The 49,355-nt window shown below is 69.8% G+C and carries 47 protein-coding genes and 5 pseudogenes (1 of these 52 cut by a window edge); 22 read left to right on the top strand and 30 right to left on the bottom strand.

The annotated features are described in order from the left end of the window. Positions 1 to 207: 207 nt before the first annotated feature. Positions 208 to 504 carry a hypothetical protein gene (locus ABZY45_RS14355; protein ID WP_356739669.1) on the bottom strand — a complete coding sequence of 99 codons (297 nt, stop codon included), beginning with the start codon at positions 502 to 504 and terminating at the stop codon, positions 208 to 210. Positions 505 to 690: 186 nt separating this feature from the next. Here ABZY45_RS14355 and ABZY45_RS14350 point away from each other — a divergent pair, with 186 nt between their 5' ends. Beyond that, the gene (locus ABZY45_RS14350) at positions 691 to 1,029 is read left to right on the top strand and encodes a hypothetical protein (RefSeq protein ID WP_356739667.1); all 339 of its coding nucleotides are present in this window, start codon (positions 691 to 693) and stop codon (positions 1,027 to 1,029) included. Positions 1,030 to 1,156: 127 nt separating this feature from the next. After that, a complete protein-coding gene (locus ABZY45_RS14345; RefSeq protein ID WP_356739665.1) occupies positions 1,157 to 1,546 on the top strand; it encodes a hypothetical protein in 390 nt (129 codons plus the stop codon). An 18-nt stretch (positions 1,547 to 1,564) separates the two neighbouring features. Here the strand turns inward: ABZY45_RS14345 and ABZY45_RS14340 are convergent, their stop codons facing one another. Continuing rightward, the gene (locus ABZY45_RS14340) at positions 1,565 to 2,692 is read right to left on the bottom strand and encodes an ISL3 family transposase (protein ID WP_356739664.1); all 1,128 of its coding nucleotides are present in this window, start codon (positions 2,690 to 2,692) and stop codon (positions 1,565 to 1,567) included. A gap of 236 nt (positions 2,693 to 2,928) precedes the next feature. Here ABZY45_RS14340 and ABZY45_RS14335 point away from each other — a divergent pair, with 236 nt between their 5' ends. The 6 genes and pseudogenes from ABZY45_RS14335 to ABZY45_RS14310 all read left to right on the top strand — a co-directional run bounded on the left by ABZY45_RS14335 (position 2,929) and on the right by ABZY45_RS14310 (position 7,365). Continuing rightward, a complete protein-coding gene (locus ABZY45_RS14335) occupies positions 2,929 to 3,096 on the top strand; it encodes a hypothetical protein (protein ID WP_356739662.1) in 168 nt (55 codons plus the stop codon). Between the two features lie 95 nt (positions 3,097 to 3,191). After that, positions 3,192 to 3,671: a hypothetical protein gene (locus tag ABZY45_RS14330; protein ID WP_356739660.1), complete on the top strand. Its 480-nt coding sequence runs from the start codon at positions 3,192 to 3,194 to the stop codon at positions 3,669 to 3,671. 61 nt (positions 3,672 to 3,732) lie between these two features. Continuing rightward, positions 3,733 to 4,222, top strand: a pseudogene (locus ABZY45_RS14325) (serine hydrolase domain-containing protein); the annotation flags it as partial. 72 nt (positions 4,223 to 4,294) lie between these two features. Then, positions 4,295 to 5,115, top strand: a protein-coding gene (locus ABZY45_RS14320; protein WP_356739658.1) for an IS5 family transposase whose coding sequence is annotated in 2 segments (ribosomal slippage) — positions 4,295 to 4,634 and positions 4,634 to 5,115 — 822 coding nt in all. Because the reading frame shifts where the segments join, the coding sequence is not laid out codon by codon here. A 226-nt stretch (positions 5,116 to 5,341) separates the two neighbouring features. Beyond that, a complete protein-coding gene (locus ABZY45_RS14315; RefSeq protein ID WP_356739656.1) occupies positions 5,342 to 6,181 on the top strand; it encodes an IS5 family transposase in 840 nt (279 codons plus the stop codon). Between the two features lie 332 nt (positions 6,182 to 6,513). Then, on the top strand, positions 6,514 to 7,365 hold the full coding sequence (locus ABZY45_RS14310) for an SDR family NAD(P)-dependent oxidoreductase (protein ID WP_356739654.1): 852 nt from the start codon (positions 6,514 to 6,516) through the stop codon (positions 7,363 to 7,365). A 69-nt stretch (positions 7,366 to 7,434) separates the two neighbouring features. Here ABZY45_RS14310 and ABZY45_RS14305 read toward each other — a convergent pair whose 3' ends face one another. Then, positions 7,435 to 8,094 carry a TetR/AcrR family transcriptional regulator gene (locus tag ABZY45_RS14305; protein WP_356739652.1) on the bottom strand — a complete coding sequence of 220 codons (660 nt, stop codon included), beginning with the start codon at positions 8,092 to 8,094 and terminating at the stop codon, positions 7,435 to 7,437. Between the two features lie 133 nt (positions 8,095 to 8,227). Between ABZY45_RS14305 and ABZY45_RS14300 the strand changes: the two genes are divergently transcribed. Then, positions 8,228 to 9,703, top strand: a complete 1,476-nt coding sequence (locus ABZY45_RS14300; protein WP_356739650.1) for an MDR family MFS transporter — start codon at positions 8,228 to 8,230, stop codon at positions 9,701 to 9,703. A 65-nt stretch (positions 9,704 to 9,768) separates the two neighbouring features. Next, a pseudogene (locus tag ABZY45_RS14295) lies at positions 9,769 to 10,101 on the top strand (helix-turn-helix domain-containing protein); the annotation flags it as partial. Positions 10,102 to 10,295: 194 nt separating this feature from the next. On the opposite strand, the gene ABZY45_RS14290 reads toward ABZY45_RS14295, so the two are convergent. From ABZY45_RS14290 to ABZY45_RS14195, 20 genes are all read right to left on the bottom strand, one after another. Next, entirely contained in the window at positions 10,296 to 11,489 is a 1,194-nt protein-coding gene (locus ABZY45_RS14290) for a cytochrome P450 (RefSeq protein ID WP_356739648.1), read from the bottom strand. Beyond that, positions 11,486 to 12,739, bottom strand: a complete 1,254-nt coding sequence (locus tag ABZY45_RS14285; RefSeq protein WP_356739646.1) for an FAD-dependent oxidoreductase — start codon at positions 12,737 to 12,739, stop codon at positions 11,486 to 11,488. The genes ABZY45_RS14290 and ABZY45_RS14285 overlap by 4 nt, the downstream gene beginning before the upstream one ends. Beyond that, entirely contained in the window at positions 12,736 to 12,939 is a 204-nt protein-coding gene (locus ABZY45_RS14280) for a ferredoxin (RefSeq protein WP_356739697.1), read from the bottom strand. The genes ABZY45_RS14285 and ABZY45_RS14280 overlap by 4 nt, the downstream gene beginning before the upstream one ends. A 23-nt stretch (positions 12,940 to 12,962) precedes the next feature. Further along, positions 12,963 to 13,853: a TIGR03621 family F420-dependent LLM class oxidoreductase gene (locus ABZY45_RS14275; protein WP_356739644.1), complete on the bottom strand. Its 891-nt coding sequence runs from the start codon at positions 13,851 to 13,853 to the stop codon at positions 12,963 to 12,965. A 55-nt stretch (positions 13,854 to 13,908) separates the two neighbouring features. Next, positions 13,909 to 14,529 (bottom strand): NAD(P)H-dependent oxidoreductase, encoded by a 621-nt coding sequence (locus ABZY45_RS14270; RefSeq protein WP_356739642.1) that lies wholly within the window; start codon positions 14,527 to 14,529, stop codon positions 13,909 to 13,911. After that, complete coding sequence (locus ABZY45_RS14265) at positions 14,526 to 15,743, bottom strand: MFS transporter (protein ID WP_356739640.1); 1,218 nt, start codon at positions 15,741 to 15,743, stop codon at positions 14,526 to 14,528. Before ABZY45_RS14265 ends, ABZY45_RS14270 begins: the two co-directional genes overlap by 4 nt. After that, a complete protein-coding gene (locus tag ABZY45_RS14260) occupies positions 15,736 to 16,767 on the bottom strand; it encodes an LLM class flavin-dependent oxidoreductase (protein WP_356739638.1) in 1,032 nt (343 codons plus the stop codon). The genes ABZY45_RS14265 and ABZY45_RS14260 overlap by 8 nt, the downstream gene beginning before the upstream one ends. Positions 16,768 to 16,886: 119 nt before the next feature. Continuing rightward, positions 16,887 to 18,932 (bottom strand): SDR family oxidoreductase, encoded by a 2,046-nt coding sequence (locus tag ABZY45_RS14255; RefSeq protein WP_356739636.1) that lies wholly within the window; start codon positions 18,930 to 18,932, stop codon positions 16,887 to 16,889. Between the two features lie 3 nt (positions 18,933 to 18,935). Beyond that, the gene (locus ABZY45_RS14250; RefSeq protein ID WP_356739634.1) at positions 18,936 to 19,874 is read right to left on the bottom strand and encodes an aromatase/cyclase; all 939 of its coding nucleotides are present in this window, start codon (positions 19,872 to 19,874) and stop codon (positions 18,936 to 18,938) included. A 92-nt stretch (positions 19,875 to 19,966) separates the two neighbouring features. Then, positions 19,967 to 20,761 carry a 3-oxoacyl-ACP reductase FabG gene (gene fabG / locus ABZY45_RS14245; RefSeq protein WP_356739632.1) on the bottom strand — a complete coding sequence of 265 codons (795 nt, stop codon included), beginning with the start codon at positions 20,759 to 20,761 and terminating at the stop codon, positions 19,967 to 19,969. 15 nt (positions 20,762 to 20,776) lie between these two features. Beyond that, entirely contained in the window at positions 20,777 to 21,046 is a 270-nt protein-coding gene (locus ABZY45_RS14240) for an acyl carrier protein (RefSeq protein WP_356739630.1), read from the bottom strand. Position 21,047: 1 nt separating this feature from the next. Beyond that, positions 21,048 to 22,289 (bottom strand): ketosynthase chain-length factor, encoded by a 1,242-nt coding sequence (locus ABZY45_RS14235; RefSeq protein WP_356739628.1) that lies wholly within the window; start codon positions 22,287 to 22,289, stop codon positions 21,048 to 21,050. Beyond that, positions 22,286 to 23,566: a beta-ketoacyl-[acyl-carrier-protein] synthase family protein gene (locus ABZY45_RS14230; protein ID WP_356739626.1), complete on the bottom strand. Its 1,281-nt coding sequence runs from the start codon at positions 23,564 to 23,566 to the stop codon at positions 22,286 to 22,288. The genes ABZY45_RS14235 and ABZY45_RS14230 overlap by 4 nt, the downstream gene beginning before the upstream one ends. Next, positions 23,566 to 23,889, bottom strand: a complete 324-nt coding sequence (locus ABZY45_RS14225; protein ID WP_356739624.1) for a TcmI family type II polyketide cyclase — start codon at positions 23,887 to 23,889, stop codon at positions 23,566 to 23,568. Before ABZY45_RS14225 ends, ABZY45_RS14230 begins: the two co-directional genes overlap by 1 nt. Positions 23,890 to 23,923: 34 nt before the next feature. Further along, a complete protein-coding gene (locus ABZY45_RS14220) occupies positions 23,924 to 25,387 on the bottom strand; it encodes an FAD-dependent monooxygenase (protein ID WP_356739622.1) in 1,464 nt (487 codons plus the stop codon). A 12-nt stretch (positions 25,388 to 25,399) separates the two neighbouring features. Further along, positions 25,400 to 26,581: an acyl-CoA dehydrogenase family protein gene (locus tag ABZY45_RS14215; protein WP_356739620.1), complete on the bottom strand. Its 1,182-nt coding sequence runs from the start codon at positions 26,579 to 26,581 to the stop codon at positions 25,400 to 25,402. A 66-nt stretch (positions 26,582 to 26,647) separates the two neighbouring features. Further along, complete coding sequence (locus ABZY45_RS14210; RefSeq protein ID WP_356739618.1) at positions 26,648 to 27,073, bottom strand: hypothetical protein; 426 nt, start codon at positions 27,071 to 27,073, stop codon at positions 26,648 to 26,650. A 41-nt stretch (positions 27,074 to 27,114) separates the two neighbouring features. Then, positions 27,115 to 27,648, bottom strand: coding sequence for a nuclear transport factor 2 family protein (locus ABZY45_RS14205; RefSeq protein ID WP_356739616.1), 534 nt, complete (start codon positions 27,646 to 27,648; stop codon positions 27,115 to 27,117). A 212-nt stretch (positions 27,649 to 27,860) separates the two neighbouring features. After that, positions 27,861 to 29,195: a LuxR C-terminal-related transcriptional regulator gene (locus ABZY45_RS14200; RefSeq protein WP_356739614.1), complete on the bottom strand. Its 1,335-nt coding sequence runs from the start codon at positions 29,193 to 29,195 to the stop codon at positions 27,861 to 27,863. 742 nt (positions 29,196 to 29,937) lie between these two features. Further along, positions 29,938 to 30,423 carry a nuclear transport factor 2 family protein gene (locus ABZY45_RS14195; RefSeq protein WP_356739612.1) on the bottom strand — a complete coding sequence of 162 codons (486 nt, stop codon included), beginning with the start codon at positions 30,421 to 30,423 and terminating at the stop codon, positions 29,938 to 29,940. Between the two features lie 249 nt (positions 30,424 to 30,672). Between ABZY45_RS14195 and ABZY45_RS14190 the strand changes: the two genes are divergently transcribed. From ABZY45_RS14190 to ABZY45_RS14165, 6 genes are all read left to right on the top strand, one after another. Continuing rightward, complete coding sequence (locus tag ABZY45_RS14190; RefSeq protein ID WP_356739610.1) at positions 30,673 to 30,813, top strand: putative leader peptide; 141 nt, start codon at positions 30,673 to 30,675, stop codon at positions 30,811 to 30,813. A gap of 212 nt (positions 30,814 to 31,025) precedes the next feature. Next, complete coding sequence (locus tag ABZY45_RS14185; protein ID WP_356739608.1) at positions 31,026 to 32,651, top strand: ABC transporter substrate-binding protein; 1,626 nt, start codon at positions 31,026 to 31,028, stop codon at positions 32,649 to 32,651. An 81-nt stretch (positions 32,652 to 32,732) separates the two neighbouring features. Continuing rightward, entirely contained in the window at positions 32,733 to 33,686 is a 954-nt protein-coding gene (locus ABZY45_RS14180; protein ID WP_356739606.1) for an ABC transporter permease, read from the top strand. Further along, positions 33,683 to 34,591, top strand: coding sequence for an ABC transporter permease (locus ABZY45_RS14175; protein WP_356739604.1), 909 nt, complete (start codon positions 33,683 to 33,685; stop codon positions 34,589 to 34,591). The genes ABZY45_RS14180 and ABZY45_RS14175 overlap by 4 nt, the downstream gene beginning before the upstream one ends. After that, positions 34,588 to 36,261 (top strand): ABC transporter ATP-binding protein, encoded by a 1,674-nt coding sequence (locus ABZY45_RS14170; protein WP_356739602.1) that lies wholly within the window; start codon positions 34,588 to 34,590, stop codon positions 36,259 to 36,261. Before ABZY45_RS14175 ends, ABZY45_RS14170 begins: the two co-directional genes overlap by 4 nt. Continuing rightward, positions 36,258 to 37,703: a response regulator transcription factor gene (locus ABZY45_RS14165; RefSeq protein ID WP_356739600.1), complete on the top strand. Its 1,446-nt coding sequence runs from the start codon at positions 36,258 to 36,260 to the stop codon at positions 37,701 to 37,703. Before ABZY45_RS14170 ends, ABZY45_RS14165 begins: the two co-directional genes overlap by 4 nt. A gap of 21 nt (positions 37,704 to 37,724) precedes the next feature. On the opposite strand, the gene ABZY45_RS14160 is transcribed toward ABZY45_RS14165, so the two are convergent. From ABZY45_RS14160 to ABZY45_RS14145, 4 genes and pseudogenes are all read right to left on the bottom strand, one after another. Beyond that, positions 37,725 to 38,486 carry a 4'-phosphopantetheinyl transferase superfamily protein gene (locus ABZY45_RS14160; protein WP_356739598.1) on the bottom strand — a complete coding sequence of 254 codons (762 nt, stop codon included), beginning with the start codon at positions 38,484 to 38,486 and terminating at the stop codon, positions 37,725 to 37,727. Then, positions 38,483 to 39,823, bottom strand: a complete 1,341-nt coding sequence (locus ABZY45_RS14155) for an MFS transporter (protein ID WP_356739596.1) — start codon at positions 39,821 to 39,823, stop codon at positions 38,483 to 38,485. The genes ABZY45_RS14160 and ABZY45_RS14155 overlap by 4 nt, the downstream gene beginning before the upstream one ends. Beyond that, positions 39,823 to 40,767, bottom strand: a complete 945-nt coding sequence (locus ABZY45_RS14150; RefSeq protein ID WP_356739594.1) for an alpha/beta hydrolase — start codon at positions 40,765 to 40,767, stop codon at positions 39,823 to 39,825. Before ABZY45_RS14150 ends, ABZY45_RS14155 begins: the two co-directional genes overlap by 1 nt. A 185-nt stretch (positions 40,768 to 40,952) precedes the next feature. After that, a pseudogene (locus tag ABZY45_RS14145) lies at positions 40,953 to 41,198 on the bottom strand (ATP-binding protein); the annotation flags it as partial. 357 nt (positions 41,199 to 41,555) lie between these two features. Here ABZY45_RS14145 and ABZY45_RS14140 point away from each other — a divergent pair. The 3 genes from ABZY45_RS14140 (at position 41,556) to ABZY45_RS14130 (ending at position 44,283) form a co-directional block, all read left to right on the top strand. Continuing rightward, on the top strand, positions 41,556 to 42,758 hold the full coding sequence (locus ABZY45_RS14140) for an IS110 family transposase (protein WP_356739592.1): 1,203 nt from the start codon (positions 41,556 to 41,558) through the stop codon (positions 42,756 to 42,758). A gap of 194 nt (positions 42,759 to 42,952) precedes the next feature. Continuing rightward, complete coding sequence (locus ABZY45_RS14135; protein ID WP_356739590.1) at positions 42,953 to 43,444, top strand: hypothetical protein; 492 nt, start codon at positions 42,953 to 42,955, stop codon at positions 43,442 to 43,444. A 59-nt stretch (positions 43,445 to 43,503) separates the two neighbouring features. Further along, complete coding sequence (locus ABZY45_RS14130) at positions 43,504 to 44,283, top strand: NUDIX hydrolase (protein ID WP_356739588.1); 780 nt, start codon at positions 43,504 to 43,506, stop codon at positions 44,281 to 44,283. A gap of 445 nt (positions 44,284 to 44,728) precedes the next feature. On the opposite strand, the pseudogene ABZY45_RS14125 reads toward ABZY45_RS14130, so the two are convergent. Beyond that, a pseudogene (locus ABZY45_RS14125) lies at positions 44,729 to 44,920 on the bottom strand (hypothetical protein); the annotation flags it as partial. Between ABZY45_RS14125 and ABZY45_RS14120 the strand changes: the two are divergent. The 3 genes and pseudogenes from ABZY45_RS14120 to ABZY45_RS14110 form a co-directional block, all read left to right on the top strand. Further along, positions 44,874 to 45,098, top strand: a pseudogene (locus ABZY45_RS14120) (hypothetical protein); the annotation flags it as partial. The pseudogenes ABZY45_RS14125 and ABZY45_RS14120 sit on opposite strands and share 47 nt — an antisense overlap. A gap of 522 nt (positions 45,099 to 45,620) precedes the next feature. Continuing rightward, complete coding sequence (locus tag ABZY45_RS14115) at positions 45,621 to 47,921, top strand: molybdopterin-dependent oxidoreductase (protein WP_356739586.1); 2,301 nt, start codon at positions 45,621 to 45,623, stop codon at positions 47,919 to 47,921. 135 nt (positions 47,922 to 48,056) lie between these two features. Continuing rightward, a complete protein-coding gene (locus ABZY45_RS14110; RefSeq protein ID WP_356739584.1) occupies positions 48,057 to 48,608 on the top strand; it encodes an EF-hand domain-containing protein in 552 nt (183 codons plus the stop codon). Positions 48,609 to 48,945: 337 nt separating this feature from the next. On the opposite strand, the gene ABZY45_RS14105 is transcribed toward ABZY45_RS14110, so the two are convergent. After that, positions 48,946 to 49,305, bottom strand: a complete 360-nt coding sequence (locus ABZY45_RS14105) for a DUF4158 domain-containing protein (protein WP_356739695.1) — start codon at positions 49,303 to 49,305, stop codon at positions 48,946 to 48,948. A gap of 2 nt (positions 49,306 to 49,307) precedes the next feature. Continuing rightward, positions 49,308 to 49,355: the 3' end of an IS630 family transposase gene (locus ABZY45_RS14100; RefSeq protein ID WP_356739582.1), read on the bottom strand. The gene runs 1,044 nt beyond the window's last position; 48 of the gene's 1,092 nt are visible here — the last part of the coding sequence; its start codon lies beyond the right edge, outside the window; it ends in the stop codon at positions 49,308 to 49,310.

The raw sequence follows: 49,355 nt of genomic DNA, 5'->3' as shown, positions 1-49,355 counted from the left end.
CGGATAGGCCGATCGAGACGAACGCCGCAGCGTAGGCGTGCTCGGACTTCAGACCCTTTTCATGCAGCATCTTAACGATCATGACTCTCCCAGGGAGCGCCGGATTCCTTTCAACCCAGGCTCACCCGGGACGCCACCCACCGCATCTGGAGCACGACTTACGCCCCCGGCCATGGCGGTCGAGGGCCCAAGCATGGGCGCGGGACGCTACTCAGCAGGCGACGCCTTCCGCCCCCGCTCCCCCGCCTCGATCTGCTGCACCCGCGCCAGCGAAATCCCCAGCGCGGTTGCGATCTTCCGGTACGAGACCGGCGGGTCCTGAGCCCCCAGCGCCATGACCGCGGTCTGCCTGATCTCGCCCAGCCGTGCACCCTGTGCCGGCCACGCGGCGAGCAGCTGGCCCGCGCGGCGCGCCCGTTCCGCCGGGTCGTCCACCGCTTCCAGTGAGTCGACGGTCTCGACCACGACCCGCACCTCCTGCTCGTCGTCCGGCTGGACTGCCACTGCTGCTCCCTTTCCGTGGGCGAGCGCGTCCGCTCTGGACAACCGCACAGCCCCCGCTGTACGACGACAATCGTCCGCTGTACGGCGCATCGAGCGCGCTCCCCGCGCTTGATGCACGACGGCCCCGACCGGACTGACAGCTCCCGTCGGGGCCAGCCATCCCCTGAGATCACCAGAAGGACAACCGTGAACGATCGGATCCGCGCCCCCCGCTTACCGGCAGACCACACGGCCCACGAGGAACTGCCCCACCGCATCACCACGATGCCGAGCCTCGCCGCTCAACTGCTCCTCGCCGCCGCCAACCACCTCGTCAAGGTCAAGGACGACCAGCCCCTCACCATCGCCGGATGGGGCCACGCCCTCGCCCTCGCTGACTCCCGGACCCCGTCCGGCTACCCGCAGGCCGTCGCCCACCACTCCGCGTGCCGCGCGATGAGCGCCCTCTCCGCCGACCTCTGGGCCAGCGCCCGGACCCGCGGCGAGTGGGCCGTGCTCCTGCGTTCCGCTGCAAGGACCGTCTGATGGCCCGCCGTCCCGCGCAGCCGGTCACCCCCTGTCGGCGTACTCCTCTGGCTGGCTCTGGCAAGATTTTCGTAGGCGGAGATCATCGCGGTGCCAGGGTCGGCCGGTCCGTATAGCGTCGGCGAAGGTGGGCGATCAGGACGACGCGTTGACGGAGAAGAGGGACGCCGGCACGTCCGGCCATGATCCGTTTCTGCAGCTTGACGTCGGTGATGCGGCCTTCGTTGACTCCGGAGTTGTAAGGGGTCGTGATTCCCTGGGCGACGGCATGTCGGTCTTCGTGCAGGGATCCGGCGAGGCCGGTGAGAGGAGCGGGTCCGCTCTGTGCGAGGTCACTCAGCCAGCCCGGCAGGGGTGCCGCGTCCTGGTTGTCGACCATGGTGGCGAAGCGACGGACCAGGTCGTGGGTGAGCTTGAGTTCGGGGCAGTGTTCGAGGAGCCGGGGCAGGCGCTCGTTGATGTGCGGACTGCGGCGGTGCGGGTGGGTGGTGATCCAGCGGGCCGCTTCGCGAGGTGAGGGTGGGCGCTCGCGTGGCTAGTCGATGGGCAGGCCGCGGCGGAGCGGTGCGACGGCTATCTTCACGCGCTGATAGTGACCGAGGTAGCCCTTGATCTGCAGTTCTTCGTGCAGGATCTTCGCGCTGTGTTGTCCTTCGTCCCAGCGTTGTCGCAGGTAGTCGAGGTAGGGGTCCAGCGTGGAGGGCTTGCGGGGCGGCCGGCGCATAACTTCCTGCCAGGTGCGGGCACGGGCGTACTTGCCGACGGTGCGGCGGTCCAAGCCGAGCTCGCGGGCCACGGAGCTGTGGCTCCGGCCGGTGCGGGTCAGGGCTTGGACCGCCTCGAACAGACTCTGGGCATGGCGCCCGGCCCTGCTGCTTGCTGCGGCGTGCTCGGTGGTCTCCTCGGCCGGCGGGCGATCATCCTCGCTGACCGGTGGCAGGGCTGCGGGTAGACAGCCGCGGTGGGCAGAGGCGATGTCCTGAACTCGGCGGGACAGGCCCTGCCAGAGGTGAAAGCGGTCGCTGACCTGCACGGCTTTTGGGGCGCCGGCTGTGATGCCCTGCCGGTAGGTGAGGGAGCCGTCGCGGCAGGCGACCTCGACGCCCGGGTGTTCACGGAGCCAGCGGCCGAGCTGTTCCGCGTCACGTCCTTCCCAGAGGGTGAGGGGGAGCCGGGTGGTGGCGTCGACGAGGAGGGTGCCGTAGGTGCCGCCGTGAAGAGCGAAGTCGTCGACCCCCAGGACCCGGGGCGTGACCAGTGGTGGCAGCGACACCCGCATCAGCTGGGACAGGACGGCGACCCGCGAGAGCCTGATGTTCAGGATGCGAAGCATCCGGGATCCGCTGCGGCCGGCCAGCACTATGCCGATGTCCTCCACCAGGCGCTGCAGTCGTGGTGTCCGCCGCTGGTAGCGTACGGTCAGGCCCGGTACTTGCTCGGCGAAGGTCGTCTTCGGGCAGGTCGTGTTCTCGCAGTACAGGCGGCGTACGGACAGGTCGATGCGCAGAGGTCGGCCTGCGAGCGTGACGTCGAGGAGGCGCCGTGTGTAGCGGCTGTGGCACCACTCGCTGAGCTGGCCGCATTCCGTGCAACCCGCTGGCTCACCGGATCTCGTGCGGGCGCGGACCGCCACCACCGCATCGGAAACCTCAACCGAGACCACCTGCACATCGGACAACTGCGGTAACAAGCTTGCCAGTTCAACAGAGCACAGTCACAGGCTGCCCATCCTACGGACCGGCCGACCCTGGCACCGCGATGATCTCCGCCTACGAAAATCTTGCCAGAGCCCTCTGGCTGCACCACGGAGTACAGAGGTATGTGCACCATGCTCTGGTCGAGTTCTGACTTCTGCCGCCTGCTGGCCCGTCTGCCGGCGCCGTAGGCCAGACTGTCCGGATGGCCGTAGACACAGTGCTCGCATCATCGTTCGACATGCGTAACTACCTCGTCGATCAGTTCAACCTTGTGCTGCGCAGGCCGGGGATGTACGGCGATGTGGAGCTCGCCGCTTGGATGGCGATAGACCATCTGCTCTTCCTTGAGCAGCAGTCCCGTATGGGGTGACCGCAAGCACGCCTGGGGCGAAGCAGGCCTTTGGCCCCCCACCCGGCGTCAAAGGCGCCATCAGTCGTCTGCTTGCATCCGACCACGATGGCAGCATGGCTTCCGTATACGCGGAGTTCGCATGGCGACAGGGGTGGCTCAAGCCCGACCGAGTGCTGGACGCCGAGACATACGCGTCAATGCGGAGCGTCATCAGTCCGTGGGCCCAGCACAACCGAGTGTGGGCGGACGTTCTTGCTGCCTTCGGTCCTCCGTCGGTGCTGTTCGGCGGAACCAACCCGCTCTACGGAAAAACCCTCGGTTATGTCGCCAAGGACATCGCAGAGCCGATGATCTCCTTCCACCTGTGGAACGGCACCGAGCCTGGATCCGACTCGACATGGCCCCGGATCGGGAAGCCCCGTTTCTTCTCGCGGTCCGCTGTGGTGATGGCCCGTTCGCCGATCGATTCACGTTCACACCGGAAGGTCAGCGCCGGCGCCCGGAGATCGCTTGACACCAGTGACGCGCGAACTCAAGTTCAGGCTGCGTCTGTGTTGCGTTCGATGGCGGCAAGTCAGTTCTTGAGTCGGTAGCTGGGGCCGTTGAGGCTGCCGCCATGGGCGCAGCCGACCCACCCCGGCAGAGTGTGAGGGCATGAAGGCAACACAGAAGACCTCGCGGGGCCGCCTTGCCATCGCCGCTCTCCTCGCTGCCGCCGTTGCGTCCACGGCACTCGCGCCTGGTGCTGCGGCCGCTCCCCACCCGGCGTCTGCGGACACCCCGGCCTCCGCAGGCGGCTGGCTCACCTCCCGGCAGCTCCAACGCGAAACTGCCCGCGTCCTTGCAGAGGGTGGGTTCGTCGGCACAACTGTGCGGGTGCGTGACGGCGCCCGCACTAGGCGCCCGAGCGGGCGAGGCTGAGCTGTACACCGGCCGCCCTGTGCCGCGCGGGGCGGAGTTCAGGATCGGCAGCGTCACCAAGACGTTCGTGGCCATCGTGGTGCTGCAACTCGTCGCCGAGGGCCGCCTGTCCCTGGACGACACCGTCGAGCGCTGGCTGCCGGGTGTGGTGAGCGGCAACGGCAACGACGGCAGCCTCATCACCGTCAGGAACCTACTCCAGCACACCAGCGGCATCCACAACTAACTGATCGTTTCAGAATGAAGTTTCATGTGACTCTTGGCAGTTGGGTGATGTGTCGGCAGGATCTGTTGGGTGTCTGCTGATCTTGTGTCTGATGACCTGCGGGAGCGTGTGGCTCCGCTGCTGCCGGTTCGTGCGCCGCGTCGGCACCGCTACCCGGGGCGGTTGCCTGCCGATGACCGTGCTGCTCTGCGTGGGATCGTTTACGTGCTGCGCAAGAGTGTGAGCTGGCGGGACGTACCCGCGGAGCTGGTCGGGTGCAGTGGGGTGACGGCCTGGCGTCGTCTGCGGGACTGGACTGAGGCCGGAGTGTGGCCCCGCCTGCACGAAGTCCTGCTGGCAGAACTTCGTCGAGACGGACTGCTGGAGATGGACGACGCGGCGATCGACGCCTCGCACGTCAGGGCCCTCAAAGGGGGGCTCACACCGGACCTTCACCGGTTGACGGAGCGCGGCCGGGCAGCAAGCACCACCTCATCGTCGACCGGAACGGAACTCCGCTCGCTGTCTCTCTGACCAGCGGAAACCGCCACGACGTCACTCAGCTCATGCCCCTGCTGGACGCGATGCCCCGTATCCGTGGTCTGCGCGGCCGGCCACGGCACCGGCCCCGGCGGTTGTTCGCCGACCGTGGCTACGACTTCGACAAGTACCGCCGTCTCATCCGAGCTCGCGGCATCACACCCAAGATCGCCCGCCGTGGAGCCCCGCATGGTTCCGGCCTGGGCAAGACCCGGTGGGTCTTCGAGCGGACCTTTGCCTGGCTCCACCAGTTCAAACGGCTCCGCATCCGCTACGAGATACGCGCCGACCTCCACCTCGGACTCCTCCAACTCGCCTGCAGCATCATCTGCTTGAGACGACTCAGAACCTCATTCCGAAACGATCAGTAAGAGGGTGTTTACGCCTCTCTTGATGCGGTTTCAGGTGCTATGCGACTCGGCTTGGATGAGATGGGGTGCTTCTCGAGGTCCCGGTGGTGCTGGTGGGGTGCTGATGCCGTGGTCTCGCCCGCACTCCTCCTGTTTCATCCCAGGACGCGCCGTCGTGCACCGTTCGCTTCGTGCGCCTGATGCATGCGCCTGGGCCGGGTCCGCGGCCGGCCGGTACTCCAGAATCATGACTGAGCGCCGTCGCTATCCAAGCGACCTCTCCGATGCCCGATGGGAGCTGGTCGAGCCGGTCCTGACCGCCTGGCGGGCAGAGCGCCGAGGCCGCGGGCTGGACATCGGCAGGCCACCGAATCACGACCTGCGAAGCCTGCTGGACGCGGTCCTCTACGTGAACCGCACCGGGATCCCCTGGCGCTATCTGCCGCACGACTACCCCCACTGGAGTACCGTCTACGCCTACTTCGCCCGCTGGCAGGAAGAAGGCGTATTCGACCAGCTCAACAGCCTCCTCCGCCGCCAAGTCCGCAGGCAGGAAGGCCGGGACGACGAACCAACCGCCTGCGTCATCGACTCCCAGAGCATCAAAACCTCCACCAACGTCCCCGCCACCGGGCAAGGCATCGACGCGGGCAAGAAGATCATCGGCCGCAAGCGGAGCATCGTCATCGACACCGTCGGACTCCTCCTCGGCGTACTGGTCACCGCGGCCAGCGTGCAGGACTCGACCGCCGGCCGAACTCTCATCGAACAGATCGCCGCAGAGCATCCCATCATCCGCAAAACCTGGGTCGACGGCGGCTACCGCCAGCACCTCGTCGAGCACGCCGCCACCCTCGGCATCGACATGCACATAGTCCGCCGCGACCCCACCACCAGGGGATTCGCCGTTCTGCCCCGCCGCTGGACCGTTGAGCGGACCCTGGGATGGCTCATGAACCACCGACGCCTGGCCCGCGACTACGAAGCCCACCCGCACCGGTCCAAAGCCATGATCCACCTTGCGATGATCAACCTCATGACCCGCAGACTCACCGCCGAATCCACCCCAACATGGCGGGGAGCATGAATCATCCGCAACCGCGCAATCAGGGATGAAACAACGGGACGAAACACCCTCTCAGCCTGGGGGCCTGCCGGGGAGGCCGTACGCGAACCTCATGGGCTCCCAGCAAGGAAAACGATGCCGCGACCGTACCGGACGAGCTGAGCTGGGGCGAAGCCATTTTCGGCGCCGAAAGGAGCTGTCACGGGGCGAACGGCGGCTGTTCGATCGAGCGCTCGGTTGTCCGGAGTGGCTGGAAGACGCCCCATGGTGGGCCGACGGGAATGTTTCGGTGCGTCACATCCCTTGGACGGGGCGCAGAGGTCACCCGTGTCCCTTCGGCATCAGGAGTAAGAATGAGCGTACCGGCAGCCACCGCTCCCAGGACCGTGATCATCACCGGCGGTACGGACGGCATCGGCCGCGCGCTCGCCGATCAGCGGCTCGCACAGGGTGACACAGTGGCCGTCATCGGCCGTGACCCTGCCAAGGCCGCGGCGTTCCTCTCCCACGCCCGCACGTCGGAGGCCGAGGAGCGGGCCCACTTCGTCCGTGCCGATCTGGCCCTCATCACGGAGAACCGTCGACTGGTCGACGACCTGAACCGGCGGTTTCCGGTCATCGACGCTCTCGTCTTCTGTGCCCGCTTCTACCGCTCGGACCGAGCGGAGACATCCGAGGGAGTGGAGGACGTCTTCGCGCACTTCTACCTGAGCCGTTACCTGTTGGGCCACGGCCTGGCGCCCGCGCTGCGTCGGGGCCGCCGGCCGGTCGTCGTCAATGTGGCGGGCCCGGGTGCCGGGCTCGACCTCGTGAACTGGGACGACCTCGAGTTCCGGCAGGGGTATCACGGGGGCGCGGCCCTCGGTCAGGGCGGGAAACTGAACGATCTCCTGGGAGTCGCATCCGCGGAGCGCTACGCCGACGCCGGGGTGTCGTACGTGCTGATTCACCCGGGTGCGACCGTCACCGGTCTCGCCGGCCAGTACGACGCGCCGACGCTCCGGCACATCGAGGAGATGCAGCGCACCGCGAAGCCCGTCTCCGAGGCCCTGCGGCCCATCGTCGCGGCGATCGACAGTCCCCCGGAGCAGCCGTTGAGTGCCTTCGTCGAGGGTCGGGAACTGGACGTACGGACGGCGGACTTCGACGCGGCGGCCGCTCGGAGGCTGCACGACCTCACGGAGGCCTTCCTCGCAGCACGATGAGTCCGGGTGTGAGTCCCGTGGCGCCCCGCCGGGGCACCACGGGGCTCGCGCCGCGGGCGGGTCCGGCTGTCAGGCTTCCGCCGGGCCGGGGCCGTAGGCGCGGAGGAACGTGTCCACGGCGGCTTCGGCGAGCGTGCGCATCTCCGCCTTGGTGACCACGCGGGTTCCCAGTCTTGACCGCGTCTCCAGCGGCCCGGTGATGAGAGCCAGGAGCTGTTCGGCGGCCAGGACGGGATCGCAGGGGCGCAGGTGCCCGGACAGGGAGAGGCGGGCGAGCCGGTCCGCCATGGCCTCCGCGATCCGTACCGAGGTGCGTCCCTGGACGACCTCGATCAGGTCGGGGAACCGTGCCACCTGCGCGTAGGTCAGCCAGCGCAGGGAGCGTGAACGTTTGTCGCAACAGGACCGGACCAGTTCGTGGGCGACTTCGTTCATGGTCGCGCGGAGGTCGTCCCCAGGGGACCGGAGACGCTCCAGGGTGGCTAGGTTGCCGTCCATGACCGCGTCGGCCGCCGCCGTCAGTGTGGCCCGGAAGAGTGTCTCCTTGTCCGCGAGGTGGTTGTACACCGTCGGCTTGGCGACGCCCGCCTGTTCGGCGATCTCCTGGACGAGTGCCTGCGCGTACCCCCGGACGGCGAAGACCTCGAAGGCCGCGTCGAGGATGGCCTGCCGCTTGTCGATACGCCCACGAGGGGCCGTTCCCGTTGCTGGAGCCGCTGCTGATGCCATGTCTCCAGGGTAACTGCACCATCCCGGAACTGAACCGGCTGGTTCAGTTTTCCCAACCGGCGTGTATCTTGTCCCATGGGTTTGTTAAATTGAACCTGCTGGTTCAATCCCATGTCCCCTTCGGGAGAAGACGATGACCGCCCCCCTGGAAGACAAGCTTGATTCGGCCTTACGACGGATGATCGGCGTGATCCTCATCGGCGGGATCATGGGGATCCTCGACGGCTCCATGGCAGCCGTCGCCGTGGACACCCTCGCCGAGCGGTTCGACGCCTCCATCAGCGCCACCGGCTGGGTGTCGACCGGTTATCTGCTGGCGCTGACCGTCACCATCCCGGTGACCGCCTGGGCGGTGGAGCGGGTCGGCGGCAAACGACTGTGGCTCTTCGGGCTGGCGCTGTTCATGGTCGGCTCCATCGCCTCAGGACTGGCGTGGGACCTCGGAAGCCTCATCTCCTTCCGCGTCGTCCAGGGCGTCGGCGCGGGCATCCTCGACCCGCTGATGCTCACCCTGCTGGCCCGCGCCGCCGGCCCCTCCCGGATCGGCCGCGTGATGGGTGTGATGGGGATCGTGGGCTCGACCGGACCCGTCCTCGGACCGATCGTCGGCGGCTTCATCCTGCAGGGCCTCGACTGGCGCTGGATGTTCTTCGTCAACGTCCCGATCGTGATCGTCGCCTTCGTCCTGGCCCGGCGCACCCTGCCGGCCGACCCGCCCGGCACACCGGGCACGGGCGTCCGTCTCGACGTCCTCGGAGTCGCGCTCATCGGCCCGGGCGTCGCCGTCGGCGTGCTGGCCCTCTCCGAGGTGGCCCTGCGGGGCACGTTCACCACCTGGCAGGTACTACTCCCGCTGGCCGCCGCCGTCCTCCTGCTCGCCGGCTACGCCGTGCACGCACTGCGGGCCCGCGAGACCCCTCCCCTGATCGACCTGCGGCTCTTCACCCGCCGGAGCTTCACCGCGAGCGTCGTCGCCGCCGCCGTCCTGGGCCTCGCCACGTTCGCGAGCATCTTCGTGATCCCCCTCTACTACCAGCAGGTGCGCGGATACGGCGTGCTCGACGCCGGCCTGCGACTCGCGCCGTTCGGACTGGGATCCGCGCTGGTGATGCCGCTCGCGGGGCGGCTGTCCGATCGCTGGGGTTCGCGCAACCTGGCCCTGACGGGAGCGGCGATCGCCCTCTTCAGCGCCTTCGCGTTCAGCAGGTTCGACGCGCAGACCGGACTGCTGTGGCCGCTGCTCGCCGCGTTCACGCTCGGCATCGGCACGGGCTCGGCCGGGGCGCCGGTCATCGGGTCCGTCTACCGGACCCTGCCCCCGCAGCTGGTGCCGCAGGGCAGCTCGGTCCTGTACATGCTCAACCAACTCGGCGCCTCCATCGGCATCGCCGTGGTGGCGCTGCTGATGCAGAACGCCGGCGCCGACGATCCGCTCTCGGGTTTCCGCCACGCGTACGTGGCGGTGGTGGTGGCCCTGGCCGTCATGATCGTCGCCAGTCTGTTCATCCCCGGCAGGGCGACCGCTGTCGCGGCACCGGAGGCCACGGCCGAGGAGCACGACGCGAGTGTCGCGGCCGCCCGTGTCGGTCACGAGGAGAACGTCAGGTGAGGGCCGGGGCACTCACCCGGAGCACCCCGCGCAGCAGCTGCCACGGCTGGAGGTGGTGAGAGAAGATGGCTCTGTCCGAGCGATGGATGGACATCCTGCAGGCACCCGAACGAGAGCGGCTGACCGTGGCGGAGGTCTGTCGACGCAACGGGATCTCCCGCAAGACCTTCTACGTCTACCTGACCCGCTACCGCGTGGAGGGACCGGCCGGCCTCGTACCCAGGTCCAGCCGTCCGAAGACCTCTCCGGGCCGCACGGCGTGCGAGATCGAGGCACTGGTCGTCTCGATCCGTGACGCACATCCGCGATGGGGCGCCCGGCGGATCCACAACGAACTGGTCCGGCAGGGGACGGCGCACGTGCCCGCCGTCTCGACCGTGCATGCGATCCTCCGCCGGCGGGGGCTGCTTCCCGCGGCCGCCGCGGGCGGCTCCGGCTCCGCGGGCGCGGCGGCCTGAACTGTCCCCGGGCGACGGAGGCCCTACGGGAAACGGGGGCGGGCGGCGACCGGAGATCCGGTCGCCGCCCGCCCCCGTGCCACGCGCCGCACCCCACCCGCACGTGCCGGCGGGCGGGGTGCGGCGCGCGACCGCTACCAGGCGACGGGGAGCCGGGAGACTCCGAAGACCAGGGCGTCGTCGCGGTACTCCACCGACTCGAAGTCACCAGCAAGGCGGAGCGCGGGGAAGCGCCGCAGCAGCGCCGGAAGCGCGATCTGCAGTTCCAGCCTGGCCAGTTGCTGGCCGATGCACTGGTGTGCCCCGTATCCGAACGCCAGGTGCGCGACCGGTTTGCGCAGCACATCAAGGCGGTCAGGCCCCTCGGGGACCAGGTCGGCGCCGTGGTTGGCGGCCAGCGTCGAGATGACGACGCGCTCACCTGCCGAGATGGTCTCGCCGCCCAGCTTCAGGTCGGTGGAGGCCTGACGCACCAGCGGAGGTGCCACCGACAGAAGCCGCAGCAGTTCCTCCACGGCGCTCGCGGCGGCTGATTCGTCGTCCCGGACGATCGCGAACTGCCCGGCGTCGCGCAGCAGCGCCAGGGTACTCAGCCCGATCATGCTCGACACGGTCTCGTGCCCGGCCACCAGGACGCTGTTGCCCATACCGATCAACTCGTCGTCGCTGAGGGCGTCGCCGTGCCGGCGGATCAGGTCGCCCAGAATGTCGTCGCCCGGATCCCGGCGCTGCCGGGTGATCAGTTCGCCCATGTAGGTGGCCATCGCCGCGAAGTTCTCCAGCTGTTCCTCCAGGGTGTTCCCCACATCCGTACCGGTGGCGCTGCGGCGCTGGATGTCGTCCCGGTCCTCCAGGGGAATGCCGAGCAACTCACAGATGACGAGCAGCGGCAGAGGGCCCGCGAAGGTCTCCACGAGATCGGCGCCGGGGCCCGCCTCCTCGACGGCGTCCAGTCGTTCCTCGACCAGGCGCCGTATCGCCGGAGCCAGGGACCGGATCCGCTTCACGGTGAACGCGCCGGTGAGCATCCGACGGTAGTGGGCGTGCTCCTCCCCGTCGTAGTTCAGCAGGATGCCCGGTTGGTTCATCACCGTGCGCGGTCCGGACCCGTCGAAGGCGAACCCTGCCTCGAATCGCTGGTCGGCGAGGACCTGGCGCGCCTCGTCCGCCCGCGTCACGAGCACGGCGTCGAACTGGCCCAGTTGGGGGTTGGGGACCGGCAGGCGGTGCAGTTCCGGAACCTCCCGCAGTGCTTCGAGCCGTGGCTCCGGGCGGAAGGGGCAGGTCGCGGGGCGACGGTTGTGCGGCATCGGGACGGCGTCCGTCACAGGAGGTCTCCTTCGGTCGGGAGTTCAGCGGGGCTGGTGTGGTGCGAAAGGGCGGATGGAGCGCCGACGGCGGGTTCGTCCGACCGTGCGGCGGCGGTGAGCAGGGCCTTGGCGGTACGTGTGCGGCGCGCGCTGTTCCAGCCGATCACGCCCACGAGGCGACCTCCGGACTCGACGTGGGCGACGAACGCACCCCCGCCCGGGGAGCCCTCGACGATGCGCACCGAGGAGTGACCGGGCACGGTGCCGTACACCTGGAGTCGCACCTGGTACTGGTCGGACCAGAAGTAGGGCACCGGACGGTAGTGGGCGTCGGCTCCGAGGATGTCGCCCGCCACGAACACTCCCTGTTCGGTGGCGTTCGTGCGGTTCTCCAGGCGCGTGCCGCGGCCGGCGGATCCCTGGGCGCCGAACCGGGCGACGTCGCCCACGGCGTACACGTCCGCCGCGGCCCGGCATCGGTGGTCGCAGACCACGCCGTCGTCGAGACCGAGCCCGCTGCCGGCCAGCCAGTCCGTGGCCGGTCGGCCCCCCACCGCGACGACCACCACGTCGGCGGGCACAGACGACCCCGCGCCGGTACGCACTCCGACGACCCGGCCTTGCTCCTGGATCAGGCCCCTGACCGGGGTCGAGGTCCGCACGCTGACACCGTGGTCCCGATGGAGCCGGCCCAGAGCACCACCGATCTCGGGGCCGAGGAGATGTTCCATGGGATGTGCCGCCGGATCGAGGACGGTCACCTCGCGTCCGAGGCCGCGCGCCGTCGCAGCGATCTCGCATCCCAGAACACCCGCGCCGACCACCACGACCCGCCGCGCGGCGAGCAGGTCCGCACGTAACTTCGCCGCCTCCTCCAGGGTCCGCAGGGTGTGCACACCCGAGAGGCCGGTCTGTCCGGGAAGCCGGCGGGCGCTCAGGCCGGTCGCCACGACGAGCTTGCGGTAGCCCAGTTCGCCGCCGCCACGCAGGCCGACCCGGTGTCCCGCCACGTCCAGCGAGAGGGCCGGCCGGCCCAGCAGCAGATCGAGTTCCAGCTCGTCGAGTTCGGCCCGGCCGCGCAGTCGGGTGCGGTCCGGTGACCACCGCCCGTCCAGGACCTGTTTGGACAGCGGAGGCCGGTCGTAGGGCAGTTCCCTCTCCGCTCCCACCAGGGCGATGGACCCGGTGAATCCGCGTCGCCTCAGTCCTTCCGCCACAGCGAGCCCGCCGGCCGAGGCCCCGACGATCAGGACGTCGGCGGTGGTCACGGCACCACCCTGTCCACATGGATCGCTGCCGCCGGGCACAGCAGTGCCGCTTCGCGCAGGGTGTCCTGAGCGTGTGCGGGCGGCCGGGGGTCGAGGAGGACGACGACTCCGTCGTCCTCGCGCTGGTCGAACACCTCCGGGGCGGCCACCACGCACTGCCCGGCGCCCACGCAGCGGTCCTGCTCGACCCTGACCGCCAGGGTGGGGCCGTCGGGTGCCGGGCTCATCGCAGCTCCTCGATGACCTTCGCGAAGGCCTCCATCTCCGGCTCCAGCACGCTGAAGTAGCTGATTCCGTACTTTCGCCTGCGCTCCAGGAGCAGGTCGGCACACTGCCGGGGCGAGCCGAACAGGAGGGAGGGAAGCTGGGCCAGCTCCCCTGCGTCCAGATCGAGCCGGTTCTGCCACACGTCGGTGACGTCGTCGCCGGAGGGCGGTGACGCCTGCACGCGATGGATGGGGATGTTGAGCTCCACGTCTCGCGCGCGATCGCCGAGCAGTGTGTGGACCTCCTCGATGCGCCGGGTGATCTCGGCGAGGTCGCCCAGCTTCAGCCCCTGACCGTCATCGACGGGTGCGGTGCCCGTGAAGCCGATGATGTCGGCGTGCTCGGCCGCGAGCCGCAGGACTCGTGGGCCCCGGCCGGCGATCATCAGAGGCGGGCCCCCGGGCTGGGCCTGCGGTGGCGAGCTCTGGCGCGAACCCAGGACCTTCTTGAGCTCCTTGACAGTTCTCTCCAGTTTGTCCACCCGTTCGCGCGCGCTGATCCAGGGGATGCCCGCCGCGTCGAACTGTGCCTTGTCGTAGCCGGCGCCCAGTCCTATCTCGACGCGGCCGCCGGCGTGGTGGTCGACGGTGGCGATGTCCCTGGCCAGGACGGTGGGGTTGTAGAAGGAGGTGTTGAGGACCAGTGTGCCGATGCGGATCCGTTCGGTGGCTTCGGCGACGAGGGCGAGCGTGGCCATGGGCGCGGGCATGCCGAGATGGTCGGAGACGGACACGACGTCGTATCCCAGGCTCTCCGCCCGGCGGACCTTCGCCACCCATTCCGCACGGGTGGCGGGGGTGAACACGCAGAGGCCGAACCTCAGCGGCCGGTCGTACGGGCTGGTCACAGGTGAACCCTTCACTAGGATTTCGGTGGTTCCTCGGACTGTCCGGCGCCAGGGATCAGCGCTGGTAGGGGCGCAGGGCGCGGGCGTCGCGGAGGGCCTCGGCCCACCAGACGAGCCGGCTCAGCAGGGCCTTCGCCGCCAGTTCGCTCTCCTCCGCGTCGCGCGGGTCGTCCCCGTCGAACCTGTTCCACGCCTGGTGGAAGATCAGTGACTCCCGCAGCGGCACCGCATGGAGTTCGGTGAAAACGTGACGCAGGTGGGAGACGGCCCACAGACCGCCGCTCATCCCGCCGTAGGAGGCGAATCCGACGGGCTTGGCCGCCCACTCGTCGAAGATCCAGTCGATGGCGTTCTTCAGCGCCGCCGGGATGGTGTTGTTGTACTCGGGGGTGACGACGATGAATGCGTCGGCCCTGCCCAGCCGCTCGGCCAGTGCGTCCCGCAGCCGGGCCGTCCCCTCGTCGGTGGGCCGGCCCGGTGTGGCCAGTTCGAGCGGGAGGGGGTAGTCGATGAGGTCGATCAGGTCCACGACGACGTCGTCACGCTGTGCGGCTTGGGCGGCCACCCATCGGGCGATGGTGGGACCGAAACGGCCGCTGCGGATACTGCCGATCACCACGGCGACGTTCAGCGGCCCGGTGACCGTCCGGTCGGTTACCTGCGGAATTCCGCTCACGACAGGTTCGTCCTTTCTTCGGTGTGGCGGCGGGCCCCGGACAGGGCGACCCCCAGGCCGGCCGCGCCGGCCAGGGCGATCGCCAGGAGTGCGGGACGGCCCGGATGGTGGGTGAGGAGTGTGGCCACGAGCGGCAGCATCAGGACGCCGCCGAGCTGGACACCGCTCTGGTACAGGGGAACGGCAGCCCCGCGGATGTCGGGTCCCAGGTGTTGAGTGGCCTGGAGGTTCAGCGGGGCGAACGAGAGGACGAACGCCGCGCCGACCAGCAGGAGCGAGGGCAGCAGCCCGGTGACGTACCGCTGCGGTGCGGGGTGCCACAGGAGCAGCAGCTGACCGGCCAGAGCGAGGGCGGCTCCGGCGGCGATGGGCCGCCGGGTCCCGAATCGGGCGGTCAGCTGCCCGGCGAAGGGAACCGAGACGGCGAGCGGGAGACAGGCGGGGAGCAGTGCCGACGCCGTCTGCCAGGGAGGCCAGTCGAAGCGCTCGGCCGTGTGGAACGTGATCAGCAGGAGCAGGCCCGCGTAGGTGCCGTTGAGGAGGGCCGCGCCCAGGGTGGAGCGCATGAGTGAGGCGTTACGGAACAGGGCTGTCGTGAAGCGGGGCGGAGTGAGGCGTTCGGTGCGTGGGATCTCGTGCAGTCCCCAGACGAGCAGGGCCAGCGCCACCGGGGCGGGGAAGAGAAAGGTCCAGCGCCAGCTGATTCCCGTCAGGGTCCCCGAGAGGAGGAGGCCGAGGGTGAAGCCGGCCGCTCCGAAGAGCGAGTAGACGGAGACGGCCCGGCGCAGGGCCGGCCCGTCGGGGAAGGTCGCGGCGATCAGTGCCAGACCGGCCGGCGCGGTCAGCGCCGCGCAGGCGCCCTTGACGACCCGGGCGGCGACGAGGAGTTCCGTCGACCCGGTCGTTCCCCCCACCACGGACGCCGCGGCGAAGACCAGCATGGCGGCGAGGTAACAGCGCCGCAGGCCCCATCGGGCCGTGATGCGCGGACCGGTGAGGAGGGTGAGCGCGAAGCCGAGGGCGAAGCCCGTCATCAGCCACTGCACCGACCAGATCGAGAGATCCAGGTCGGTCGCGAGCGTGGGCAGGGCGACGAGCACGACGGAGACTTCGAGCGCGTCGAGCACCATGTTGCCCGAGAGCACGAGCAGGAGCCGCCAGCTGCCACCGGCCACGGGCGCCGGGCCCTTGGCGGTGACGGCCGGCTCACTCACCGCCGGGTACCTCGGCCGGTCCTGTCCCGCCCGGGACAGGGCCGGCTGCGGCCGCCCGCTCGGCGAGCAGACGCGGCAGGTGCTCGCTGACCAGCTCGATGTTCCGTACGACCAGGTCGTCCGGCATGCCCGCGATACTCGCCCAGAAGATCAGGTGCTTCACCGGCAGTCCCTGGGTGCGCTCTTCGATGCGCGCGGCAGCCTCCTGCGGAGTGAGGATCTCCAGCGTCGCCCATCCTCCGTCGGTTCCCTTGTCTGGGAAGTCATCGGCGGTCAGCAGCCGCGGCCTGGGGTGGTCGGTGCCCTCGACCGACCCCTGCCGGTAGGTGTTCATCTGGTGGGCGAGATGCGGGGCGATGCGCGGCCATGCCGCCTCGGGGTCGTCGGCCAGGATCACGGGCAACAGGTCCGACACCCTTGCGAGGGCCGGGTCGTGACCTCCCTCGATCAAGCCCTCCCGGTAGGGCGCGAACATCTCCCGGGAGATGTGCAGCAGACCGATGCCCAGCCTGCCCGCCAGGCGTGCGCCGCGCGGGCCGTAGAACCCGCCCCACAAGGGGACAGGGGTCTGGATCGGTGCGGGGGTGACCCCGCCCTCCTCCCACAGCCGCCGCACCTCTCGGACGCGTTGCTCGACCTGGGTGAAGCGCCGGCCGAAATCCGCCCCGTAGAGGTCGTACTCGGGGCGCCGGTAACCGGCTCCGAAACCGATCTCGAGGCGTCCGCCGCTGATCAGGTCGACGACAGCGGCGTCCTCGGCGAGGTCGGCGGGCGTGTGGAGGTTGGGCAGCACCACGGCGGTGCCGATGCGTGCGCGCCGGGTCCGGGCAGCGGCCGCCGCCGCGAACGTGAGGGGCCGCGGCAGGTATCCGTCCTCGAAGAGGTGGTGCTCGGTGAACCAGAGCCCGCCCGCGCCCCGCCGGTCGGCCTCCTCGCAGTACTCGAGTGAGCGCGCGTAGTGGTCTGCCCAAGGCCGGTGCCATGCCTGGGGATTGCGCAGGTCGAAGAGAAGTCCGACGTCCATCCTCACATCTCCGTTCGTCGTAAGGGGTGCACCCTGTGAGTCGTCAGGGCGAAGGGGCAGGGGACCCTGGGCAGCCGCACCGCCTGCAGGGGCGCCTGGACAGCCGCACGGCCGGCGGGTCAGCCCAGCAGCGTCCCGCCGCTGGCGTCGATGAACGCGCCGGTGACCCAACGGGCGTCGTCCGAGACGAGGAAAGCCACCACGTCGGCGACGTCCGCGGCCTTTCCGACCCGCTTGAACGCTGAGAACTGCGCCATCTGCTCCACCGCCTCGGGGATGTCGAACAGTGCACTGCCGTTGTCGGTGATCCCGGGGGCCACACTGTTGACCGTGATCCCCCGGGGCGCCAGATGCCGTGCGAAGTGGAGAGCGATCTGCTCGAGCGCCCCCTTGGTCATCGCGTAGGCGACCTGATCGGGACTGGCGAAGCGGGTGAGACCGGAGGAGACGTTGACGATCCGGCCGCCTTCACGCAGCAACGGCAGTGCCCGCTGCACGATGAAGAACGGAGCCTTGGTGTTCACCGAGAAGAGCCGGTCGAACTCCTCCGGCGTCACGTCCTCGGGCACCACTCCGGCAGGGGTGGTGACCCCCGCGTTGTTGACCACGATGTCCAGGCCGGTCTCCCCCGTACGGTCCTTGAGGCCTTGCTCCAGACCGAGGAACAGCTCGTGCACGTCTCCGGCGACACCCAGTTCGGCCCGCACGGCGAAGGCGCGGCCCCCGTCGCCCTCGATCAGCTCGACGGTCTGCCTGGCGGCGTCCTCGTCGTTCGCGTAGTGCACGGCGACCAGCGCGCCGTCGCCGGCCAGCCGCCGTGCGACGGCACGCCCGATGCCTCGGCTCGAACCGGTCACCAGAGCGGTCTTGTCCGTGAGCCTGCCCATGTCCGTACTCCTGTCGTCGGTGTCGCGCGGGGAAGGGGGCGTCGCCGTTGTCGGCGGCGCCGTGGGACGCGGGTCGGCGGCCGCCTCGCGGGGCCACCGCAGTCCGCTGATGCCCCGGGCCAGGTGACGGCGGACCGCGCCCAGGCCGAGGAGTTCACTGAAGAGCTCCCGCAGGGGCTCGACCTCCGCACCGCCCAGGAGCAGGTACGACTGGGCCCGGATGTCGGTCAGGGTGCGCGCCCCGACCGCTCGGCGCGTCCGGTCGTATCCGGGGAGCGGGTCGGGGTGGGCCGGAGTGCCGGGACCGGTGGACGGAGCGAGACGCGCGGCGAGCCGGCCGCCCAGATCAGCGGCGTCCTGCAGCCCGAGGTTCAGCGCCTGTCCGCCCACCGGCATCTGCACGTGGGCGGCGTCGCCCGCCAGGAACACCCGGCCGCGTCGGTAACGGTCCGCCTGGCGGCTGGTGTCGTCGAAGGCGTTGAGCCACACCGGCGTGCCATGACCGATGTCCTGGCCCGTGACCTCGGTCCAGGCGGCGGTGACCTCCGTGAAGAGCGGCGGTCCGGTACGCACCGGCGCTGCGGTGCCGAAGACGTGGACCATGATCCGGGTGCTGCCGTCGGGCCAGCGGTGGGCCGTGGCCAGACCTCGCGGATGGCGTTCGAAGCGCCGGTCCTCGACGTCGAGGCCCACCACGTCGGCCCTGAGCATCTCGCGCCCGGCCCGGGTGCCGGGGAATCCGAACGAGCCCAGGCGGCGCACCGTGCTCCGGTCACCGTCGCAGCCCACGACGTAGGCCGCGGCGAACCGCTGCGTACCGGCTGCTCCGACGGCTTCGACGCGCACCTGTGGGCCCCGGTCGTGCAGCGTGACCAGCCGGGTGCCCCGGTGGACGCGGGCACCCAGTTCCCCGGCACGCTCCTGGAGCACCGCTTCGAGCCGGGTCTGCGGGCACTTCCACTGCCCGGCGTAGGGGTGGGCGGGGTCGGCTGCCCGGAGGTCGAGCCGCAGACCTCCGAAGTGGCCGGGCCCTCCGTCGGGCAGTGGGCCCAGCCGTTCCAGGATGCCCCGCCGGGCGAGGAGTTCCATGGTGCGGGCGTGGAGGGTGGAGGCCCGCGACTCGGTCATCGGTGCGGCGCGCTGCTCGATCACGTCGGTGGGGACGCCGTGCGCGGCGAGGTCCCCGGCGAGCAGGAGCCCGACCGGGCCAGCGCCCACGATCACCACTCCGTCGCCGGGCGTCCCTGCGGGCCGGTCGCCCGCTGCGACGGCAGGCATCACTCAGCGCCGCTCTTCCGCGAACCGCTTCGCGTGCCCCAGCGTGGCCCGGCTGTTCGCCCCGAGCGCGTCCCGCAGGAACTTCCTGGCCTCGGGGACGCCGGCGTCCGCCCCGAGCACCGCGGTGATGTTCTCGGCGGCGATCACCACGGTGTGCTGCGAGCTCGCCGTGACGGTGCCGTCGTCCCCGGTGTGGAAGTCCCACCGTCCGGTGTGCAGGGACATCAAGGCCGGCAATGTCGTCTGCTTGTAGACGATCCGGTGGTGCGGGAAGCACACCCGCACCGACTCCGTGGTGTGCGTGGAGCCGTCCACGGCCTTGGTGTCCATACGCAGGGTCTGAAGCCCCGGGGTGTCCTCGGTGAGCGTGACCTCGCTGACGTGCGGGAGGCGCTCCTTCCACCGGTCGGCCTCGTTGACGAAGTCGTACAGGTCCTTCGCCGACCCCTGGACCTCGACGGAGTCGACGAACGACAGGGTCAGCTCCTCGTTCCTGGTCGCCTGTTCGAGGCCGTTCTTGACGCCGGGGAGTTCCTGGCTGCTGTTACGGTCCACCGCCTGGTCGATCCACTCCAACGACTGCGGATCGTCGTCAACGGCCCGGTAGGTGTGGAGCAGGCGCAACCGCGATTCCCGCTCGCCGAGCGGCTCGACGATCCAGGTGCCGCTCATCTCCGCCACGGGTGGAGCGGACACCTCCTGGGAGAAGGTGATCCGCAGTCCCCGGGGGTCGAGGTCGCGCCGGGAGGTCCAGTTCTTCGCCTCACCGTTGGCGGTGGCCCATATCCGGATGCGCTCCCGGTCTCCCTCCTGCTCCAGATACTCGACGTACACCGAGGGCGGGAACAGCCTGGGCCAGTTCTCCACCTCGGCCAGCAGCCGGTAGACCTCGGCGGCCGGAGCCTGCACGGTGATCCCGTGCTCGACCTCACGGACGGTCATGATGAACTCCTTCGCGGCGGATGCGCACGCATTGCGCCGGCCGGGCGCGATCGACGCGCGGGGACTGATGACGGCGACGTGGACGGGGCGGTTCAGAAGTTGCCGAGGCCGCCGCAGACGTTCAGGGCCTGCGCGGTGATCGAGGCCGCGGGGTCGGAGGCCAGGTAGCCCACAAGGCCGGCGACCTCCTGCGGCGTCGAGTACCGTCCGAGGGGGATCTTCGACTGGAACTTCTCCAGGATGGCGTCCTCGGAGGTGTCGTAGGCCGCCGCGTACCCTTGGCGCACCCTCTGGGCCATCGGCGTCTCGACGTAGCCCGGGCACACGGCGTTGACCGTGATTCCGGTGGGAGCCAGTTCGTTGCCCAGGGCTTTGGTGAATCCGACCACCCCGTGTTTGGACGCCGAGTACGGGGCGCCGAGCACCACGCCCTGCTTTCCGGCTGTCGAGGCGATGTTGATGATCCGGCCGCGGTCCTTGGTCCGCATGCCTCCGGCGGTCAGCACCTCGCGGGTCACCAGGAAGACGCTGGTGAGATTGGTCGCGATGACGTCCTCCCAGAGGTCGTCCGCGATCTCGGCGGTCACCCCGCCGCCACTGCGCCCGGCGTTGTTGACCAGTACGTCGATGGGGCCGAAGCGGGCCACCGCGGCCCGGACGACCTCGGCGACGTCCTCCTTGGAACGCACGTCGCCCGTGGTGCCGTCGACGTCCAGTCCGTCGTCCTGAAGCGACTTGACCGTCTCGGCCACCGCCCGCTGATCGCGGGCGCACAGGAACACCCGGTGCCCCTGCTCGGCCAGCAGCCGGGCGGCGGCGAGTCCGATACCGCTCGTCGCACCGGTGACCAGGGCGACCCTGGCCGTGCTCACGGTGTTCTGCGTCATGGCGTGTCCTTCCCTTCAGGCGGCTTGAGCGGCCGCGAGGTGCACGTTGACCAGGGCGATCAGCTGGCGCGGGGTCCGGGCCTCGGCCAGCGCCTCCTCGTCCAGGGCTATGGCGTACTCCCGCTCGATCCGTCCGGCGGTCTCCAGGAGGGCGAGCGACTCATACCCGAGGGAGTCGAAGTCGGTGTCGAGGATGTCGCCGCCCAGGTCGACGTCCTCGTCGGTGCCCGCGGCTTCGAGGAGTACTGTCCTCAGCTCGCTCACGGTGAATTCGGTGGCTGCCATGTCAGGCCTTTCCTCGCAGGGATGAGGCGTCGGCGGCGCGTACGACCATCGCGGAGTTGAATCCGCCGTGGCCACGGGCCAGTACGAGGGCGGTGCGCAGCACCGCCGGCCTCGGCGCCCCGGTCACGAGGTCGATCTCGTAGGAGGGCGAGAGGACCGAATGGGTCGTCGGCGGGATGACGCCGTCGCGTATGGAGAGCAGCGCGGCGGCCAGGTCGAGCGGGGCGGCGCCTGAGTACAGCCGGCCCGTCGTCGTCTTCGGGGCGGTCACCGCGACGCCCCGCACTCCGAAGACCTTGGTGATCGCCTCCGCCTCGGACCGGTCGAGGTCCGGCACGGCCGCCGCGTCGGCGAACACCACGTCGATGTCGTCGGGGGCGACTCCGGCGTCGCCCAGCGCGAGCTCGATCGCGTGCTGCAGGGTCGGGCCGCGGTCGCTGCCGGGGCGCGGGTCGATCGTGGACGCGTGGCCCGCGATCTCGCCGTAGACCTGTGGCGCTCCTCGCTCGCGGGTGTGCTCTGCACTCTCCAGGACGAGCAGTGCGCCGCCCTCACCGGGTACGTGCCCTGCCGCCCGGTCGTCGAACGGCAGATAGGCGCTGTCCGGGTCGTCACCCGCGCTCAGCCGGCCACTGGTCAGCTGGGCCACCCAGCCCCACGGGCAGATCGAGGCGTCGACGGCTCCGGAGACCACCACCGGCGTGCCCTTACGGATCTGACGGCGCGCCTGCGCCACCGCGTCGAGGCCGCCGGCCTGGTCGCTGACCACGACGCTGCTGGGCCCGCGCAGACCGCTGCGGATCGAGATCTGGCCGCTGTTCACCGCGTAGAACCAGGCGAACGACTGGTAGGCGCTGACGTACTGGCCCCCCTTGCTCCACAGGGCCCGCAACTCGTTCTGGCCGAACTCGAACCCGCCGGAGTGGCTGGCGGTGATGACGCCCACGTCGTAGTCGGGAAGCTCCGAGGGGACGATGCCCGCATCGGCGAACGCCCGGTCCGCGCTCACCAGGGCGAGCCGCGTCATCCGGTCGGTCTGCGGAAGCAGCCGGCCGGGCAGGTGCTCCTCCGCTTCGAAGCCGTGTATCTCGCCCGCCAGTTGTGATGCGTAGGGCGAGGGATCGAAGCGGGTGACCCTGCCGATCGCGCTGCGTCCCGCAAGCGTGGCCGACCAGTACTCCTCGATCCCCATCCCCGTCGGCGCGGCGATACCGAGGCCGGTCACGAGTGTCCGCGCGGTCATCGGCGCTCCCGATCACTCCGGGCGAGCACGATGGCGCTCTGGAACCCGCCGAAGCCGCTGCCGACCGAGAGGACGGCGTCCGTGAGCTGGTCGCGTGCCGTCAACGGGACGTAGTCGAGATCGCATTCGGGGTCGGGGGTGTGCAGATTCGCGGTCGGGGGCACGACGTCGTGGACCATCGCGAGGACCGAGGCGGCCACCTCGATGGATCCGATGGCCCCCAGCGAGTGCCCCACCATCGACTTGATGGAGCTGACGGGCGTGCGGTACGCGTGCGCTCCCAGGCTGCGTTTGAAGGCGGCTGTCTCGTGCCGGTCGTTCTGTTTGGTGCCGGAGCCGTGGGCATTGATGTAGTCGATCTGTTCCGGGTTCATCCTGGCTTCGGCGAGCGCCACCCCGATGGCCTCGGCCATTTCCCGCCCGTCCGGGCGCAGGCCCGTCATGTGGAAGGCGTTGGACCGGGTGGCGAACCCGGCGACCTCGGCGTAGATGCGCGCACCTCGGGCCCGCGCCCCCTGGAGTTCCTCCAGCACGAACACGGCCGATCCCTCGCCCAGGACGAATCCGTTGCGGCTCGCGTCGAACGGGCGCGAAGCGTGTTCGGGGTCGTCGTTGCGGGGAGTCGTCGCCTTGATCGCGTCGAAGCAGGCCACGGTGATGGGAGAGATCGGGGCGTCCGTCGCGCCCGCGACCATCACGTCGACGGTGCCCTCACGGATCAGGTCGGCGGCGTATCCGATCGCGTCGAGACCGGAGGTGCATCCGGTGGAGACGACGGTGGCCGGTCCTTCGGCTCCCACCGCCCAGGCGACCTCGGTCGCGAAGGAGCTGGGCACCATGAAGTTGTAGAGATGCGAGACGGCGTAGGCGCTGTCCACCAGTTCCAGCCGGCCGCTGTCGCTGACGGTCCGGTACTCCTGGTCCAGGCCCATCGTCGCGCCGACGGCGCTTCCGACAGTCACCCCCGTGCGGCGCGGGTCCAGGTTCGCGAAGTCCAGGCCGCTGTCCGTGACCGCTTCGCGTGCCGTGTGCACGGCGAACAGCGCGGCCCGGTCCATCCGCCGGATCTCCTGCGGAGTGAAGCCGGCGCGTTCGGCATCGAAGTCCACCTCCGCTGCCACCTGTGAGCGGAACGGCGAGGCGTCGAAGAGGGAGATGCGCCCGGTGGCCGTCCTGCCGTCGGTCAGCAGATCCCAGAACTCCTTGACGCCCTGGCCTCCCGGTGCGGTCACACCCACACCGGTGATCACGACGCGTCGCTCTCGGTCCTCCTCCATCATGCCCTCCATTCGTAGAAGCGGTCGGCCATGGCGTCCGCCGGCGAACGCCAGGTCGCGGGGTCATAGGCCTGGATGAACGGCTTGAGGTCCTCGCTGATGCCGACGAAGCGGGGGTCGGCCTTCGCGTCCTCGATACGGTGCGCCCCGTCGTCCTGGGTGAAGTCCTGCAGGTGGAAGTACAGGCCCCGGTAGGCGAAGAGCTGGCGGCGGCGGGTGCCCATCCGGCCGGGCATGTCGGTGGTGTCGAAGGCTTCGAAGAGCTCGGCGACCTTCTCGGCTGAGGTGGGTGCCATCCGGGCGACGATCAGTGTGCTGTGCATGCTTCTCCTTCTCGGTCCTGGTGGGTGCCGGTGTTCAGCGGGCCGGACCGAACCAGCGGCCCAGTGCTGTCGGCAGGTCGTGCAGACTTCCCGGGGCGGCCCAGGCGACGTGCCCGTCGGGTCGCACCAGTGCCGCCGAGGTCCCGGCGTGCGGGCCCTCGCCGTCGGTCCGCAGGACGCGGGCGGTGACGACGTCGACACGGTCGGTCCACGGGTCCGCCCGGTGGCGGAGCGTCGCGTTGTCACTCAGGTCGAGCAGGATGCCCCGGCCCGAGCGCAGCAGCGCGGTGGACGTAATGCGCTGCCCCTGTCTCAGCAGGGACAGTTCCGGAAGCCGCGCGCCCAGCAGCGGGTTGGTTCCGCCGCCGACGTCGTAGCGGATGTCCAGGCCACTGACCCTGGCCGCGAAATGACGTGCCACCTGTGAGTGTTCCAGGAGCTCACCGAGCACCTCCCGCACCGGGGCGACTTCCTCGCCGCCGAGGATGAGGAGGCTCTGCGCGCGGGTGTCGGACAGCAGCTTGCGCCCGACCGGGTGCCGCTCGTCGTGGTAGGTGTCCAGCAGCGTGTCAGGAGCCGTGCCCCGTACCACCGCCCCGAGTTTCCAGCCGAGGTTGACGGAGTCCTGGACGGAGGTGTTCATCCCCTGCCCACCTGCCGGGAGGTGGACGTGCGCGGCGTCACCGGCGAGGAGTATCCGGCCGCGACGGTAACGGGCCGCCTGGCGGGCGGTGTCGGTGAAGGCGCTGACCCACACCGGCTCGGCGGTGGAGATGTCGGTGTCGGTCAGACGCTTGTAGACGTCGGCGACCTCGCTGAAGTCCGGTGGCCCGGTGCGCCGGACCGGGGGTGCTCCCCGCTCGGCGGCGATGATGCGGGTGGTTCCGCCGGGCAGCGGTGCCACCATCACCAGGCCTCCCGCGGAGGGATCGGCGGTCATCTTCGGTTCGAGGTCGATCCCGCGGATGTCGGCCAGGAGCAACTCGGTGGTCGCGGGGGTGCCGGGGAAGTCGAAGCCGGCGAGCCGCCGGACGGTGCTGCGGCCCCCGTCGCAGCCGACGACGTACCGGGCTCGCAGCGCCCGTTCGGCGCCGCGGACAGTCACACTCACCCCGCGCTCGTCCTCCGTGAGTCCCGTGACCTCGTGGTCGCGCAGGATGTCCGCGCCCAGCTCCCGGGCCCAGCCCTCCAGGACGGCCTCGGTCTGTGACTGGGGAACGGTGCGAGCTGCCTCGTGGGGGGCGCCGAGGACTGTGAGGTCCACCGGCAGGCCACCGAAATGCCCGGCCGGACCGGTCTGGATCTCACCGAAGCGGGACAGCAGTCCGCGCTGGTCAAGGATCTCCGCCGTACGGATGGTGAACCCGATCCCCCGGGACTGGCCGGTCCGCTCTCTGAGGCGGTCGAGCACGATGACGTCGGCGCCGGCCAGGCGCAGTTCTCCGGCCAGCACCAGCCCGGCGGGTCCGGCGCCGACGACGATGACGGATGCGTCCATGCGAATCTCCGCTCAGAGGTAGACCGTGTTGGGCTCCAGGCCGCACAGCGACCTGCCGTATAGCTCGACGTTGACGCCGGGCGTGATCATCGCGTGCAGGGATGCGGCGTGGACGTCGCGCTGGATCCGGGTGATCGGTACGTCCTGGTGGATCGAGGAGCCGCCGCTCGCCGAGGCGATGATGTCGACGGCCTTCTTGCACTGCTGGGCGATCCAGCCGATCTGCACGCGGGAGTTCACCCGCTCGTCCTGGGTCCACGGCTCGTCCCGCTCTATCTTGCGATCCAGCAGGTCGGCGAACCTGTGCGCACGGTTCTCGGCGTCCTCGATGAGCAGGGCGGCCTCGCCGACCTGCAGATGGGTGAGCGGCGCCTCCCGCTGGCTGGGGTAGTCGGTGTAGGTAAGCGGACGTCCCGGAAGCCGCTCCAGGAAGCTCGACAGCGCGTACCGGGCGGCGCCCAGGAGCTGGCCGATCTGGATCGCCGTCGTGGTGACGAGGACCGGCACGCGGTATGCGGGCTTGGCGCTGTTGGCGTGTGACTTCGAGAGGTTCTGGTAGAAGTCGGCGCCGGTGATCACCCGGTGCTGGGGGACGAAGACGTTCTCCGCGACGGTCGTGACGCTGCCGGAACCGCTCAGGCCGATGGTGTGCCAGTCGTCCTCGATCCGCAGATCCGAGACGGGGACGAGGCAGAAGAGGGGCACGGGCGGCTCGGACTCACCCTCCGGTATGGCGACGTTTATCTTCCACTGGCTGTGCAGCACACCACTGTTGAAGCGCCAACTCCCGTTGAGGAGGTAGCCCCCGTCGGTGCGGGTGGCCCTGCCTGTCGCCGCGGTGGTGCCGCTGACCCGTACATGGGGGTCGGCGAAGACCTCGTCGAGTGCCTCGTCCGGCCACATGCCGGTCATCCAGGTGAGCGAGGCGTAGACGGAGAGGCAGAAGGCGGCCGAACTGTTGCCCCGGCCTATCTCGGAGAGCACGTCGATGAACGTGCGTGCGTCCGACTCGTAGCCCCCGTACTGGACGGGGATCTGCATCTTCAGCAGGCCCGACTCCTCGATCGCCTCGATGACGTCCGGGGGGAGCCGGCGGTGTTCGTCGATCCACAGGGAGCGGGAGCGCAGCAGCGGAATCAGTTTGCCTGCGGTGGCCACGAGTTCGTCGTGGGTCGGTGGTGCGGTGGGCGGCATCGGTACCTCCGGCGGTGGCTGCCTTCGATCACAGGCGCGGGACTGCGGGACATGAGAGCGCGCCTGCTACTCGCTCTCGAGGTTGGCGGCGATGCGGGCGAGCACGTCGTTGGTGGCGAGGAACTCGGCTTCGGACACGCCGGCCAGCGAATGCGCGGCGTGGGCGTTCACGAGTTTCTCGGCACGCTCATGCGCGGAAGCTCCGGATTCGGTGAGCGAGATGGCCGGGCCTGTCGACGTGACCCACCCACGCGCAATGAGATTCTCGACGACCGGTCGATAGGAGGTCTCCCTGTCCACGGCGAGAAAGGGAGCGAAAGCGTCGTCTATTTCCTCGACGGTACGAACGCCTATTTCGATGGCATGGAGGACCTGCCACTGACGCCTGTTCAATTCTTCTCCTGCCAGCGCCCGGGCGGTCGCTTCATCGAACAACCGGTGCAGGTGAAGGAGCCAGTAGCCAAGCCTTTTCGTGGTGTTCTTCTGGAGCATGGAAAACCTGCCTCGGAAGGGAGGGGAAGTGGGTGCGGAGGTCACGCGGGGCGGCCGGAGGGGTCAGCGGCCGCCGCCGAGGGCTTCCGGACGAGCCCCTCGTGATGAGGCAGGACCCAGTACAACGAGAGCTCGACCCGTGAGAAGAGCCACCGGCCGTCCTCCCGCACGTAGGTGTCGGCGAACTTGCCGGCCACCATGGCGCTCTCCTCGTCGAAGACGACCCGCTCCTCGAAGAAGCTCACCCCGGTGGCGCCGTCCCCGAGAACCTCCACTTCATGGCCGTGCACGAACTGCTTGACGAGGAGCTGGGACTCGGGCTTGTCCTGCTGGATCAGTCCGGGCAGCCCGGTGAAGTAGGCATGGATCGCGTCCCGCCCCGTCGCCTGGCCCAGGTGCGCGTAGTCCAGGTGTGCGGTGGTGGAGAACAGCTCGGCGATCCTGTCCCAGTGGCCCTCGTTGAGGCGGCGCGGGAGCTCGGCGCGCAGTCGGTTGAGCTCGTGGACGTCCTCGAGCACGCGCACCCGTTCGGCGAGCGCCTTGGTGAGGTCCGCGAGATCGATGTCTTCCGGCATGAATGGAGAATCCCTTCCATTTCACTGGATCGGATTGTGCGGACTATTGTCCGGCCATCAGACATTCGCAGCTCCACGGTGCGGGATTCAAGAGAGGGATGGGGACTCTACGGGCCGACCACAGGGTCTCCCCGTAGTCGGCCCGTGGTCGGTGCCGAAAAAATACGCCGCCCGCCCGGCGAGGGCGAACGGCGTATGTCAGGAATGTTTTCTCATTGTGGCGGCGACATGGATCCGAGCACCTTGTGAAGGTCCCGGCGGCCCGCGATGCGCAGCTTTCTGTAGACGCTCGAAAGATGGAATTCGACCGTACGGACGGCCAGGAACAGAGTGTCCGCGATCTGGCGGTTGCTGTAACCCGCCTGGGCCAGCTGGCCGATGCGCAGCTCCTGGCTGGTGAGCGTGGGACCGTCCTGCCGTTCGAGTGCCGCCTCGAGCCGGGCCGGCCACAGTCCGTTGCGGCTCTCACGGGCCACCTCTGCGGCCTCCTCCAGCCGCCCGCGTGCCGCGGACCGGTCCGCGCCTTCGGTCTGCAGGGTGGCGAGGTCGTGCAGTGCGTGGACCAACTCGGCCCGGGCGTGCGCCAGATCGAGCAGCTCGACGGCCTCTTCCAGCAGCGGTACCGAGGTGTCGTCCCTGCGGGCGACCGCGACGGCGTGCAGGGCGAGGCCGACGCCGCGTGGGGAACCCCAGGTCCGCGCCGCGGTCAGTTCGTCCTCGGCGAGAGCGAGCGCGAGGTCGCCGCGTCGGGTGGCGAGTGCCGCGAACGTGGCTCGCGAACGCCACGGTATGACGGCGGGGTTGGCGACACCACGGGCGGTGAGCGCGCGACCGCAGAGCATCAGATCGTCGAGTGCGTGCTGGAAGTGCCCGGTCGCCGTGTGGAGGGCGCCTCGTGCGGCCAGGATGTGCGGCAGATCGGGGATGCCGGGGTCCAGTCGGCCTGCCAGGTCGTGCCGCAGCAGCACGGCGTGTCCCTGGTCCAGGTCGCCTGCCAGGATCCGCGCCTCGACCAGCCAGGCGACCGCCAGCCCGGTGAGGGAGCCGGGAAGCCCGTACGCGAGGGCTTCCCCGAGGAGAACCGCCGCCTTGACGCCGTCGCCGGCGAGCAGACTGACCCGTGCCCGCATCAGCGTCAGAAGCTCCTGATGGCGGGGGCCCTTGGTCCACCTCGGGTCACGGGCGAGCCGACGGCACTGCTCGTGCGCCGAGACGATGTCTCCGGTGTAGATCATCGTCAGGACGGCCAGCCACATGCAGTAGGCGTGCCCCCGGCGCTCCTTGACGTCGAGGATCTCCTCTATCTGCTCGTGGACCTGCGCACGGCGGACCCCGAGGTTGGCCAGTTCGAGACTGTGCAGGGAGACGCAGACCTCATCGGGCGGGACGCGTTCGTCGCCCCACGCCTCGGAGCGTCCGGGGATGTGGACGGGCGACCCCTCCCGTAAGGGCCCTCCCGCTCCGCCCCCCGGCACTCCGGCCCGATGCGCCGTGGTGAGGCGTCTGCTCGGCGACATGATTCCGGCGATCTGGGGTGCCTTCGTCATCATCTCCCCCTCGTTCGTGGGTTCCCGGTGATCTGCGGTCGGACCTTGCACGTGTCCTGCCATCGACGGAACTGCGCCGGCACAGGCCGAGAGGTACCCGCAGGGCGCGGGCGGCGCTGGTCGAATGCCTGCGGACATGCGGCTGGGCGGGCGAAGCGGTGGTGAGCCCGCCGAGCGCCCGGGTGTCGGCCCGGACGGCACTGTCCGGACTGCTGGACCGATCCGGCCCCGGCGGTTGCCCGGGCGGGTGACCGCACCCTGCCCGGGACTCCGGCCGACACGGGCCTCGAATCAGATTCGAACGTACACGGTGAACATTGCGGCAGTGTCAAATGAATGTGGTGCGCGGACAGCCTTCTTCCAGTCATGGAGGGCGCTACTCGACGCCGGGCCACGGGGGTGGCTGTCATGGCGTTTCCGCAAGTACGGGAGATCTCACCTCACCATCGGCCGCGAGGTTCGGACGGCGGCAGAGGCCTCTGGACCGACGGGATTCCTACGGCGAAACGTGCCCATCGTCACATCACTGTGAAGAAACCGAGGGTGGGACATCGACGCCCGCAAGTCCCACCCCCAATTGCGTTCGGAGACAATGGTTCCACTTATTCGGAGAGAGGTGACAGTAATTCGGAGAGAGGGGTGACAGATTACCGAGAAGGACTACCGCACGGTCCGCCGCGGAGCCGGTCCTGTTCGGATACTCCGGTGACGTTTTCGTGACAGGCTGAGCCCCCCCACCGCCCTAGAGCGGACCGGTCCCCCCGGCGACGAGCCCCGCCACAGGAGCGACGTACCGCTTGCTGATCAGCCAGCGGCCGTCCTCCTGCTCGAAGTCGTCCTCGACCAGGCCCACCACGGTCCAGTCGGCAGGGCGGTGGCGCCCGTCGAGGGTCCGGGTGGCGCTCCAGTGCCAGACCGTGGCGTAAGCCTGCAGGTGAGGCTTCCCCTCGTTCCAGTCGATCAACGTCTGCCCCAGCACGTGCGCCACCGTGGGCTCACGCTTCCACGGCGGGCTCGCGGACATGAACGCGGTGAACTCGTCCCGCCCGTTGAACCTCTGGACCGGTCCCGGCATCACGTCGTACTCGATCAGGGCATCCTTCGTGAAGCACTCGTCGAGCTGCTCGTACCTGTTGGTGTCGACCAGCCGGAAGAACTTGTAGAAGGTCCGGTAGATCTCCCGTTCCGCCGCGATCACAGTAAGGAGATCGTCATTCTGGGAAGCCACGTCGTTCCTTTCGAGAGGAAGGGGCGAGAAGATGCCGCCCATGATGACACGATGCCCAGCGTGACCCACCACGCGACAACTCCGGTCTCACACAACGCGTTTGTCCCGCATATCGAAACAAGCCATTGACTGCTCTCATGGAAAGTCGGTAGCGTACGCCGCCGTTGGGCTCTGCTGCGGCGATCGCATCGTCGAGGGCAGACCTCTGTCCAATCGAACATTCCAGCAGCCAGGGGGAGGAAAGCCGACATGCTCGCGTCCCTTTCCCCCGTCCTCGCCGAGGCGCCCCCCGGGATCCTCGTGCTGTTCTCGCGCCGTCATATCGACCTCCGGCGGGTCAGTAGCGCGGCGTGTCCCGCTACCGGTCCGGCGTCACCCGCCCTCTGCTGAACCCGCGCCGCCGAGCGCCGGGCCCCACCGCATCAACCGCCTCCGCACGGCCGGTCACACTGTCCGGCTGTACTCGCGTCACCGCTGCCGGCCCCGGTCCTGTGCGACCGGTCCGGTGACGGTGCGGTCAGGCGCGTCCGCGTCGTTCGCCGCGGACGACGAACGGCCCCCTCCCTCTCCGCAGTCATGCCCTCACCGCAGGAGTCGCCCCCGTGAAGCCGGACCGCCTGAAATCAGCCAGGCCCTTCACCGTCCTCGCCTCGACCCTCCCGCTCGCCCTGGCGCTCAGCGCGTGCGGCGGCGAGACGTCCCCGAGCCCCCGAGCGGACGCCGGCCCCCCCGCATCCGGCGGACACCTCAACTTCGCCGTGGCCACGGACGCGGGCTGCCTCGATCCGCAGCAGGTCGGAAGCAGCGACACCCTCTACGCGCTGCGCCAGACCGTCGACTCCCTCACCGATCAGGACCCTGACTCAGGACGCATCGTTCCCTGGCTCGCCGAGCGCTGGGAGGTCGGTGACGACGCGAAGAGCTTCACCTTCCGGCTGCGCACCGGCGCCACGTTCAGCGACGGGGCGCCCGTCGACGCCGCCGCGGTCAAGAAGAGCTTCGACGCGGTCCCCGGCCTCGGAGGGCTCGCGATCCTCGCCCAGGGGTACCTCGCCGGTTACAAGGGGACCGAGGTCGTCGACCCGCTCACCGCGAAGATCACCTTCGAGCGGCCCAACGCCCAGTTCCTGCAGGCGACATCGACTGCCGCGCTCGCACCCGTGTCCCCCGCGGACGCCGGACGCACCCCGCGTCAGCGCTGCGCGGACGGCGTCCACGGCTCAGGCCCCTTCGTGGTGTCCGGCCACGAGCCCAACCGGTCCCTGACGCTCAAGAAGCGCACGGGGTACGCGTGGGGGTCCACGATCTGGAAGAAGAAGGGTGAGGCCTACCTCGACACCGTCACCTTCGACGTGGTCGCCGAGCCGGGGGTACGCGCCGGGAGCCTCGGCTCGGGACAGGTCGATGTGACTGGCGGAGTCCGCCGCCAGGACGAGCCGGTCCTGAAGCAGGCGGGTGCCGCCGTCGAACGGCGGGCCAACCCCGGCGTCGTGTTCAACCTCGGCTTCAACAACGGGCGTCCGCTGACCCGGGACGTCCGTGTGCGCCGGGCCGCCCAGATCGCCGTCAACCGCGAGGAGATCGTCGAGGCGGTCTTCCCCCGGGGCACCCGTCCCGCGTCGAGCATCCTGTCCCGCACCACCCCCGGTCACGTGGACCTGTCCAAGGACCTGTCCTTCGACCCGGCCCGGGCGAAGTCCCTCCTGGACGAGGCCGGATGGGTCGAGGGATCCGGTGGTGTCCGGACCAAGGACGGCACCGAACTGAGCCTGACCGTGGTGTCCTTCAGCAGCGCGGGCGCGCACCGCACCGCACTCGAACTGGTCCAGCAGCAACTGGGGGACGTCGGCATCCGCATCAAGATCAAGGAACTCCAGGTCAGCCAGTTCCCGCAGACGATCACCGCAGGGGACTACGACGCCTTCTGGGGCGGTGACCTGACCCGTGCCGACCCCGACGGACTGCGCACCCTGTACTCCACCCGCCTGGTCAACTCCTACCGGCTGCCCGCCGGCGAGCTCGACACCGTGCTCGACCAGCAGGCCGCTACCCTCGACACCTCCGCGCGCGACGCTCTCGTCGAGCGCGCCCAGCGCCTCGTCGTGGGCCAGGCCTACGCCGTTCCGCTCGTCGACTTGGAGGCCGCGGTCGGGGTCTCCTCCCGGGTCCACGGTCTGCGCCTGGGAGCCTCCAGCGGCATCCAGCTCCACGACACGTGGAAGGGCTGACGTTCCGCACGGAGTTCAGCCGCCCCCGGAAGCAGCACCCGGCTTCCCGACCGTATGCCGACCGATCAAGGAGTGAAGACGATGCGACGGTACGTACTGTGGCGCCTCGGTCAGGCGCTGGGCGTGCTGTGGGCGGCCTACACCCTGACGTTCTTCCTGCTCGCCCTCCTGCCCGGCGATCCGGTCTCCGCGATGGCGGGGGCCGGGCTCAACTCCGGGCCCGTCGACCCTCGGCGCCTGGACGAGCTGCGCACGCAGTACGGCTTCGACCGGCCGGTCCTCGTGCAGTACGTGACCTATCTGGGGCAGGCGCTGCGCGGGGACTTCGGTGACTCCGTCACCACCGGCCGCCCGGTCACCGAAACCATCGCCGACGCACTGCCGCAGACCCTGCAACTCGCCGCGGTGGCACTGCCCCTGGCCGTGGCGAGCGGTACCGCCCTGGCCATGGCGGCGGCCTGGACGCGCCGGCCCCGGATGCGGCAACTGCTGCTGTCGCTGCCCTCCCTCGGCATCTGCCTCCCCGCGTTCTGGGTCGGCCTCATGCTCGTCCAGTTCCTGTCCTTCCGCATCCACCTCTTCCCGGCCTTCGGCAACAGCGGCCCGGCGGGGCTCGTGCTCCCCGCGGTGACGCTGGCGATGCCCGCAGCCGTCCTAGTGGCGCAGGTCCTCGCCAAGAGCCTCCTCACGGCCCTGGACGAGCCGTACGTCCACACCGCGCGGGCCAAGGGTGCGGGCAGGGAGCGTGTCCTGCTCCATCACGTCCTCCGCAACGCCTCGCTGCCCGCGCTCACCGTCGTGGGCATCCTGGCGGGGCAGCTGACGGCGAACGCGGTCGTCATCGAGAACGTCTTCTCCCGCAACGGTCTCGGACGCGTCACCACCGACGCCGTCACCGTGCAGGACATCCCCGTCGTCCAAGGCGTCGTGGTCTTCGGAGCACTCGTCTTCGTGCTCCTCAACCTCCTCGTCGACCTCGTCTACCCGCTGCTCGACCCCCGCATCGTCACCTCCGGACGAAGGAGCCCCGCGTGAGCGAGATGCTCACCACCGAGCCGTCGGCCGGACCCCGGCACCGGCCGGCACCGGTCCCGCTGCCCGAAGCCCCCCGGGCCGGCCACCGCCTGCTGCGGTTCATGCTCCGCCGGCCCGGACTTGTCCTCGCCGTCCTCGTCGTCCTCCTCGCCGTGCTCGCCGCGCTCCGGCCCAGCCTGCTCACCGACCGCGACCCTCTGCGCGGCGTGCCCGCGGAGATCCTCAGGCCCCCGAGTTCCCAGCACTGGTTCGGCACGGACGAACTCGGCCGCGACCTCTACGCGCGCGTGGTGCACGGTGCGGCGCTCTCACTCGAAGCCACCCTGATCGCCGTGGCCGTCGCCTTCCTCGCCGGCGGAGGCCTCGGCCTCGTCGCGGGGTTCGTCGGCGGCTGGGTCGAGACCGCACTGATGAGACTGGTGGATGTGCTGCTCGCCGTCCCCGGCCTCTTCCTCTCACTGGCGGTCGTCGCGGCACTCGGACGCGGCACGCTCAACGTCGCGTTCGCCGTCGGCCTCGCCGGAGTCGCCGGATTCGCCCGTGTCGTACGGGCCGAGGTGCTGCGCATACGGCACGCTCCCTTCGTCGAAGCGGCCCGTCTGTCCGGCGCCCGGCCACTGTCCGTACTGGTACGGCACGTGCTGCCGAATGCCGCGGGCCCAGCGGTCGTGCTGGCCGTCCTGGACCTCGGAACGGCGGTCCTCGCCGTCTCCTCACTGGGTTTCCTCGGCTACGGCGCACCGCCCCCCGCGCCTGAATGGGGAACTCTCATCGCCGACGGACGGAACTACCTGGCCGGCGCCTGGTGGATGTCCACCCTCGCCGGCCTGTCCGTCGCCGTGATCGTCCTGGCCACCCACCGCATCTCACGTGCCCTCGACGGCGAATGGGGCGGAGAACGATGACCGCGACGCGCAGCATCCCTGACGGCACCCCTCCGGCCGGCCCTCCGGCGCCGGCCCTGCTCTCGGTCCGGGACCTGAGGGTCGCCTACCGCACCCGTGGCGGCGTCGTGAACGCCGTACGCGGAGTCGATCTCGACATCGCCCCGGGTGAGATCCTGGCGCTGGTGGGCGAATCGGGTTCCGGCAAGAGCACCACGGCCCACGCTCTCATCGGCCTTCTGCCGCAAGGCGGCCGGATCGACGCCGGGCGGATCAGGTTCGGTGGACATCACCTGTCCGCCGGGAGCGAGAGCGAGTTCCGGGCGCTGCGCGGCGCCCGCATCGGGCTCGTGCCACAGGACCCGGCCGTCTCGCTGAACCCGGTCCAGCGCATCGGCACCCAGGTGGCCGAGGTGCTGCGCATCCACCACCGGGCCTCCCGGCGCGACGCGAACGAGGCCGCGCTCGAACTCCTCGCCCGGGCCGGTCTGCCCGGGCCGCGGGCCCTCGCCGCACGCCGTCCCCACGAGCTGTCCGGCGGCATGCGGCAGCGTGTCCTCATCGCCGTCGCCATGGCGGGCGAACCTGAGCTGATCATCGCTGACGAACCCACCAGCGCCCTTGACGTCACCGTGCAGCAGGCCATTCTGGACCACCTGCAGGCACTCGCCCGCGACGCCGGTACGGCACTCCTGCTCGTCACCCACGACCTCGGGATCGCCGCGGACCGGGCGGACCGCATCGCCGTCATGTCGCAGGGCCGCATCGTGGAGTCCGCGCCGACCGCGCAGCTCCTGTCCCGCCCCGGTGACCCCTACACCCGCCGGTTGCTCGGCGACACTCCGCGCCTCGACGCCGTTCCCGTGGGGCTCGCCCCGCCCCCGCCGCCGGTGCCGGGCCGCCGGCCCCTGCTGGAGGCGGAACACCTCACGAAGGACTTCCCGCTGCCCCGTTCCGCCCACGGCCCCCGGACGATCAGGGCGGTCGACGACCTGAACTTCACCCTGCACCGGGGGGAGACCGTCGCCCTCGTCGGCGAATCGGGCTCTGGGAAGTCGACCACGGCCCGGCTGCTCCTGCGTCTCACCTCCCCGACCGCCGGGCGGATCCACATCCACGGTGAGGACGTCACCGAAGCGCGGGGGCGCCGGCTACGGGCCCTGCGCCGCCGGGCCCAGTTGGTCTACCAGAACCCGTACGCCTCCCTGGATCCGCGCCTGACCGTCCACGACGTCGTGGCCGAACCCCTGCGTTCCTTCCGGGTGGGTGACCGCGCGGACCGGTCGGCGCAGGTCCGGGCCCTGCTCCAGCAGGTCGCACTGCCCGGATCCGTCCTCGCACGCCGTCCGGCCGAACTCTCCGGCGGGCAGCGGCAGCGTGTCGCCATCGCCCGCGCACTGGCCCTCGCCCCCGAACTCGTCGTCTGCGACGAACCCGTCTCGGCCCTGGACGTCTCCGTGCAGGCCCAGATCCTCGAACTCCTCGCCGAACTGCAGAGGGAGACCGGTGTGGCCTACCTGTTCGTCACCCATGACCTGGCCGTCGTACGGCAGATCGCCCACCGGGTCCTCGTGATGGAGGCCGGACGCCTCGTGGAGGCCGCCCCGGCGGACGAGCTGTTCGGCGCTCCCGGCCACGCCTACACCCGCCGGCTGCTGGCCGCCGTTCCGGGCCGCACGTGGGACCGGTGAGCCGAGGACCCGCGCGGCTCCTCGTGGCCGAGGGCCCGCGCGGCGGAGGCCGGTCACCGGCGGTGGATCTCCGGCGCCACACCTTCCCGACGACGACGGTCGGGTCCGGCGCGGCAGCACTGGCGGCACACGCCGAGGCGGACCTTATCCTGATCGACAGGCAGCTCCCGGACATGGACGGCCTCGAGGTGTGCCGGCGCATCCGCACGACCTCGCGCGTCCCGGTCATCGTCGTCTCCGGCGGCGCCACCGAGATCGACCGGGTACTCGCGCTGGACGCCGGCACCGATCACCTTCTCGACAGGCCGTACCACTTCCAGGAACTCCTGGCCCGGATCGAGGCGCTGACGCGGCGCTCCGTAGCCGGACGGGACCCAGGCTCCCGGCCGGCGTCCGCGCCGGTGACGCTGGGTCCGCTCCGCATCGACACCGACGCCCGCGAGGTGAGGCTGGACGGAACGCCGGTTCCGCTCACCCGCAAGGAGTTCGACGTCCTTTACCACCTGGCCCGGCGCCCCGGAACCGTGATCAGCCGGCGCCGCCTCCTGCGGGAGATCTGGCACGCCCCGCAACCGGGAGGGGCCGGCTCACCGACCGGGCGCACCCTCGACACCCACATCAGCTCCCTGCGCGGCAAGCTGGGGAATACCGACGTGATCCGTACCGTGCGCGGCGTCGGATTCATGGCCGGCCCGCCCCTCGCGCGCCGCACCCCCGTCGACGGCCCCCTGCGTGCGCCCCTGACCGCTCCGCCGGCCTCCGCCCGGCCTCACGCTTCGGCCCGCGTCCTGGTCGTCGCCGCGGACAGCACCACCCTGGACGCCCTCACCACCGCGTTGCGGCACCACGGCCACCGTGCCGACGGCTGCCCCGACGCGAGCGAGGTGCCGACGAGACAGCACGCGTACGATCTGCTCCTGATCGCCTCCGGGCTGCCCGGCATCGACGCCCTGAACCTCTGCCAGGCGGTACGGACGGTCACCGACACCCCGATCGTCGTACTCACCGGACCCGGCGAGACGCTCGATCAGATCCTCTTCCTGCGGGCCGGATGCGACGACAGTTTCGAGCGTCCGCAGGGCACCCGAGAACTGACGGCCCGCGTCGAGGCCGTGCTGCGGCGGACCAGGACCACGCACAAGGCGGCGGGGCCGCTCCTGCGCGGTGCGCTGCGCATGGACCCGGCCGACCGTGACGTCCGTTTCGACGGCCGCCCGCTCCGGCTGACACGCAAGGAGTTCGACCTGCTGTACCGGCTCGCGGCGCAGCCCCGTACCGTGCACACCCGGTCCGGGCTGATCGCGGAGATCTGGGGCGAGCGGGCCGGTCGGAGTACGGGCCGCACGCTCGACACCCATGTGAGTTCACTGCGCGGCAAGCTGGGCCCGGCCGGCGTCATCGTGACCGTACGGGGGGTCGGCTTCCGCCTCGGGGACCTCTGAGCGGCCCGTCGCGGCCGGCCCTCACGCCGTGCCTGCCCCGTGTGGTGCGGACGCTTGGCCGGGCCGTGTGCCGAAAGCCGACCAGGAGCGCAGGACGACGTCGGGCGCCGCCGGGGAGCGCACCGCGACCGCCGCGGCGTACCCCGCACTCACCGGAATGTCCACGACATGCCAGCCCGCCGGCCCGGCACCGCGGTTGCGAGCGCCCACGTAGTCCAGCCGGGGGCTGCGCGCCAGCCCGGTGCCCAGCCCTTTCAGGTACGCCTCCTTCCGTGCCCACTGCTGCGCGAACGCCGCCGCGAGCCCTTCGCGCGGCAGTGCGGCCAGCTCCGCCCGTTCCCGGGGGTGGAGGAAGCCGAGACAGGCGTCCACCGTGCCGGGCCCCGGTATCCGCTGCACATCGACGCCGACCGGCTGCGCCGCGACGGCGACGAGGATCAGTCCGTGGCTGTGCGACAGCGAGTAACGCGGCGCGCCGGACACACCGTGCACCACGGGAGCGCCGCCCGACGCGGCCCCGTCGGTGCCGTGGGCGGGCGGGCCGAGTCGCAGGAGGCGGGCGGAGACCCCGGAGTACGCCGACAGCAGGTGCCGTAGGGCGAGGTGGGCGTTGACGTACTGGACCCGGTCCCTCACACGGACGAACGCGGCGGCCCGGCCGCGCTCCCGGTCGTCCAGCACCGAGGGGTACAGGGGATCCGGGCCCCTGGTGAGATCGGGGTCGCCCGGGACGGCCCACACATCCGTACGGCCGTTCCGCACGTGGCGCAGCGTGCCGCTCACGAGGAGACACCGTCCCTGGGAGTGTGTTCGGACGATGACGAGGGCGGACGGTCGTGACGGGCCACGGGTAGTTTCCCCTCCGGCGCGGTGCCCGCCGCTTCCTCCTCCGCGGCGAGTCCCCCTCCGGCGAGCCGACGGCCGAATCGCTCCCCGGGGATCGCCGCTCCCGCGGCCGCGAGGGAGACGAGACCGCCCACGACGAAGCCGGTACGGACCCCGGACTGCTCACTGATCCAGGCGATCAACAGAGCCCCCAGAGGCGCCGATCCCTGGAGGATGAGGGTGTACAGGGCCATCACCCGCCCTCGGAAACCTGGATCGCTGCCCAGCTGGACGCGATGGTTCGCCGCCTGCGCGAAGTACGTCGTGGTGAATCCGGTGACGAAGAGCAGGAATACGACCGACGGGAGGGTCGGCGCCCATCCCACCGCTGCCTCCGACACGCCGAACAGCGCCGCGGAGGTGACGACGAGCCGTGCGGAGGGCCGTCTTCTGCGGAGTGTCCCGGACAATGCGGCCAGCAGAGATCCCACGGCGAAGGCCGCGGTCACCAGTCCGAACGTGGTGGCGTCCGCATGGAACACGGTCCTCGCCAGGAGAGGCAGCGTCAGCTGGAAGTTCATCCCGAAGACGGCCACCACGGCGACGAGTGACAGCGTGACCACGAGGTCACGGCGGCCGGCCAGGTACCGGAGGCCGTCCCCGACACCCGACCGGTCCGTCCGGCGCGCCCGGTGGAGTTCGGCGGGGCGCATGAGCCGCAGGGCCACCACGGTGGCCACGTAGCTCAGGCCGTTGGCCAGCATCACCCAGCCGGCCCCCCACTGGCTGATGAGCAGCCCGGCCAGCGCGGGGCCCGCGACACGCGCCACGTTGAAGTACGCGGCGCTCAGAGCCGACGCGTTGGGGAGGAGAGCGGGGCCGACGAGCTCACTGACGAACGACATCCGGGCCGGCACCTCGACCGCGTTCACCAGCCCGAGCGCGAAGGCGAAGCAGTAGACGTACCAGAGCTCCACCACCTCCGTGAGGACGAGCGATGCCAGGACCAGTGCCAGGACACCCGACGCCCCGTTGGCGAGCATCAGCAGGGTCCGCTTGTCGTATCGGTCGGCGAGTCGTCCGCCGTAGAGGGTGAACAGGAGGACGGGGGTGAACTGGAGGACGGTGACGACACCCAGCGCGGTGCCCGAGTCGCCGGTCATCTCCAGCACGAGCCAGTCCTGGGCGACCACCATCATCCAGGTCCCCGCCACCGAGACGAGCTGACCGCTCGCGAACAGCCGAAAGTTGCGGGTGCGCAGGGACGCGAGGACACGTGTTCCGGTCGAGGTCATCACGCGCGGGTGGCAGCCGGTCCGCGCCCGCGTTCCACCGCCCTCTCCCGGTCGCCGAGAACCTCGTCGAGGAAGGCGAGCACCCGCAGGTGGTACGGGCGGGCCGCCCAGCCGAGGCTGATGTTGTGCCCCGCGTTCGGCAGCCGTTCCAGCACCACGCGGGGTGCCGCGGTCAGCAGGCCGGCGAGCTCCGCCAGGTCGGCGTCCGCGTGCCGCCACCACGCCTCGTGCTGCGCGAAGGTCAGCCTGACGGGGACGCTGATGCGCGGCAGGAGGGAGCTGGACCGACGCGTCCAGTGTGCCGCGCCTTCCGTTTCGCGGGACGGAACAGGTGCCACGACGCCTCTGCTGGCCTGGAACACACCGGGCGGATAGAGGTGGGACGGACCCCAGTTGAGCAGCCTCTGCCGGGTTCCGGGCAGCTGTCGGAGCTCGTTCGCGACGTCCGAGTGACGGTGTCCGCATCCGGAGACGTCGAGGCCGATCAGTGGCCACGGTGCGGGGTCCGCGGCGAGGGAGAGCGCCAGCTTGCCGCCGAAGGAGTGCCCCAGGAGCAGGACTCCCGCTCCGCTCTCGGCGGAACAGGTGAAGGACGTGATGGCGGACCGTACGCATTCCACCTGTTCCCTGAGCGGCTGGCCATCAGGCAGGGCGGCTGCTGAGCGCCCGTATCCGGGTCGGTCCAGAGCGAGGACGGTGACACCGAGGCGGGGGGCGAGTGCGAGCAGGGACAGGTCGGGGTGGCTCTGCCCGTCGAAGTAGCGCGCTGTCATCCCCGCACCGTGCAGGGCGACGACGACGGCTCGGGGCGGGCTCGTCGCGGGTTCGGCGAGCAGCCCGGACAGCACGGTGCCACCACCGTCGAGGCTGACTCGCCGCACACCGGGAGATGTGGATCCGGCTGCCCACCGGTCCCGGGCGTCGTCGGAAGACGTCTTACGCACGGCGCATCCCTTCTACGCGGTGGGGTGCCGCTTGCACGTCCGCCGGACAAGCTTCCGACGGGGGCCGGTGGTCGCGCAAGGCAGCCCGGGCCCGGGGGCCGTGGACTTGTTCAGCGCTCGTACAACTCTGTGCGGTCCATGTCAGGCAATGTCAGAGCAGCGTCATGCGCCACCGGAGCGCTCGGTCAGTTCTCCGGGTCCTCGATGAGCTGCTCCGTCCAGATGGTCTTGCCGGAGGCGGTGTAGCGGCTGCCCCAGCGGTGGGTGAGCTGGGCGACGAGGAACAGCCCGCGGCCACCCTCGTCGGTGAGGCGGGCTCTGCGCAGATGCGGCTGAGTCTGGCTGGTGTCGGACACCTCGCAGATCAGCCGTTGGTCCTTGATGAGGCGTAGCAGCACCGGACCACCGGCGTAGCGCATGGCGTTCGTGACCCTCATCGGGCGGGACGCGTTCGTCGCCCCACGCCTCGGAGCGTCCGGGGATGTGGACGGGCGACCCCTCCCGTAAGGGCCCTCCCGCTCCGCCCCCCCGTTATCTTTTTCGCGGTCCTGCAAGAGGACCGCTGGCCTCCGGGCCCGGCATGACTGTTGCCCCCTGTCGAAGAGATGACCTGGGGGGGGTGTCACCGGGTCCGAGGGGTGCCGTCGGAGACGCTGATCAGAAATCTGACCACCGCCCGGCCGGGCGCAATGCCCGGCCGCTTGCGGGCGGCAGGTCTGCATAACGTGGATGCGCGAGAACGGCACCCGAGTGCGGGGTCGGCACGCGTCGACGCATGTGGGGGCACGATGGTCGAGATCGGCGGGATAGGCGTCTTCCTGGGCCTGGACGTCGGCAAGCAGACGCATCACGGACACGGTCTGACTCCGGCCGGGAAGAAGGTCTTCGACAAGCCGCTGCCCAACAGCGAACCGAAGCTGCGGGCGGTCTTCGACAAGCTGCGGGACAAGTTCGGCACGGTCCTGGTGGTCGTGGACCAGCCCGCCTCCATGGGCGCCCTCCCGCCGACCGTCGCCAGGGATGCCGGCTGCCAGGTCGCCTACCTGCCCGGACTCGCCATGCGCAGGATCGCCGACCTCTACCCGGGCGAGGCCAAGACCGACGCGAAGGACGCGGCCGTCATCGCGGATGCCGCCCGCACCATGCCCCACACCCTGCGCACCCTCGACCTGACCGACGAAGTCACCGCGGAACTGACCATGCTGGTCGGCTTCGACCAGGACCTCGCCGGGGAGGCCAACCGCACCTCCAACCGCATCCGCGGCCTGCTCACCCAGTTCCACCCCAGCCTCGAACGAGTCCTCGGCCCGCGCCTGGACCACCAGGCCGTCACCTGGCTCCTCGAGCGCTACGGATCCCCGCAGGCTCTGCGGAAGGCCGGCCGCCGCAGGCTCGTCGAGGTCGTCCGTCCGAGGGCCCCGCGCATGGCCGAGCGGCTGGTCGACGACATCTTCGCCGCACTGGACGAGCAGACCGTCGTCGTCCCGGGCACCAACACCCTGGACGTGATCGTGCCGTCGCTGGCGAAGTCCCTGGCCGCCGTCCACGAACAACGCCGCGCCCTGGAGGCCCGGATCGAGGCCCTGCTGGAGGCCCACCCTCTTTCCGAGGTCCTGACGTCGATGCCCGGCATCGGCGTCAGGACCGCCGCAGTCCTCCTGACCACGGTCGGCGACGGCAGCTCGTTCCCCAGCGCCGCCCACCTGGCCTCCTACGCGGGCCTCGCCCCGGCGACCCGGCAGTCCGGCACGTCGATCCACGGAGAACACGCCCCCAGAGGCGGGAACCGGCAGCTGAAGCGGGCGATGTTCCTCTCCGCGTTCGCTGCCCTGCACGATCCCGCCTCCCGGACCTACTACGACCGCTGCCGAGCCCGCGGCAAAACCCACACGCAAGCCCTCCTCCGCCTCGCCCGCCACCGCATCAGCGTCCTGTTCGCCATGCTCCGCGACGGAACCTTCTACGAACCACGACCAGCCACCACGGGCTGATCCGCAGCGTCCTCGCCGCACACAGGACAGTCCCGCTCGTCGACCGAGCCCGTCACGACCGGATGACCACAGAAGTCGCACGGACGCATGCCCTCGCCCTCCGATTCCCGAACAGGCACGTCATCACTCATGACCGCCACACTGCCACGCCAGCACCTTGACCAAAGACATAGAGGCACCCCCCCACCCGCTCGATGAGGGAGCCACTTCGTGACCTACCCTCGTACCGCCCCGACATCGTGGTCACGCACGACGCCCTGGGTCAGCTGACCGGTCACCCGGACCACCGCCGCACCCACCAGGCCGCTCTCCTCGCCGCTCAGGACGCGGGCCTCGCGCACCTTCACCCTGAAGCAGGGGAGCCCTGGCAACCGCGCGCCGTGTACTGCGCCACGCACCCCAAGTCCGGCGTCGGCGAACTCGGGCCGCTTCTGGAGGCCGTCGGCAAAGCCGTGCTCGCGGTGCCGGACGCGTACGCCACCACCACCGTCGACGTCACCCCTTGGCTGGCACAGAAGTGGGCGGCGGTCCTCGCGCACCGCGGGGAGGTCGCCCGCGAACGGCCACTGCCCGGCATCCTCGCCCGCCTGCCCGAGGAGACCCGACGCGCCATCATCGCGACCGAATTCTTCACCCGGCTCGCGACCGGACCCCGTCCCGGCACTCCCCATCGGCTCACTGCCTGACAGCGGCCAACAACTTCGCTGAGTCCGGGCCCATCCGGCCCTTTCCCGATCGGAGAGCCATGACCACCACATCCGTTCCCGGCGAGCTGCCCGGCACTCGAATGAGCGACAAGGCATACGGCGCTCTGCGTACCTCGGCCGCGGTGTGGGCAGGGACGTCCGTGCTGATCACCAACCGGCACGGGCAGGTCCTGGTCCAGCACGTCGACTACCGCGACACGTGCCTCCTGCCAGGCGGCGCCATCGACAAGGGCGAATCCCCCGCCCACTCAGCCGCCCGTGAGCTCATGGAGGAAATCGGGGTCACCGCCCCCGTCGACCAGTGCCTGGCCGTCGACTGGGTCTCCCCCGGGAGTGTCAGCGTGCCTTCCGGCATGCGGTTTCCCGGCGAGATCCTGCACGTTTTCGACGGCGGTACCTGGGACGACGACCGGATCGGCGAAATCCGTCTGCCCCCGAGCGAGATCACCGCGATCGACTTCGTCGAGCCCGCACAACTTCCCGATCTGCTCTCCCCGCCCGACGCCCGACGCGCCCTGTCCGCGCTGCGGGCCCGGATCAACTCCGCCGGCACGACACTCCTGGAGAACGGCCAACCCATTGCCCCCGGCGTTTTGGACCGCCTCGGCGTTCTGCGAACCGCCCGCCCGTCCTACCGCCACCCCTGGCACCCCGGACCGGCCCCGCACAACCTCACCGTCACCCAGGTGTGGGGCTGGCTGTTCGCGCCTGACGTTATGCAAGCAGAATGCGTGTCCTTGCGTCTCGTGTTTCAAGCCGGGCACGTGACGACCTATGCGGAACACCGGCTGGGAATCGCGGCAGGTCGGCCTACCTGAACAGTGACCGTGCCAAGGCCGTTCTGCACACCGTCCCCACGGCGGATGCCTACACCAGCCGTGACGAGTTCCTCAGGTTCCAGCTCCACAAGACGCTGCCCAGCCTCAACAACGCGCCTCAACTGGGTCTCGTCAGCGACGGGCTCTACTTCTTCCCGCTGAGCGACTGAACCGCTGCATCACGCGCTCATCCCTGACCGCCTGCGGTGCCGGCTCCTGCTGAGCCGGCACCGCAGGCGGAGCCGGGCGCCGCGCGCTCGACTCCACCTGCTCACAGCCCTGCCGTCAGGGGACGATGACGTGGAAGGGCTGGTCACTGGCCGTGGTGTTGGCGCCGGCCAGGACCTGGAAGGTGTGGCAGTCGCGGACGTGTCTGTGGTGGTCACGAAGATCTCGCCGCCGGGTTCCTCGACTCGCTCGGCAACCCGGCACGGTCCGTGTTCTGTCAGGCCCTGTCGTCGTCCTCGTCCAGCTCCGGTGTGTTCGGGTCGCGCAGCGGCCGTAGGACACCGGCGGCCGGGACGCTAGCGGTGAAGCTGTAGCGGCCGAGCAGGTTCAGGTTGCGGTGCTTGAGCGAAGAGAGCCCGGCGATGTCCTCATCGCGGATCTCGTGGGCCCCCGTCGCCCGGCTCCGCGCCGAAAGCCAGGAGATCCGCGACGAGGACGTGGCGCGGCTCTCCCCGCTCAAGCACAAGAATCTGAATGTCCTGGGCCGCTACAGCTTCACCGCCACCCAGCCGGGCAACGGCCTGCGCCCGCTGCGCGATCCGGAAGCCGTTGATCTCGACGACGATGACAATGGCCAGGACGAGTGAGCCCGGTACGAGGGGTGGCTTCGGCATCATGTGGGCCATGGACGACGTCGAGCTCACCGAGGACGAGATCAACGACCTGCTCAGCGGCGATGACCAGGGGCCGGGCGAGGCGAGGAGGACGGCTACGAGTGGACGTGCTGCATCGGTGCCCCGAGCGCCCGCCCGATTATGCGGAACGGCTGTCCTTCGCGCCAGCGTCTCCAGATCTCGTCCTGCTGAGCTGGCGAAAACCCGTCGTCACGCACCTGTGCTTCCACGATCACGTGATCATACGTGGGTGGTGTGTTGATTACTTGGGGGTGCCATCGTTTGCCGACAGGTGCTTCGTGGTGCGGGTCGATGCGGGCCGGACTTCTGTGCGGCTCTTGGCTGTCGTGGGCACCGCCGGGCTTGGGCAGCAGGCCACAGGGGAAGTCTCTGTCCTGCGGGCCGTCGACTGAAGTGGAGCCCTGTGGCGTAAGCAACCGCTGTCCGGGAGCCGGGGAACATCAGGGGTGGAGTTGATGCACGGTGGAACAACGCATGTCGGTTGCGACGCACTGGGGCAGTTTTATCGCGGTGGTCAATTCCGGTCGGCTGGTGCGTATTGAGCCGAGGAGCGATGACCCCGCGCCGTCGCCGATCGGCCCCGGGATGGTGACAGCCGCCGACGACAGCGCCCGCGTGTTGCGCCCCGCGGTGCGCAAGGGCTGGCTGAACGGCCTGCCGCGCGCCCATGACACGGCCAGGGGCACGGACGCCTTCGTGGAGGTGAGCTGGGACGACGCGCTCACGCTGGTGAGCGAGGAGCTCCGTCGGGTGCGTTCACAGCACGGGGACAGCACGGTGTTCGGCGGATCGTACGGCTGGGCGAGTGCGGGCGCGTTCCACAACGCGCAGGGTCAGCTCCACCGGTTCCTGGCGTTGGGCGGGGGATACACCGACTCCCGCAACACGTACAGCACCGCGGCTTTGGAGGTCATCCTTCCGCACGTGATCGGCGGGGCTCCGTGGAGCTACCAGTCCCGGATGCCGATGTGGGACGAGATCGCCGAAAACTGTGAGTTGGTGGTGGCGTTCGGGGGGCTGGCCCTGAAGAACAGCCAGATCAACCCTGGTGGGCTGGCCCGGCACCGGACGCAGGACCTGCAGCGAAAGTGCCGTGCGGCCGGGGTGCGGTTCGTGAACGTCAGCCCCATCCGCAGTGACACCGCCGGCTTCCTCGATGCCGAGTGGCTGCCCGTCATCCCCAACACCGACACCGCGGCGATGCTCGGCATCGCCCACACGATGCTGGTCAACGGGTGGCACGACGAGGACTTCCTGCGCCGGTGCTGCGTCGGGTTCGACCGCTTCGCCTCCTACTTGACCGGCGAGCTCGACGGTATCGCCAAGGACGCTGCCTGGGCGACGGAGATCACGGGCATCAGCCACGACACGATCACCGACCTCGCGCGCCGCCTGTCCACGCAACGTTCCCTCATCATGGTCAACTACGCGATACAGCGGGCGGACCACGGCGAACAGCCGATCTGGATGTCTGTCGTGCTGGCCGCCATGACAGGCTCGATGGGACGGCCCGGCTGCGGCTGGGGCGCGGGCTACGCGACGATGGACGCGACCGGCGTCGCCCCCGGCCGCCCCTCCTTGGCGTCAATTCCCCGGGTGTCCAACCCCGTTCCGGATTTCATCCCTGTCGCACGGATCGCCGACACTCTGCTGCACCCGGGCAAGACCATCGACTACGACGGCCGGCGCCTGACCTTGCCCGAGCTTCGCCTGGTCTACTGGTGCGGAGGCAACCCTTTCCACCACCACCAGGACCTCCACCGCCTCACCCGTGCCTGGCAGCGTCCGGACACGGTGGTGGTCCATGAAGCCTGGTGGAATACCACGGCGAAGTTCGCCGACATCGTGCTTCCCGTCGCGACCAGTCTGGAGCGTGACGACTTCACCGCCGGGTTCTCCGACCCCCACCTCGTCGCGATGCCGAAGGTCCGCGAGCCGGCCGGCGAGGCTCGCACCGACCACCAGATCTTCGCCGCCCTCGCTGCCAGACTCGGCTATGAGCGCGAGTTCACCCAGGCGCGCTCCGAGAGCGAATGGGTCCGGCACCTCTACGAACAGACAAGGGCCAACCTCGGCGACGACGCGGTCCTGCCGGACTTCGACGACTTCTGGCAACACGCCTGGGGTGTCGAAATGCCGGCCCTGAGTGGGCCGTTTCCCGGCAGCTTCGAGGCACTGCGTTCCGATCCGCAGCGTTTCCCCCTGACGACGCCGTCGGGCCGGATTGAGATCTTCTCCGAGGCGATCGACTCATTCGGCTACGACGACTGCACCGGACATCCGACGTGGTTCGAACCCGTGGAGTGGCTTCGCGCCGACCTGGCTGACCGCTTTCCGCTGCACCTGATCTCGAATCAGCCTGCCTCTCGCCTGCACAGCCAGTACGACAACGGTGGCCACAGCCTCAAGTCAAAGATCCACGGCCGCGAGCCCGTGACGATCAACCCGCAAGATGCGGCGTTCCGCGGTATCGAGGACGGCGTGATCGTGCGCGTTTTCAACGACCGAGGCAGCTGTCTGGCGGGCGCGATCCTGTCGGAGGCCGTTATGCCCGGCGTCATTCAGCTGTCCACCGGAGCGTGGTGGGACCCGGCCCGGCCGGGTCGGAGTGGAACCCTGGACCGGCACGGCAACCCGAACACTCTCACCGGGGACCGCGGGTGCTCGCGCCTGTCCCAGGGCCCCAGTGCGCACAGTGCCCTCGTCGACGTCGAGGTCTACGACGGGCCGGTCGAGGAGCTCCTCGCCTTCACACCACCACACCTCGAACACTGAAACGAAGCCATCGCAACGACGGGAGTGTTTGCCCTGTTCACTCTCGCCAGGCGCGCGGTCGCCAGGTCCGGGCCGGCGCCGGGCCTCCACTCAGGCGTTTGCATGGCCGTGACTGCATGAATACGGTGCGCAGTCATGACTGCACTTCAAGAAATCAAGTACGGCCAGTGGTTCAGGGGCGCCGATGTCGACGGCGACGGGTTCATTACCCAGCACGATGTCCGCAAGATGAGCGAGCGCTACATCAGCGCCCGCGACACCACCCCTGATGCCGAGACCGCCCGCCGACTCACCGAGGGGATGGACCAGTTCTGGTCGAACGTCATCGCCCCGATGGATCAGGACGGTGACGGGAAGGTCGACGTGCGGGAGATGACCGAAGGCTTCAAGAGTGTCCTGATCGACCGCGCGCTCTACCCGCAGCAGATTGGGCCGGTCACCAACTGCTTCTTCGACCTCGTCGACCTCAATGGGGACGGCAAGATCGACCAGGCCGAGTTCCAGCAGATGTTCGACTCGGTCGCCGCCGTCCCCGGCGAGGACTGCGCCGCCGTTTTCGCCGCCCTGGACCGCGACGGCTCCGGCGGACTGGACCGTGACGAGTTCCACCACGCACTCGAAGAGTTCTTCTACGGCAACGACCCCGAGGCGCCCGCCAACCACATTTTCGGCAAGGTCACTACCTGACAGCCCTCGGATGCGCCCTGGGACCCGCCCTCACACCAGTCTCTGTCACCCTGGTCGGCGGCCGTGTGGCGGGGTGGGGGCGCGTAGCGCCTAGGAGCGTCGAGTGCGGTGGGGTTGGCAGCGCCTGTGGTGGCTGTGGGTGCGCGTTGATCAGGGTGATCACGGCCGGGGACACCTTGCCCTCCAGCCGCTTCGTGACCTCGTCCGCTGCCGTCTCCTCGTCCAGGTCCTCCAGCGCCCGGTCGGGTCTTAGCGGTCATGGCCGCTGCCTTCGTGAGCGCGTCCTGGGCCGGGCCGACCTCGGCGATGTGCTTGAGCACCGTGCGGTAGTTCCCGATCAGCCTTCACCACGCGTGCGAAAGGTGACAGTGCGGACCTTCGCCGCGAGCGTGTCCAGCGTGGTGAGGCCCGGCAGCTCCAGCCCGGCCTCGATCACCTTCTCCAGCGCGCTGTTGATCAGGTCCGCCAGACGGTTCATAGAGACGGCCTCGCTCCGCATCACCGCCTCAGCGATCTTCCGGGCCTTCGCCTTGCCGTAGATCAAGCCCGTGCGCTGGCGTACGGCGGTCCGCTGCCGTTCCGCCGTACGGTTCACGGCCCTTGGCACCGTGCCCTCCGGTAGGTCCACGAGGTCAACCACGGTCTCAGGGATCTCCTCCAACTCTGCGAAGCACCCCATGCGCTGGTACGACTTCAGCGCTAGTCTTCTGAGTCAGGAATTCTGTTCAGATAGTTGGCGAGGCGTTC

Source organism: Streptomyces sp. NPDC006516 (assembly GCF_040611875.1).
Taxonomy (GTDB): Bacteria; Actinomycetota; Actinomycetes; order Streptomycetales; family Streptomycetaceae; genus Streptomyces.
This window is presented reverse-complemented; position numbering and strand designations above follow the sequence as displayed.

Coding starts and splice junctions, on each gene's coding strand:
- ABZY45_RS14215 (WP_356739620.1), bottom strand. CDS start 26,581: ATGCCGCCCACCGCACCACCGACCCACGACGAACTCGTGGCCACCGCA.
- ABZY45_RS14190 (WP_356739610.1), top strand. CDS start 30,673: ATGCTCGCGTCCCTTTCCCCCGTCCTCGCCGAGGCGCCCCCCGGGATC.
- ABZY45_RS14130 (WP_356739588.1), top strand. CDS start 43,504: ATGACCACCACATCCGTTCCCGGCGAGCTGCCCGGCACTCGAATGAGC.
- ABZY45_RS14300 (WP_356739650.1), top strand. CDS start 8,228: ATGACCGCCCCCCTGGAAGACAAGCTTGATTCGGCCTTACGACGGATG.
- ABZY45_RS14250 (WP_356739634.1), bottom strand. CDS start 19,874: ATGACCGTCCGTGAGGTCGAGCACGGGATCACCGTGCAGGCTCCGGCC.
- ABZY45_RS14260 (WP_356739638.1), bottom strand. CDS start 16,767: ATGGACGTCGGACTTCTCTTCGACCTGCGCAATCCCCAGGCATGGCAC.
- ABZY45_RS14310 (WP_356739654.1), top strand. CDS start 6,514: ATGAGCGTACCGGCAGCCACCGCTCCCAGGACCGTGATCATCACCGGC.
- ABZY45_RS14255 (WP_356739636.1), bottom strand. CDS start 18,932: ATGCCTGCCGTCGCAGCGGGCGACCGGCCCGCAGGGACGCCCGGCGAC.
- ABZY45_RS14335 (WP_356739662.1), top strand. CDS start 2,929: ATGGCCGTAGACACAGTGCTCGCATCATCGTTCGACATGCGTAACTAC.
- ABZY45_RS14235 (WP_356739628.1), bottom strand. CDS start 22,289: ATGACCGCGCGGACACTCGTGACCGGCCTCGGTATCGCCGCGCCGACG.
- ABZY45_RS14240 (WP_356739630.1), bottom strand. CDS start 21,046: ATGGCAGCCACCGAATTCACCGTGAGCGAGCTGAGGACAGTACTCCTC.
- ABZY45_RS14230 (WP_356739626.1), bottom strand. CDS start 23,566: ATGGAGGAGGACCGAGAGCGACGCGTCGTGATCACCGGTGTGGGTGTG.
- ABZY45_RS14305 (WP_356739652.1), bottom strand. CDS start 8,094: ATGGCATCAGCAGCGGCTCCAGCAACGGGAACGGCCCCTCGTGGGCGT.
- ABZY45_RS14110 (WP_356739584.1), top strand. CDS start 48,057: ATGACTGCACTTCAAGAAATCAAGTACGGCCAGTGGTTCAGGGGCGCC.
- ABZY45_RS14315 (WP_356739656.1), top strand. CDS start 5,342: ATGACTGAGCGCCGTCGCTATCCAAGCGACCTCTCCGATGCCCGATGG.
- ABZY45_RS14205 (WP_356739616.1), bottom strand. CDS start 27,648: ATGCCGGAAGACATCGATCTCGCGGACCTCACCAAGGCGCTCGCCGAA.
- ABZY45_RS14330 (WP_356739660.1), top strand. CDS start 3,192: ATGGCTTCCGTATACGCGGAGTTCGCATGGCGACAGGGGTGGCTCAAG.
- ABZY45_RS14115 (WP_356739586.1), top strand. CDS start 45,621: ATGTCGGTTGCGACGCACTGGGGCAGTTTTATCGCGGTGGTCAATTCC.
- ABZY45_RS14135 (WP_356739590.1), top strand. CDS start 42,953: ATGAGGGAGCCACTTCGTGACCTACCCTCGTACCGCCCCGACATCGTG.
- ABZY45_RS14170 (WP_356739602.1), top strand. CDS start 34,588: ATGACCGCGACGCGCAGCATCCCTGACGGCACCCCTCCGGCCGGCCCT.
- ABZY45_RS14155 (WP_356739596.1), bottom strand. CDS start 39,823: ATGACCTCGACCGGAACACGTGTCCTCGCGTCCCTGCGCACCCGCAAC.
- ABZY45_RS14210 (WP_356739618.1), bottom strand. CDS start 27,073: ATGCTCCAGAAGAACACCACGAAAAGGCTTGGCTACTGGCTCCTTCAC.
- ABZY45_RS14140 (WP_356739592.1), top strand. CDS start 41,556: ATGGTCGAGATCGGCGGGATAGGCGTCTTCCTGGGCCTGGACGTCGGC.
- fabG (WP_356739632.1), bottom strand. CDS start 20,761: ATGACGCAGAACACCGTGAGCACGGCCAGGGTCGCCCTGGTCACCGGT.
- ABZY45_RS14180 (WP_356739606.1), top strand. CDS start 32,733: ATGCGACGGTACGTACTGTGGCGCCTCGGTCAGGCGCTGGGCGTGCTG.
- ABZY45_RS14200 (WP_356739614.1), bottom strand. CDS start 29,195: ATGACGAAGGCACCCCAGATCGCCGGAATCATGTCGCCGAGCAGACGC.
- ABZY45_RS14225 (WP_356739624.1), bottom strand. CDS start 23,889: ATGCACAGCACACTGATCGTCGCCCGGATGGCACCCACCTCAGCCGAG.
- ABZY45_RS14220 (WP_356739622.1), bottom strand. CDS start 25,387: ATGGACGCATCCGTCATCGTCGTCGGCGCCGGACCCGCCGGGCTGGTG.